This is a genomic window from Marinomonas posidonica (assembly GCF_043643765.1).
Classification (GTDB): domain Bacteria; phylum Pseudomonadota; class Gammaproteobacteria; order Pseudomonadales; family Marinomonadaceae; genus Marinomonas; species Marinomonas posidonica_A.
This window is the reverse complement of sequence record NZ_JBHZSP010000009.1, coordinates 115,343-173,013: the sequence shown is the minus strand read 5'-3', so window position 1 is coordinate 173,013 and position 57,671 is coordinate 115,343. Positions and strand designations below refer to the sequence as shown.

Below are 57,671 nucleotides of genomic sequence, written 5' to 3'. Positions count from 1 at the left end.
GAAAGTGGTTGGCTGAGATATCGTGCAGTAAAGCCGATAAAGCGCCGTCACCCGCGCCGTTGGTATTGCGGATTTTTTCAGGCCCACCCATGTAAGGGTCGATATGAGAAAAGACTTTGATGGGGTTTTGACAAGCGGAACGCAGCATAGGACGACTGAATTCCCAGCGATTGAAATCCGCAAGTCGACCAGACTTAATTGGGTTTGTGGTTTCGCGTTTTACCGTATCGTCAGTGTAACCGCATAGATACATACCATCAGGGCCGGCTGTTAATAACACAATATCAACGTATTCGAGAATTTGATCAGCCGCTTGTAGGGGATCAGATAAGCCAGTTAGCGCTTCGGCTTCGAGCTCATTCATGGCGAGAACATTGACATGACGCTTAATTAAATCCAGTAATTCGTCTTTATTTTCTTCTACTAGATGCTTGGTGCCAAGGGTAAGAACCGTTGGTACTTGATGTTGATGTGCATATTCTAATGCGGTCAACATAGCTTGTTTGATGGGTTTTCCTTGATGGCGTAATGGGTAGGCGCAGGTAACCAATGCGGCACTGCCAGCAATGATGTGTTCTGGAATGTGTTCTGTATTGAGCTCATCCATATCGCCTGGCGCAATGGCAAAGGTGCGTTCACCATCTGGTGTAATTAAGGTGATGCCTCGGCCTATATCGCCAGACACGCCTTGTAAATGGTTCATGTCCACCTTGCTGCTGGTGTGACAAATATAGTGATAAGCAGGAGAGCCCAGCGTGATATTGGCGGACATCACGCCGAGCAACACAGATTTATCATCGGCAAGGACAGAGTAATTGTGTATGGTATTGCCGATGGTGCCGCCAGCAAAGTGATCCGAAATGCAGCCTTGAGCGGCCAGTTCATGATAGATGGCCGATGCCGTATCTGTATCCACTAGATTGGATAACCCTTTATGGATGCTAAACTGCGATAGAAATTCATCGGATACATTAGCCACGACATCAACAATGGTTTCGTCTAACCCAACAATGTAGGTATCTTTATCCGGTTGCACATCAATGGATGGTAAGATGGGCTTAGGTTGAGATACGGGAAAGTAGTGCTTGAGTTTACGTCTGCCGGGGAATTTCATGCTGTTTGCTCATCGAATGGGTTAATAAAAGGATTTTAGCAAAAAATTGACCACTCGGGCAGAATCAATCATAAGAAAAGTAAGGTGAACATGAACGAAATTGAGTTAGACCGTTATAGTCGTCAACTATTGCTTGCGGACTTTGATGTTGAAGGTCAGCTTAAATTAAAACAGGCGAAAGTACTGATTGTTGGCTTGGGTGGATTGGGGAACATTGCGGCGACGTATTTGGCAACATCAGGTGTGGGATATTTGTTGTTGGCGGATGATGATCGTATCGAAAACAGCAATCTGCCACGGCAAGTTTTGTATGAAGAAAGCCAGGTCGGGCAAACAAAAGTTGAGGCGGCGGCGAGTCAGTTACGGGCCAAAAATGCCCGCACAGAATTTCAAACTATTGAACAAAGATTATCGGATGAAAACTTGCAAAACGTGATTGCGGAAGTGGATGCAGTACTTGATTGCACTGATAACTTCACCACGCGACAAGCCATTAACAGAGCATGTTGGCAGTTGAAAACGCCCTTGATCAGTGCGGCTGCGATTCGTTGGGAGGGGCAATTAGTCAGTTTTTTGTATGATCAGCACGAGTCACCTTGTTATGAATGTTTATACCCTGCTTTATCTGATCAAGCATTAAGTTGTAATGAAAGTGGGATATTGTCTCCAGTTGTTGGCTTGCTTGGTGTCTATCAGGCTTTGGAAGCCATAAAAGTAGTGAGTCAGAAAGGGGTCGTCAAACACGGCTCACTGAAACTGTTTGATGGTTTTCAAGCAAGTTGGCGGGAGATGCAATTAACGCAAGATCTAGCGTGCAAGGTTTGTTCAGAAAAGGCGAGGGTGACGGTTGAAAAGTCATAGATAAGCCCTATTTCAGTAATTAATATTTTTCGTTAAGTATTTAGTGGATTTTTCGGTAGAATTCACCACAACATTTCGCTGATAGATCTGTCTATCGAGCAAACATTTAATTACAGGAGCAACAAGATGAGCGATGTGAAACACGCTAAATTAATGATTTTAGGTTCAGGACCTGCTGGTTATACGGCCGCTGTATACGCTGCTCGTGCGAACCTGAATCCTGTAATGATCACTGGTATGCAAATGGGTGGTCAATTGACGACCACAACGGAAGTCGATAATTGGCCGGGTGATGATCAAGGCGTGCAAGGTCCAGAGTTAATGGAGCGCATGCGTAAGCATGCAGAGCGTTTTGAAACGGAAATTATTTTTGATCATGTGAACAAAGTTGATCTGCAAAACCGTCCATTCCGTTTGGAAGGTGACAGTGGCGTATATACTTGTGATGCTCTGATTATTTCCACGGGCGCCAGTGCTCAATACCTAGGGCTTGAAAGCGAAAGCAAATTCATGGGACAAGGCGTATCAGCTTGCGCAACCTGTGATGGCTTCTTCTACCGTAATCAAGATGTTGCGGTGATTGGTGGGGGTAACACAGCCGTTGAAGAAGCGCTGTACCTATCGAACATTGCTAAGACGGTTACTGTGATTCACCGTCGTGATAAATTCCGTTCAGAAAAAATTCTAGCCGATAAACTGTTGGATAAAGCGACCAATGGCAATGTGAAAATTGAATGGCATTCGGAACTAGATGAAGTCTTAGGTGATGGCACTGGTGTTACTGGTGTGCGTATTAAGAATAACCAAACAGGTGAGATGAAAGATCTGGCTGTAGCAGGTTTGTTTGTGGCGATTGGTCACAAGCCAAATACCGATATTTTCCAAGGCCAATTGGACATGAAAGACGGTTATTTGAAAGTTCAGTCTGGTACACAAGGTAATGCGACACAAACCAGTATTGAAGGTGTGTTCGCTGCCGGTGATGTCAGTGATCATATCTACCGTCAAGCCATTACCTCTGCTGGAACGGGCTGTATGGCGGCGTTGGATGCTGAACGTTACTTAGATTCACAAGAGTAAATATAAGTATGCCTGTCAGGCGGTTATGTTTGATAGGCAATAAAAAAACCGATCGCAAATGGATCGGTTTTTTTTCGTTTGTTACTGGTGATATGCTTGTACAAGAGAAACAAGTGGCCAGCGAAACGTTGTATTACTGTGCGTTGTAAGCTTCTACGCCTTCAACAATGGCTTTGCGAGCTTCTTCTGCGCTTGCCCAGCCTTCTACTTTTACCCACTTACCTTCTTCCAGTTTTTTGTAGTTCTCGAAGAAGTGTTCGATTTGGTCACGAAGCAATTGTGGGATGTCGTTCACATCTTGAATGTGGCCGTACTCTTTGCTTAGTTTTTCGTGTGGTACAGCAACCAGTTTTGCATCCATACCGGCTTCGTCAGACATGTTCAATACACCCACAGGGCGACAACGAATAACAGAACCTGGTACAACTGGGTAAGGTGTGATCACCAATACGTCAACTGGGTCACCATCGTCTGCTAATGTGTGGTTAACATAACCATAGTTGGCAGGATAGAACATAGGTGCTGTCATAAAACGGTCTACGATAAGCGCATCCATGTCTTTGTCGACTTCGTATTTAACTGGATTTGCTTGCGCTGGAATTTCGATAATGACATTGATGTCGTTTGGTGCGTCTTTACCCGCTGGTATATTGCTGTAGCTCATTATTTTTCTTCCGATCTGGTTGAATATGGGCGCTATTATAAAAGCTAGCTTGTTCAGATGCTAGTTGTAGAGCCAAGTGAAAAACTATTATTCGTCTTAAGGATTGAATAAAATGGGTAAAAATTTGCGTAATAAGCCATAACTTATTGCTTTCTTTCCAGATTTAGCTAGTCTTACATAATACTGGTCAAATATTAGACGCGAGGACGGTAATGACAAAATCTGAGCTGATAGAACTGCTTATCGATCAGCAATCTCATTTGCCTGTTAAAGAGGTTGAACAAGCCATCAAAGCGATGTTGGAGCATATGTCCGACTCTTTAGCTAATGGTGAGCGTATTGAGATTCGTGGTTTCGGTAGTTTTTCATTGCATTATCGAGCACCAAGAATCGGTCGTAATCCTAAAACAGGTGAATCGGTTGAATTAAGCGCCAAGTATGTCCCTCATTTCAAGCCTGGCAAGGAATTACGTGAGTTAGTCAATGAATCGTCAGAGTCAACGGCGAACGAACTCAACTAATTTACATCTAATACCTCGAAATTTTTCAGCTATCACGGCATAATATCGCCATTCTATTCTCGATAGGTTGTTTTATGCTTAAATGGCTGAAAAGAGTTATCTATACGGTTCTTGTGCTGTTCTTTCTTGCGGTGGGAATATTTTTTGCTATCCGCAATCCACAACTTATCCATCTTGATTTGGTCTTCTGGCAAGGTCCTGAGCTCAGCGTGGCGCTCTACATCATTCTGGCGTTTACGGTGGGAGCATGTATTGCCTTGTTGGTCAGTTCGGTTGCTTACCTACGTAGCGAACGCCAAATTCGAGTGTTAAGCCGCAAATTTGAGAAGGCGCGTGATGAAGTGGATGCCCTTAGAAAAGCATCCATCACGAAAGAGTTGTCGGTAGGGAAGGAGTAGCGGCGTTGACCGAAGTCGGCTTGTTCCTAGTATTATTTGTCGCACTCTTTGTCGGTTGGACAATGGGGCGTAAAACGCCGACTAAAAAAAACAATCCGCTTAAAAAATCGATCCCTAATGATTACTTTCGTGGATTGAATCATTTATTAAATGATCAGCACAGCGAAGCCATTGACGCTTTTGTTGACTCTTTGGAAGTCAATTCAGAAACCTTTGATATTCATTTAACCCTTGGCAACTTGTTTCGTAAGAAAGGCGAGATACAAAAAGCCATTAATATTCACCAGAATCTATTGGCTCGTCCTGAAATCTCTCAACGAGAAATGCGCATGGTGCAACTTGAGCTTGCCAGTGATTTTATGTCGGCGGGGTTATTAGACCGAGCAGGGCGCTTACTGCTCAACATGGCTTCAACCGCCAGAAAAAGTGAGTTTCAGCCGAAAATATTGACTCTGCTGGTGGATTTGTATGAGTTTGAGCAAAGCTGGGACAAAGCCATTCAAATTGGTTCAGAGTTGGTCAAAGAGACGGCGAGCAAAAAAGAGATAAAGCGGTTAGGGCATTTTCACTGTGAAATGGCGCTAGAGCTGCAAAAGAAAGAGCAATGGAAGCCAGCCTATCAAGAATACAAACAAGCTCTAGAAGTTGATCCTAGTTGCGTTCGAGCCAGTATTGGTGCCGCGGATGTATTGAAAAAACAAAACCGCTATCGAGATGCCATTAAAGAGCTTAAGCATGCTGCAGAACAGGACAGTGATTTTGTGTCTGTGATCATTCCGCAACTAAAAGAATGCTATCAGAGAATCTGGGGCAGCGGCGGATACATCAAGTTTTTACAAGAACAGAATGAGAAGAAGCCTTCCACCACTTTGATCATGGCACTAGTCGAACATTATATGGAAAATGACCGTGAATACGCGGAGATGTTTCTCGTCGAACAGTTAAGAAAACACCCTACGATTAAAGGCTTTAAAGAGCTGATCAACATACAGATAGCCGACTCTCAAGGCTACAACCAGCAGCATTTATCGGTTCTGTATGAGCTGATTGATCAGTTAGTTCAGGCCAAACATAAGTATCAATGTCGCCAGTGTGGCTTTTCTGGTCATCAATTGCATTGGCAATGCCCGAGCTGTAAAACCTGGGGTGTTGTGAAACCCATTCATGGTTTGGAAGGCGAATAGAGTCGCTTTTGAAGCCACTAAGTTACTAGAAAGATACGACAAGTACCTTTGCTTGTCACAGCATAAGAGGACACTAAATGAGCTGCCAATCCCCAATCGTAGTTGCCCTAGACTTTCCAACCATGGCGCAATCTATCGAGATGGCAAAGCGACTTGACCCGAGCCAATGTCGAGTTAAAGTCGGTAAAGAGTTATTCACCACGTCTGGCCCAGCCATTTTAGAGGAATTGCATAAATTAAATTTTGAGATTTTTCTCGATTTAAAATTTCACGACATTCCAAATACGGTCGCCAATGCGGTGAGTGTGGCGGCCAAATCGGGGGTGTGGATGGTGAATGTACACGCGTCAGGTGGCCGTCGAATGATGGAAGCATCCGCGAATGCTTTACAGCAGTTGCCAGATCAAAACACCTTATTGATTGCGGTCACGGTATTAACCAGCATGGATCAATCGGATTTAAGCGAAATCGGTATTGATTTGACGCCAGAACAACATGTGAAACGCTTGGCGGCATTAGCCAAATCGTCTGGAATGGATGGGGTGGTTTGCTCAGCACAAGAGTCACAAATGTTGTCCTCTGAATTGGGTAAAGATTTTGTGTTGGTCACGCCCGGTATTCGCCCAGCAGGCTCTGATCAAGGAGATCAGAAACGCATTATGACGCCAGCTGAGGCTATGGTGGCTGGTAGTCATTACCTTGTCGTTGGGCGTCCGATCACGCAAGCTGCGAATCCGATGGCGGTATTAACGGAAGTGAATCAGAGTTTAGGGCTTTAAACGACCGTTCCGCGCATCTTGAAGTTCGATAAAAAAGCTTTTATTCTAAAACCGTTCGCTGATTAAAATCTAATCAGGAGCGGTTTTTTTATTGGCATGATGCCAGTGTTATTTTAAAAAGGATCTTTATATGAAAACCCTACTAAAAAAACTCGGTTCGAGTATTGCTCATTGTGTGGTCACCCTTTCTTTGTGTTTTTCGACTCTGCTTATGGCGGCTTCGCCTTTGGATATTAATATTGGTACCGCAGATCAGTTTGCGGCCATTATGTCGGGAGTCGGTCAGAAAAAGGCCGAAGCCATAGTGGCATACCGTGAAGCCAATGGGCCTTTTACGTCTGTTGATCAATTGGTTGAAGTAAAAGGCATTGGTCAGGCTTTATTGCAGCGTAATAGAGCACTTATCCAAGTATCTGAAGAGACAGAAGAGACAGAAGAGACAGAAGAGACACAATAACGTGTTCATCAGGGTGAGTGTTCTTACTCACCCTGATGTTGTGCTTCGATAGGATGACTTAATGCTTGTATGGCCTGATGTTGCGTTAAAAAAATCTGTCCTGTTAGGTTTGTTATTAAGGTTGATTGGCGGAGTTTGTCCATCACTGGTCCTTTGATTTCCGAGAAATGCAGTGTGACTCCAGCTGAGTTAAGACGATCTGAAATGGTTTCTAAGCTGTCTAACGCACTGGCATCAATCATGTTTACCGCGCTGCACATCAGCACAATGTGTTTCACGTCTTTTTGTTGAGCAATCAGACTTAACACATAGTCTTCTAATACTCTCGCATTGGCAAAGAAAAGGTTCTCGTCGATCCTGATGGTGACAATGTCAGGAGTCGTTTCAACCTGATAGCGTTGTACATTGCGAAAATGCTCGGTGCCTGGAACACGACCAACCACGGCAATGTGAGGGTGACTGGTGTGCCACAGGAAAAATAATAGCGACAAGCTAATACCGACGATGATGCCGGTTTCCATTCCAATAAATAACACCACTAGAAAGGTTGCCGCTAAGGCTAAAGCTTCTTGTTTTGAAAAGTGGTAAACACGGATAAAGTCTTTTATATCGACCAGTTGTAAAATCGCCACAATAATGCAGGCGGCCAAAACCGCATTGGGCAGATAGTAAAAAAGCGGCGTTAAAAAGAACAGTACAAGTAACATGAATAAAGCGGTCAGAATACCTGCCATGGGGGTTTTAGCGCCAGCACTGGTGTTGACCACAGTACGAGAAAAACCGCCCGTCACAGGAAAAGCTCCGCTTAAGGCTGAGGCAATGTTCGCTGCGCCTAAGCCAAGTAACTCTTGGTTAGGCTGAATGTCCTCTTTACGTTTGGCAGCAAAGGATTGTGCCACTGAAACTGAGCCGACAAATCCCACCACACTGATTAAAAATGCGCCGGGCAGTAAAGCCCATAATGTGTCTACTTCTAGACTGGTTAAGTCAATGGAGGGCCAGGCTAATTGAATATGACCAACGATTTTAACGCCTTGTTGGTCAAGTGACAGTAAAGCCACACAAACCGTGGCAAGCACCACCACCAAGACCGGGCCGGCCTTGCTCAGTAGATTCGCGATGTTGGACGAGAGTCCTAATGCTTTTAAGATGTTACTTAAGTATTTTTTAAAAAAGACTAATGACCCAATCACCAAACTGCTGATGATGAATGTTGGCAAGTTCATGTCATCAGTGTGACTTAACATGTCTTGGGTGAGTTCAATCAGATTATTGCCATGGGCTTGAATGCCCAACAGATGTTTGAGCTGGCCAACCGCAATCAAGATGGCTGATGCACTGATAAAACCGGATATAACAGGGTGACTTAATAAGTTGGTTAAAAAGCCCATTTTTAATAGGCTCATCAACACGAGAAACACCCCAGACACAAACGCCAACAAAATAGCCAAGCTAATGTAAGCATCGCTACCGGGTACCGCCAACGGTAACATTATGGTGGCCGTCATCATGGATGTGATGGCGACAGGACCCACCGCCAGACTACGGCTGGTACCCAGTAAAGAATAAATAATGGATGGTAATATGCTGGCATATAGGCCCAAATAAGCAGGAAGTCCGGCCAGTATGGCATAGCCCATACTTTGTGGAATCAGCAGAATGGTCGCAATGAAACTGGCCATGCTGTCTGTGGCAAGGTCTTTACGAGAATACTGTCTTAACCATGCCATAGCAGGTAAGCCGCGATCCAATGTTTTCATCCTGTTCCTTATTTAAGATTGATGGGGGTTTTAATGTAGCGCACACCATTCTCTTCTTCTGGTGGCAAATGTCCCGCGCGCATGTTGATTTGTACACTTGGCCAAATTAGTCTTGGCATATTGAGGGTGGCATCTTTGGTGTTGCGCATTGCGCAAAAAGCCGCTTCAGAAATACCAGAATGAATGTGCTGATTGTGATTTTTCTGTTCACCTACTGTAGTTTCCCATGCATATACGTCTCGGTTTGGCGCTTTATAGTCGTGACACATGAAAAGTCGTGTCTCGTTTGGTAGTGCAAAAATCTTTTGGATAGAGCGGTATAAGGTGTTGGCATTCCCCCCCGGGAAATCACAGCGTGCTGTTCCAAAGTCCGGCATAAACAAGGTGTCACCAACAAAGGCTGCATCTGCAATGAGATAGGTCAAACAAGCAGGGGTGTGTCCAGGAGTATGTAAAATGCGAATGCTTGTTTCTCCAAGAGGCAATGTATCTTGCTCATTTACCAATAAGTCAAATTGAGAGCCATCGCGACGAAATTCAGTTTCGACATTTAAGATTTTTGAGAAGGTGGCTTGCACTTGAGTAATTTGATCGCCAATGACAATTTTGCCACCCAAGGTGTTTTGTAGGTAGGGCGCGGCAGAAAGGTGATCGGCGTGAACGTGGGTTTCGAGCAACCAATCTAGTTGAAGTCGGTGATGTTTAATGTAGTCAATGATGGCATCGGCAGACTGAGTGTCTGTGGTGCCAGCCGCATGATCGTAGTCCAATACAGAATCAATGATAGCACATCGCTTGGTTGCTAAGTCCGTGACCACATAAGAGACGGTGAAGGTTGCTTCATCAAAGAAGGCTTCTATTTGAATGTCGGATTGCGTTTTGGTATTCATCATCATAAACCTCATTAGGTTATAAGTATATTTCATTATGTTATATATGGCTATTAGATTAGTAAAGTCTAATGTAGTGTGGGTTGTGAAAAAAACATGGAGTTTGATCTTAATCAATCAAAGCCAGTTAGAGGAAAGACCAGACGAGGAAGGGATTTTTTGCTAATCTATCGAATTGATTTTTAAGCTTAGGAACAAAGTCGTGTCGCAAGAGTTTCAAGTTGTCTCATCTTATTCACCCGCTGGTGATCAGCCAAAAGCCATTGAGAAATTAGTGCAAGGGGTTGAAGCGGGCTTGGCTCATCAGACCTTATTAGGAGTCACCGGTTCCGGTAAAACTTATACCGTGGCGAATGTTATTTCTCAGGTGAAGCGCCCGACCATCATCATGGCGCACAATAAAACCTTAGCGGCACAATTGTACGGAGAGTTTAAGGAGTTTTTTCCTCACAACGCCGTCGAGTATTTTGTTTCTTATTATGATTACTATCAGCCAGAAGCCTATGTGGCAGCGTCTGATACTTTTATCGAGAAAGACGCCTCAGTCAACGAGCATATCGAACAAATGCGTCTGTCTGCCACTAAGGCGTTATTGGAAAGGGAAGACGTTATTATCGTCGCGACCGTATCGGCGATTTATGGTTTGGGTGACCCCCAATCCTATTTAAAAATGATGTTGCATCTGGATCGTGGTGATCGAATTGATCAGCGTGCGGTACTGCGTCGTTTGGCGGAGCTGCAATACAGTCGTAATGACCTAGTGTTGGAACGTGGTAACTTCCGTGTACGTGGGGATGTTATTGAAGTTTTTCCAGCAGACTCCGAGGACACGGCCATTCGCATTGAATTGTTTGATGACGAAGTCGAGAACTTGTCTTTTATTGATCCTTTGACCAATAAAACGTTGCGCAAAGTGCCACGGGTGACGATTTACCCTAAAACTCACTATGTGACGCCGAGAGAAACCATTGAAGGTGCAATCGATCGAATTAAGGTAGAACTGGATCAGCGTCTAGAACAGCTTAAATCTCTGAACAAGTTGGTTGAATTGCAACGTCTAGAGCAACGTACGCGTTACGATTTGGAAATGATGCAAGAGCTCGGTTATTGCTCTGGTATCGAAAACTATTCGCGTTATTTGTCGGGTCGAGAAGAAGGCTCGCCACCACCGACCTTGTTTGATTATTTGCCTGAAAATGCTCTATTAGTGGTGGATGAGTCCCACGTGACCGTGTCGCAAATTGGTGCTATGTACAAAGGTGACCGATCTCGTAAAGAAAACCTAGTGGAGTACGGTTTCCGTTTGCCATCAGCATTAGATAATCGACCGATGCGCTTTGAAGAATGGGAGCAGATCAAGCCGCAAACCATCTTTGTGTCCGCGACACCAGGTAAATACGAAGAAGAGCATCAGGATTGGGTGGTTGAGCAAATTGTACGTCCGACAGGCTTGATCGATCCAGAGTTGGAAGTTCGGCCTGTTGCCACGCAAGTGGATGACTTATTATCAGAAATCAATAAACGCACAGTGATTGGCGAACGAGTATTGGTCACGACATTAACCAAACGTATGGCAGAGGATTTAACCGATTACCTAAATGATCATGGGGTTCGGGTCCGTTATCTGCACTCTGACATTGATACAGTGGAGCGAGTTGAGATCATTCGAGATTTACGTCTGGGTGAGTTTGATGTGCTGGTGGGCATAAACTTACTGCGAGAAGGTCTGGATATTCCAGAAGTAAGTTTGGTGGCCATTTTAGATGCGGATAAAGAAGGCTTCTTACGTTCTGAGCGTTCTTTGATTCAAACCATTGGTCGTGCTGCACGTAATGTAAACGGTAAAGCCATCTTATACGCAGATAGAATCACAGGCTCGATGGAACGCGCTATCAGTGAGACCGAGCGTCGTCGAGAGAAACAACAGGCACACAATGAGAAGCATGGCATTACACCGACAGGGATTAACAAATCGGTGGAAGACATCTTAGAAGGCGCTTATAACCCAGGGGCAGGGAAGCGTGCTAATAAGACCAAGAAAGTCGCGGAAACCGCGAAAGAGTATCAAGTGGAAAGCATGGATGACGTGGCACAAGTTCGCAAAGCCATGATTCAACTGCAAAAAGAAATGATACAGGCGTCAGAAGAATTGAAGTTTGAATTGGCCGCTGGCTATCGTGATCAGATTCGTGTCTTACAGAAAAAACTGAAAGACGTTGGCGAATAGTAACGCATTTACAATCAGAGGTGAGTTGATGGCGATTACCTTGAGAAATTACAACATAGTCCGAGTGATTGATAATGGTGTGATCGTTAACTGCACCGTCATTGAAATGTGTTACGACTTTGCCTTAGTGAAATTTCGAGACAAGAAATACAAGGTGCCGTATCACCTGATTGATGAAGTTATCGGTCACGAATTGCTGGTCCCTCTTGAAGACTAAAAGCAATTTACGAAAAGACCAAAAAAGTACGCTAGAAAGCTTGTCAAACGCAAAGTGCTGGGTATAATAGCCAACACTTTTTTAGGACTATAGCTCAGTTGGTTAGAGCGCTACCTTGACATGGTAGAGGTCAGCAGTTCGAATCTGCTTAGTCCTACCACCTATTTAAAAAGGGCTTACATTAACCCGTAAGCCCTTTTTTATTTTTCTTTATCCGTATTTTATCTGTATTTTATCCCAATCTTACTTGTTATTAAGTCTTGCTCTGCCCGATTAAGCTATTTTTGAACGATGCACCTAATCCTCTTTTTCAGTGATACTTTCAATCAAGTGATAAAAAAGAGGGCTTAGCCCTCATAGATCACTAGTAGTTTTGCTAAAGATAGCTAAATGGTTTTAGCTAAAGGCTTGAGCCATAAAGTTGTCTAGGTCTTTCGCGATTGCAGACATCATTTTTATTTCTGACTGTTCGAGTGTAACTGCTTGATAAGAGAATTTATTATGTAATTGCTGATAAGTAAGTTGATGACTTTTCCCTCTTAAAAGTGTATCGACTGGATTGCTATAACCTCTAAAAAAGCCTAGAAAGCCAGACCTTTGATCGATATAGGTGCTGAGAGACGCTGCAATATTCACTAAATCTTGGTATTCATTACAGAACTTTTTTACCCATTCTTGAAGGTCTGTAATATCTAGGTCCAGGTTATTATCTAAAATAATGGATTTTTTTTGAATATCTATTTTTTCGATAATCTCAGAAAGGCCTGTGAATAGAGTTGATACATCAATTTGAGAAGCTTTTCTAAGGCTCCTTTTGTAATTTCTGTCATTTAGATCAAATCCCTCAGAAGTTTTTATTATTCTCTCATTGATCATCTTTAATAGACTTGCAAAAGAATCTAGTGCTAGTTGAGCGTCCCGCATAATGTAGTCCATAAAATATTAAGGTTGCATTTAATTGTCGAGGCTTGAAGAATTTTGTCAAACTTATAATGCAAAAAAAGCTAAACCTCTTCATCCATCAATCTTACCAGCTCGCTTGGTATGTGGTGATCTTTCCAGTTGATGTCTTTCATGTCTATTTTACTTATGTCTAGCCCTGCGGCAACTTGTAAGGCTTCTTTTTGTTCGTGGCCATCTATGTAGTGGTTGGTCATGTCTTCGGTGGCGTGCCATGATGTATTCTTTTGGGTAACCGGCTTTAAAGTAGAGCATGATGCCGAGAGAAAGAATGTCGTGGAATGATGGGCGTTCGTTTGGCTGTAGGTGGTCGTATGCGCCGATTTTGTCGCGCCATTGTTTAATTTTATCTCTTTTTTAATCGCATATTTCCTAGGCGAATATTAAACTCGAAAATCCTCATGTAGCCTTTGCCAATGTTGTCTTAGATGTTTTTTGTGATCTTCATTCATTGGTAGATCTTTTAGCGCGTTCGGCCAAAGGCTTCTGGCTTTTTCCATGGCATCCTCTAGATGCGGCTTGATCGCTCGCCACGGAATATCTGATTTAATTGCCCAATGTTCAAAGTGTTTATAGGAGACATCGTACCAAGCTTTTGTCTTTGCTAGATTAAGGGCAAAGTGCTGTTCGTTTTCAATATAAACACTGGTGGTGACTATGTCGTAAGCCGGTGAGAGTTTGGCTGTGACGTGATCTGCATACAGTAAGCTCCAGTTTTTTAAATGGGCGTCGCCGTTTGCTAATAGGATGTTGGCGAGTAAACGACGGGCGAGTTGCTGGACATCGTTTAGGCCATCACCAGAAAACTGATACAGGACTTTTGCTATTTGCTCGTAGTTGCCTGAATTGTATTTTTCATGTGGGTACTTCACCAGAACTTGAGCAAAGTCTTCCATATGAATACGTTGGTCGTTATGTCGGTCAAATCGCTTAATAGCGAAGGCCAATTTTTCATCCGGAAGGTTGATTTGAGGAAGGTTGTCTAACTGGCCTATCTCGACCAATTTTATTTCAGGAACATCCACGCCAATGAGAGAGGCGAGAGTCATGGCGGTGAACTCGTTGGCGGGCACTTCTTTGTGTTTAGTAGAAGGTGTTTTCACAATCCAATCGCCAAGCACATTGTCTTTCGACAGATTATATCGACCGTCTTTTTCCTTCATGGAAAACTTCATTTGAACACCAGCCAAGGAAAACTTGTTCTCTTGGCTGAGTTTGTCGAATTTAACCGCTTTTACTTGGCCATGAGATGAGAATAAATGGACTGGCACATCCTCCGGCTCCATCGGTTCAGCGACTAATGCACCCGGTAAATCCATACCCAAATAAGACAAAATATGGAACTCATTATCAACATGGGTTTTGAGTCCTTGAGCGATCAGTTCTCGCAATGAACCTTCAGGCAATAGATTAGACAAAATAGGGTGCAAGCGTTGGTTGGTCGCCCATGGCTCAGATAACATTTTATCAGCACGCGGAAAATTTGGATGTGTGGTTAAGCTAAAAGTGGGGCGCGCTATATTAGATTGAAAGCTTTCAGCAAAATGAAGAACATTACGTCCATTTTTTGTACCTGCCAAATACCCTACTAGATGACCATGTAACGTTAACTTAAGAACACTAATTTCCGTAGTCATCTTCGTCTCCATCTTTGTCTTCTAGCAGTCCTTTCCATGGATCATCCGATAGTTTTTTTTGTTCATCAGAATGATCAGGCTGCTTGTGCGGTAAAGATGTGTTGTTACCATCACTTTCAAGAACCGCTAAAACAGCATTCAGCTTTTCTTTTGGAATTAGCATGACGTCGCTATTTAGACCTTTGGCAATCAGTTCAAGCGTATCGAGCCTTGGGTTGCCCTTTGCTTCAAGTCGCTGGTATTGCTGCCTAGAAATACCAATACGCATTAGCATGTCATTCTGCTTGAGTTTTAGTGCTAGGCGGCGATGTTTGATTTGTTGTAGTAGATTTTTCATAAGGAAACTAATAAGTTGCTTTTTTGAATTATAGAAACATATTAGTTTCTATTTTTGTTTAAGGCAACTAAAGAGTTTCTTTTTAGGTATCTACAAGTGCGAAAATATAAGAGGGCATGGTCTGTCTATCAAGCTCGAGAAGCCCAGTTATTTAAGTTCGAAAACCCTTATAAACCTTCTGTACATATTCTTTTCGTTGCTATCCGAGCTTTTCATTCAATAAATCTTCAAATATATGTTGCGACTGCAACATATATGGGTAAATATAGTTGAGGTGGTCAATTGTTGATCATATTAAACATCGGCTTTGTCGATAGCGGTTTATCAGCAAGCTAATTTTTTTCTTAGAATCGTTTTAAAAATAATAATTAGATTAGAGGTAATTCCTTTGAAAGATATTTCCCTCAATGGCAGGGTGGGCGTCATTCACCTGTCCAATCCACCGTTAAACAGTATCAATCTGCAACTCCGGTTAGATCTTGTCAGCAAGTTGGAAGAAGCAAATGCTTCTGACGCCATCGACGCTATTGTTCTGTATGGAACTGAAGAAATGTTTTCATGCGGTGCTGATATAGATGAGTTTTTTTCTGGTGAGGCTGGGCGTGATCCTAATCTGCCTATGCTGGTCGAACTGCTGCAAAATTCTTCCAAACCCGTTGTTGCCGCTGTTGGCAAACAATGCATGGGAGGAGGCTTAGAGCTTGCTCTTGCTTGCCATGCCCGAGTGTTTAGAACGGACGCTGTTATTTCTTTCCCAGAAATTCATTTGGGGCTGATTCCTGGCGCTGGTGGGACTCAGTTGTTGCCCAGAGCCGTTGGCTTGAGCAAAGCGGTTTCCATGATACTCGGTGGTCGCCCGTGTGCAGTCAAATCATTAGAAGAAACGCAACTGGTTTCAAGACTTTCAGATAATGTGTTAACGGATGCCATTGCTTTTGCCAACCAACTTGCTGAGGGTGAGTCCATTATTCCAATTCAAGATCTCAAGGTAGATAAGGTCAATTCTGATCTTTTCTTGAGGTGGGTTTCTAATACGGTACGTTCACAGGTACGACGCTCGCCGTCTTCACCGGCTGCGGTGACTGCGATAGAAGCGTCCTTGGGGGATTATAAAAAAGGACTTGAGGTTGAGAAAAAGTTATTTTGGGAACGTATGTCGTCAACTGAATCTGAGGCGCTGCGTTACGCGTTTAAAGCGGAGCGTGAATGCTGGAAAGTGCCAGGATTGTCAGTCGATAAAGCTAAGTTACCAACCATAGAAAAAGTAGGGGTAGTTGGGGCAGGAACCATGGGTTCTGGTATTGCTATTAACTTCCTTAACGTGGGTATCCCTGTTGTTCTGTTGGAGCAAAAGCAGGACGCTCTGCAACGTGGTATTGATACTATCCACAGTTATTATGAAAAGCTGGTTGCCAAGTCAAAAATGACAGATGAGCAGTCTAAAAAGTGCTTGAATCTATTAACGCCATCGCTCTCCTATGAAGATATGAGTGATGTCGATTTGGCGATTGAAGCGGTCTTCGAAGACATGTCGATTAAAGAGTCTGTGTTCCGTACCTTGTCAGAGACAGTCAGAGAAAATGCTATTTTGGCATCCAATACGTCTACTTTAGATCTCAATCAGATAGCACAGTTTTGTCGTAACCCCGAACGTGTTGTTGGTCTGCATTTCTTCAGTCCTGCCAATATTATGAAATTACTCGAAGTCGTTAGAGCGGATCTTACCTCTGATGCCGTCCTGTCTGCTGCTATGAAGTTAGCAAAACGCATTAAGAAAACCGCCGTTGTGTCTGGTGTTTGTGATGGTTTCATAGGCAACCGTATGATCAATGAATACCTGCGGATCGCAGGTCTGATGGTAGAAGCGGGGGCTAGTCCTTGGGAAGTGGATCAAGCATTAGAAGAATGGGGTATGGCAATGGGGCCATTTCGCATGATGGATCTGGCTGGGAATGATGTCGGCATGGCTATTCGAAAGCGAACTTACATTGAGCGGCCTGACGTTAAGTTTTCATCTATTCCTGATCGAGTTTGTGAGCTTGGCCGCTTAGGTCAAAAAAGCGGTAAGGGATGGTATCAATATGTACCAGGCCAACGTGGTGGTATCCCTGATGAGGAGATTGACCAACTGATTCAAGATGTCCGTGAAGCTAACGGAGTGGTTACTCGCAAGTTTAATAAGGACGACATTATCGAGCGTTGTATTTATGCTCTGGTCAATGAAGGCGCGAGAATTTTAGAGGAAGGCATTGCCCTTAGGGCGAGTGATATAGACGTTGTTTATACCCATGGCTATGGTTTTCCCGCATCACGTGGTGGCCCGATGCATTACGCGAATCAAAAAGGTTTGGTGGTTGTTAAACAAAAGTTGGAAATATTTGCTAACGAAACGAATGGGGATTCAAAATTTTGGAGTCCTTCCAAACTCATTTCAGACCTTGCTCAGCAGGGACGTAACTTTGATAGCTTTGGAGGCCTGTAATGGTTGATTCAGTCATAATTTCAACAGCAAGAACAGCTTTAACTAAATCTTGGCGAGGTGGATTTAATATGACTCATCCAGTCGCCATGGGTGGTCACGTTGTAGCAAGCGCAGTGGCTCGCGCAGGTATTGAGTTGGCAGAAGTGGAAGATGTGGTGATGGGCTCTACTTTTCTTGAGGGACCAGCGGGGATGAATATTGCCCGCCAGATTGCTCTTAAGGCGGGATGTCCTGTTACCACCTCTGGGGTTTCTATTAATCGCTTTTGTGCCACGGGCTTACAAAGTATCGCCTTTTCAGCACAACGTATTATGGCGGGTGAAGGTGATGTGTACGTCGCTGGCGGCGTAGAATCGATTTCACTCATTCAGAATGATGCGAACCTAGCATTGTTGAAGGAACATTCGTTGGAGCAACAAGTACCAGAAGTCTACTGGAGCATGTTGCAAACCGCTGAGACAGTCGCTCATCGCTATGGCATATCAAGAGAAGCGCAGGATCAATATGGTGTGCTCAGTCAAAACCGAGCCGCGGATGCTCAGGCTCAGGGACGCTTTGCAGATGAAATTGCACCTTTTGATACCGTGATGGGCGTTTTTGATCGGGCAACGAGGGAGTATGAACAACGCCCAATGACGGTCTCTGTAGATGAGGGGATACGTCCGGGCACAGACTATGAAAGTATAGCGAACCTTCGCGCGGTAATGCCAAACGGGGTGGTGACAGCCGCGAATGCAAGTCAGTTTTCAGATGGTGCAAGCGCCTGTGTGGTTACCAGTTCGACCTATGCCGAGCAGAGAGGAATAACCCCGTTAGGTATTTTTCGTGGCTTTGCGGTGGCGGGTTGTGAGCCGGATGAAATGGGGATAGGTCCTGTTTTTGCTATTCCTAAATTGCTGAAAAGAGCCGGTTTGAAAGTCGACGATATTGGCCTTTGGGAGATCAATGAAGCGTTTGCTGTGCAAGTGCTGTATTGTCAGGAAAAACTTGGTATTCCTATTGACCGTCTGAATGTCAACGGTGGTGCTATCGCATTAGGCCATCCATACGGTATGAGCGGCTCCCGTTTAGTGGGTCATGCATTGATTGAAGGCAAACGTCGAGGTGTTAAATACGTGGTGGTGTCTATGTGCATCGGTGGCGGTATGGGCGCTGCGGGTTTGTTTGAAATAGTATAAGCGCTTGAACAAGTCCTTGAATAAGACCTGCGATAATGCAGGTCTTTTTTCATCTCATCCTTTTGAAAGGATATGTTAGATTGTTAGATTGTCAGACCGAGTTGCCCTAACTTAATGTGTTGTGTTTAGCATTTTCATCGGCTTGCAAGGTTTGCCAAAGCACCTTGCCTGCTGCCGATTTTGGTAGTGCATCGACCACTTCCAAAATGCGTGGGATTTTGTACGCCGCCATGTGTTCTTGCGCCCATGCAGAAAGCGCTTTGCTATCTAGTTGAGTATTTGGTTTTAATACGGCAATGGCTTTTACATTTTCCCCTCTGTAATCGTCCTTTGAACCAATGATACAAACTTCTTCAATCGAGGGATGATGATAAAGGTGAGCTTCAACTTCAGCCGGCCAAACCTTATATCCAGAAGCATTAATCATTCTTTTTAAACGATCTACGATTCGGATATAGCCTTGCTCGTCCATAAGAGCCAGATCTCCGGTTCTTAAATATTTTGTGTTATCAACCGTGATAAAAGCTTCTTCATCGGCGTTAGGGTTTTGCCAGTAACTCTGCATCACTTGTGGGCCGTGTACGATAATTTCTCCAACTTCTCCTTGGGATACTGGTTGCTTGGTATCTGGATCGAATAACTGAACATCTGTGTTCATAACGGGGATGCCAACGCTACCGGCTTTGGGGTTGTCTAGCGGGTTATGTGTGACTGGCCCCATGGTTTCTGTCATGCCATATACTTCGATAAAGGTCAGTCCTGTCAGTGTATTTAAGCGTTCCGCAATGGCATTCGGCATGGCGCTGCCTCCACCATAAATGCATGTGAGGCTCGCAAGGGTGTTGGCTGTCAGTACTGGTGTATTGAGCAGATCGATAACGGCCGTGGGTACTGTGCACCAAGTAGTGACTTTGTACGTTTCAATTAGATAGGCAGCGACTTGTCTATCCCAACGAGACATGATGACGTTAGTCGCTCCAGTTGCAATAGAAACGTTCATGATGCCTTGCAATCCGACAATATGAAACATTGGAGTGGCACCTAAATGCACTTCATTACTGTCATAGGAAAACCAATCAATAATACAGCTGAGCGCGTGTTGAGCTGAAAGGTGATTATGTAGGCAGCCTTTGCCTTTTCCAGTTGATCCAGAAGTATAGGGAATGGCAAATGGATCCGTTACTGACAGTTCTACCTTAGTAAAAGGTTTATCGTTGCGGATGACATCAGCCCAGTCGATGATCGACTTAGGTAGGTTTTCATTGAATGGTTTTTTTACTATTGGTGGAAGGTCGACACTTGGTGATGATGGGGCTTCTGTACCGTAATGAGCGGCAATAACATGATCTAGATCTCCAGAAGCGATCAGTGCAGAGAGGTTATCGACGGAATCCTGAGCACAGAAAAGTGTTCTGATATTCGCGTCTTGGCAAATGTAGCTCAATTCTTCTGATTGATGCATGGCATTGATGGGTACAACGACACCGCCCGCTCTGATAATGCCATAAAATGCCGCCACATATTGTGGTGAGTTTTGCATATAGACACCAACACGATCACCTTTGATAACACCGCATGTAGATTGTAAATAACCAGCAATCGCCGTGACCTTAACATCAAGCTCCGCATAAGTTGTGACAGCACCGTAAAATATCAAAGCAGCTTTGTTTGGGTACCTGCTACTGGTATTACGCAAGTTATCATCAAATGTTTGTGTCGCAGGAGGCAGTTCTTTTGAGACGCGAGCAGGCCAGTGTTTAAAGTGTAAGTGAGACATGGTTGTGTTTTCCCGAAGATAAATGACTGGCCATAGCGTCAGGCCAGTCATATTGATTTAGAATACTTTAGCTAATGACGCGAGATTTTGTTTCTCGACTGGTCATCATTTCAATAAAGCCGTTAAATGATGGCATCAAAACGGCAATACCAACGGCTAGAACATAGCCGTGTCCTCGGTTGAGGTAGAATTCAGGAATCACGTCCAACCTATACCAAAGGGCATGTCCCCAAATAACCAAGGCGGGCGCAAAGGCAAAATTGACCGCGAAAATCATGCTCTCGTGCCACTTATTTTCGCGGCCACGAACTTGTTGATAGAGTGCAAGCGCAGCGAATGCCAACAGCGATACTCCTGATACCATATAGAAACCGCCACCCGCGGTGACTGCCATTGAAGGTTCGCCTAGTTGGAATCCCCATACGACTTGTTGCACACCACACCAAATGGCGGAAACGTAAAAAAGATTACGAGCCAAACGTGACGCCTCATTGTGCAACATGAGCCAAAGCCCCGACGCAATCGTCGTGACCATTAACACCGCAAAGATAGTGGTCAGTAGAGGATGGTTGGTATAAAGCATCGCGTCAGCGGCTAAAGTACTCGCAGGTACAATGGCTTGAGCTGCTGTCCAGCTACCAAGGCCAGCTGTACCCAAATAGGTTGATAATACTGTCCAAATAGCTACCACACCCGCCAGAGACAAGAAGACTTTCAGAGCAACTGGCTGAGGAGCAATTTCTACAGGTTTGGTTTTCATAGGAGAAGAGGCTCGGTTCCAAGCAAATATCATGCAACCGATCATTAGGCATTGCCAAAATGTCAGCATGTTTACCATGTTGTTCACTTCACCCTGTGTCAAATGGGGGTATATATTGCCTAAGAAAGCCCAGTCATAGCGTTGAACCGGCGCATTTAGAAAGGCCACAAAGGTGTATAACTGAAAACCAAGGTGTAGGGCAATATTGCGTTTCTTTATGTGATGGATCGCGAGAATTTGACAGATAATGGTACTGATCGCGAGAGCCCAAAGCTGGATATGGAATGCAAATCCTTGATAGGTGTGCTCAATACCCGTATGAACCATGTGATATATCGCGGCGAAAGTCATAGTAAAGACACCAAGAATATAAACACCGCCAACCATGCGGTGCGCCTTTCGGTATTTCTTTCGAAAGCTCGGCGTAAATTGCAATATTCCTAAAATAAGACAAATCCCGCCAAGCACCATGTGGTAACTAAGAGCAGATTTTTCAATGGGTTTCATGGAGTTGTAATACAACACCTGAGTCGAATTACCATTGCTGCCATAACCAAAATAGGTTCCGGTGACCATGGCGGTCAGGTTATTCCATAGAGGATAAACATCCGCTGCTTCCTTGGCGACCTGAGCATAAGGAACGTCAAGATCACCTTCGGCCTCGATGAGTGTTACCGTGTCATGAACGGCTTGCTCATCATGTATATATGGCAACATTTTATAACCGGCTTCCCAAACTAAAAAACTATAAAAAGCCAGAGCCATCGAAAACAGAGTCCAAACAATAAATGTTTTGGGTTTAGTTCGAATAAAATGTTTAAGAGTATTGGTTGCTTGATTACTCATAAGATTTACCTATTTTCTTAAAATATTGGCTAGGCAGAAGACGGACTTCTGCTAACGACTTAAGACACTATTTTTAATTGCGTAAATTCCAGTAAGCCTTGTGTGCCCAGTTCTGAGCCGACACCAGACTGACGCGCACCACCAAATGGTATATTCGGGGCGACGGGGAAGTGTTTGTTAATCCAAACGCTGCCGGTTTCTATCTGATTGACGACGACATTAATATCGTCTTTATTCGTCCCCCAGACAGAGGCGCCTAACCCAAAGGGTGACGAGTTAATGGTAGTAATGACATCATTGATGTTGTTATATGAAATGATGGGTAGGACAGGGCCAAATTGCTCTTCATCGACAATTCTATCGCCGTCTTTCACACCAGAAAGGACGGTAGGGCGTAAGTAATAACCCGATCCTTTTGGAGAGTAACCACCGGCTTCGACGACGGCACCTTGTTTTACTGCATCATTTAGCAGTTCTGTGACGACCTCGAACTGGCGCTTGTTTTGAATCGGACCAAACTTGACACCGTCTTCTAATGGAGAGCCAATTTTTGTCGCATCGGCCATAGCAGACAGCCTTTTCACTAAGTCATCGTGTTTACTTTGGTGAACATATACACGTTTTACAGCAGAGCAGGTTTGACCGTTATTCATAAAGCCAGCTTCAAAGAGAGGCGTTGTTATTTCGTCTAAATCAGCATCTTCCAATATAATCGCGGGATCATTTCCCCCCAATTCTAGGGTGATGCGTTTCAGGTCATCCGCAGCCGACTTCATAATGTGTTTGCCAGTCGCTGTTGAACCAGTAAATGAGATCTTACGGACGTCTTTGTGAGCGCTCAAAATGGGCCCAAGATCGCCTGAGTCGGCGACCACATTGATAACGCCTTTAGGTAATGCTTCATTGATTAATGAAGCCCATAAAAGGGTGGTTAGTGGTGTGGTGGGCGCTGGTTTTATGACCACTGTGTTGCCAGCCAAGAGGGCTCCGGGAACTTTGAATGCCATCAAGGCCATGGGGAAATTCCAAGGCACAATTGCGGCAACGACACCTAATGGCAATCGATAGGCTTTCGCATCACTATTAGGAATATCGGTAGGGTCTAGAGCATCAGTCGGTACATGAGCATGAAACTCGAAAAAACCAGCCGTAGCGCCAATTTCAAACATCGCATCTGCCATTGGTTTTCCCGTTTCACTAGCGTGTAGGCTAGCCAGTTCATTCATATTGGCTTTGGTGATCTCTGCAATCTGAGCCAAAATAACTTTGCGCTCATTCTGTTTAAGTGCGCTCCAAGTTGGAAACGCCGCTTTGGCTGCCAAGACGGCGTTATCGACTTGTTGGGCAGAAGCGCTAAATATCGTCACGACAGCTTCTTCCGTAGCGGGGTTTATAACAGATAGTTCGGCGCCGTTACCTAAGACACATTCGCCATGGATAAGATTTTGAAACTCTGACGCTTTGTAAGGACTATTCATCGTAATGAACCTCTTAAAGTACGCGAACATCGCGAAATTAGGGAGAAAGTGATCTTGTTAAAACCTGCCCCATCACCCTATTTTCGGTGACGGGGCGCCGCTTCTAGTGACTAAAAACTTTGAGCGGGATAATGGCATTAAGCCAAATACGCTCTCCGCCACCAGAGCTTTTTGTCTCCAAGCTTTTGGTGTACATGGCATTCAGGTTGATCGGACCAAGCTGTTTGGTGATGGAAAGACCCGCACCAGAGGATTCGACTCTCTCATTGGTGAACCCGCCATAAGCGTTGTTAGGGTTTTCATCGTCTTCGATTTGCTTGCGTAAGAACCCAACTAAACCGATACTTAGGTCTTCCCCAATGTCTTTCATTGCCGTTAGGTTCAGGTGTGTTTCGTCACCTGATTTATAATCATTATCTTCGTTTGCTTCATTGGCGAAATACATTAGATGTGCTGAGGCATTCCAGCCATTACGCAGATAACTGATGCCAACGCTTGGTGAGAAAGACCAAAAGTTTTGCCCAGCATTGACTAACTCTGTGGCACTCCAATCCCCTGGGCTATATGCGCTAAACCCAGCGTTCATATAAATATCAGGTGATACCTCCCAAGAAATATCTATTGGTCGGATTTCTATGCTGCCGAGCCCTGAGTTTGACGCATTCGCTAAACCCATAGGCGTTGCGATATTTTTACTTTCAATATCAATAAAGGGGATGGATAGAAAGGCTCTATATTGACCGCCTAACACTTTATTACCAGGGGTAAGTGCAAATTGGAAAACGGTGTCTTTTAGGTCTATTGTGGTGGCGGTTTTGTCGCCATTGGCATCGTAAAAATGCTGAGATGCCACCCCTGATCGGCTACTGAAGAAAAGGCCGTCGACTGGCGTTGGTGCGGCGATTGGAACACCGATAGAAGCACCATCTGGAATGGTAGGTAACACACTCGGTTCACGGGCCGAGACATTTCCTGTATACATGGCGCTCATAAGGAGAGTGCTGAATCCGAAGGTGAAATTGATTTTTGTTTTTATATTCATAATTTTGTAATCCCACGTTTTATTTTTATTTGATGTTTAATTACTTTCTTTCGTATGCCTGTTAATAAGGCGCTGCAACCGATACAAAAACTGTCAAAGCATTATGCAAAGATGACTTGTATATCGGTATTTTCGAACAGTCCCTCTTCTCCGAATTCGACACCAATGCCTGATTTTTTTATTCCTCCAAAGGGCGCATTGGGTTGAATGGCTCCATGGTTATTTATCCATACTGATCCGCACTCCATACGCATCGCCAAAGACTTCGCAGCGTCTGTATCAGAAGACCAAATTGAGCCGCCAAGACCAACATCAAACTCATTAGCAAGAGCAAGGGCTTCGTCGATATCTGAATAGCGAATGATGGGGAGGGCTGGACCAAACTGCTCTTCAGCGACTAAGGCATTACTATTGTCTAGTTCAGTAATAATGGTTGTATTAAAGAATTGTCCCTCACCAGATTCCCCGCCGAGTAATACTTTGCCGGACGCCGCTCCCTGAGCAACCAAATCAGACACTTTTGCATGCTGATTTATTGTGGTTAATGGTCCTAATAAGATGCCATCGTCCATGCCATTGCCCATTGGTATGGTTTTAGCGAGATTTAGCAGTGCTTCGCATACGGCATCGTGCACACTGTCATGAACATACAGCCGCTTCATGCAGGCACATGTCTGTCCTGAGTTGATAAAAGCCCCCCAAAACAACCCCTCAGCGATGGCTGTCGGATCGACATCAGGTAAAACGATTCCGGCATCATTACCACCTAGTTCCAATGTCAAGCGCTTCATGGTGGTTGAAGCACCTTGCATGATTTTTTCCCCCGTTGGCGTGGAGCCAGTGAAGACAATTTTGCGAATGTCCGGGTGTTGCGCCATAGCAGCGCCAATGTTGGCTTCCTGATCGTCAGAAGTGACGATGTTAAGCACGCCGGCAGGTAAAACCTCATTCATAATTTGTACGGCTAACAGAGTAGATAAAGGGGTGAAAGGGGAGGGTTTGATAACAACAGTATTGCCTGCACGCAATGCTGGCATGATGTGCCAGATTGCTATCATCAAGGGCCAGTTCCATGGGGTGATGGAGCCAACCACGCCCAGAGATTTGCGATGCAATTCGACACGGCCTTCATTGGTATCTTGTAGAACCTTAACGGGCATATCCAGACTGGCGGTATAGCGAGTCCATGCGACCGCGGCACCGGCTTCAAAGTTGGAGCCAGGGCCAGCCAAAGGCTTGCCTTGCTCTTGAGTGATTAGTTGCGCGAGTTTTTGTTGGTGGGTTTCTAATTGAATCGCAAGTTTATCAATGGCGGCTTTGCGATCCGCATCGGATAATGCTGACCATGCAGGGTAGGCGAGTTTCGCTGCCGAAACAGCACGGTCTAATTCATCAATTGTTGAGTTTGCGACTGAGCCAATGGCTTTTCCCGTAGCAGGATTGAAAACGGCAAATGAATTTTGCCCCATAACCTGACGGCCGTCGATTATCATGCCTAAATCAAGCATATCGTTCTCCAGAATGAATTTTTATTTTTATTTTTTTGTTGGATACGCTGTTCGCAGTCATTTATCGAGACATTATGTTAGTCCGACTAAATAGAGCGAAAATTGCATACAACTGACTAAAAGATAAACAAGTGATGTTGCATGTGCAACTATTTTGTTGCGTGTGCAACATGACTTTATGATTCATAAATTTAATTTATTAATAATTTCAATAAGTTAATTAGTAAAAAAAATGCATAGCTTGTATGAAGGTTTGCAGAGAGAAGAATTAAATAACGATGAATCTGAAGGATTTTTAGAAGGTTATGCATAAACAAATAGCTTGCAGTATTGACAGAACCCCCTTTGCTTAAGCCCATCTACCGACTTGAGCTACTACATCTTTTAACTTATGCTGTGGATCAATTTACGACATAAATTATTGCAGCTGATTTTATGAAGAGTACGGAGTTTTCCCTATTACCTGATGACTTTTTCCTAGTGGATGTGGAAGATGACGACACGAAAGAAGCGTATAAAACACTCAGTCCCTCGCATACTCCAGTCATGTTGTTGTCATTCGCTGCCAGTAAGTTTACAGAGGATGCGTCTAATTATTTTAAGCAACTCTTTGGCCTTGGTGGTGTTGATTGGCGAATGCTGTTTTTATTGGCTCTTCGACCAGGAACTACGGCGGCTGAAGCGTCTAAAACCTTTGGTGTCGACAAAGGTACAGTGAGTAGAAGTGTTAGCCGTTTGACTAAGGGAGGCTTGATTGTTTCTGGGGACCTTCATGCAAATGGGCGTAGCAGAGGCCTTTCTCTAAGTTCTTCTGGTCGAGAGATGCATGATCAACTTCTTACCGCGACGTTAAATCAGCACCACTTTCTTATGAAAGGTTTTGATGAAGCAGAGGTCAAGGTATTTTGTGATTTCTTATTACGATTCACCGCTAACCTTGAAGATCTTAGCAAATAAAATACCTCAAAATCAGAAAGTACTTTTAACGTACCACTAAAAATGTTGGCTTAGAATTGCCAAGCGTTAATCTTTGATAAACGAAGTTAAAAAAGATTCTTCCATGAAATAACGATCGTGGTTCATTCCTAATGTCTACTTTATAACTCAGGTAAATTCAGTGTTTTGTTACGTAACGACTTCAGTGTATCTCAATACGGAAGCCTCGAAATTGATTACGTGGTCGAGGAGTCTTGTATATAATTCATTGAGTTATATCTTTTAATCTGGCTGTTGTGGTGATGGTAATGACTCATAATCGAGTATTGAAAAACGATTTTTTTATTTATTGTGGCTTGTTAGTTCAAGTCCCAGTCCTCGCTATCAGCGGCATGGTGGGGGAAAAACTGCTTGGCTTTAGTTTAGTATCCGCCGTGTTTGTGTTGTTTGCTACACAAATAATCTACAGCCTATTCAAGGGGAAGTTGATCTTTTCAACCCTTTCGGCCGTGCTCATGATGTGCGTGTCATCCTTGCTGATCCAAAGTCAGTTGGGGTTGGTTGAAATGCATTTTCATATTTTTGCCACCATGGCGATCTTTTTGATTTATCAAAAATGGCAGCCAATTATCGCCGCTTTGTTAACCACTGCGGTTTACCATATTGGCTTCATGTTTGTGCAAATGAACGGTGTTATGTTAGGTGATATGCCAATCACTGTGTTTGCTGGTCATCATAGTATGTGGTTGATGTTAGTGCATTGCTTGTTTGCCGGTGCTGAAGCTGGTGTATTGATTTACATGGCATATTTGATGAGCAAAGAGAGTTCTGCTAACTACAAAATAGCCGATGCTATTGAAACCATTTCAGCGACTAGTGATTTGACAGTTCGTGTGGCTGGACCTTCTTCCAGTGCAGAACATTCATTAAACGCTTTACTGGATCGTCTGTCCGGTTTGTTTGTGGAATATCAGCGTATCGCAGAAGTCTTGGTTAGTACTAGTAAGTCGATTCATGATACTGCCGATGAAGCGAATACCAGTACCTATGAAAGTAAGCAACGCTCACAATATTCTGCAGAGTCAACGGAAAGTGTGGCAATAAGTATGCAGGATGTTGCGGAAAGCAGTCGTGCTTCTGCTGACATTGTGGGCGCGTTGGAGAATGAAACAGTACAAGACAGTGAAAAAGCACTCACTATCATGAAAGATACAGAGTTGTTAGAGAAAGATATCAGCCAAGTTGCCAATCATCTGCAAGCTCTAACGGAAGATGTAGGAGCCATCACTCAATTACTGGAGTCGATTCGAAGTATTTCCGAACAAACTAACTTGTTGGCATTGAATGCCGCAATCGAAGCCGCTAGGGCTGGGGAATCTGGACGAGGCTTTGCTGTTGTGGCCGATGAAGTTAGAACCTTGGCACAACGCTCAAGCGATTCGACAGATCAAATTGAAGCGGTATTAGATCGTCTAAATTACAGTGTCAGCCAGACGGTTTCCTCTATGGAAGCGGGTAAAGCCAGAACCAGTGTGAATGTGGAGCACGCTTTGACTATGTCAGAGGGGTTGATGTTGCGCTCGAAAAATGCCGGTGAAGTGTCTTCTTCAAGCAAGGATATTGCGGATGAAATCATTGCGCAAGAGCAAGTGATTTTGTCTATTAATGCCAAAATTCGTGAAAACTTCCAAGCTATTGAATCTTTGTCTCATCTGATGAATGACCTAGCTGAGAAAAGCGATGAAATTGCTCGAGTGACCCATGATTATCAAACTAAAGCGCAAGCCTTTAAGGTTTAGAGCGTTACCAACGGCGTCCGCTTAGACGACATATAATCGCGAAATGAAGAAGGCCCGACTTGTTAGCAAGTTGGGCCTTCTTAGTTAGGGTATATTGATTAAGTTTTATTTCCCAGAGACCTTACGTGAAGTGGCGGAATTGTTCATGTTGGAACACCACGTCGTCGCGGCTGATGTCCTTGATGTCTCGGTGGCCGATGAAGGCCATGGTGAGTTCGGCTTCTTCGTGGAAGATTTCCAACATACGGGTGACGCCCGTTTTGCCCATGGCACCAAGGCCGTACACCATAGGACGGCCCACCATCACGCCTTTGGCACCTAAAGCCTTGGCGCGAATGATGTCTTGGCCACTGCGAATGCCACTGTCGAGCCATACTTCAAGTTGATCGCCAACTGCCGCGACGATTTCAGGTAGCGTACTAATCGAAGAACGAGCGCCGTCCAGCTGGCGACCACCGTGATTGGATACAACGATGGCATCGGCGCCCAATTTGACGCATTCTTTGGCATCGTCCACTTCCATGATGCCTTTAATAATGAGTGGGCCTTGCCAAAGGTCACGGAAGTAGCGGATGTCTTCCCAGCTTAGCTTGGTATCAAAGGACCCCGCTGTCCATTTCATCAGATCGTTCATGTCGTCCACGCCGGTGGCACAGCCCTGAATGTTACCAAATTCTCGATTGCTGGTTTTTAGCATGTTCATTGCCCAACGAGGGCGGCGAGCAATGTCGAGCAAGTTTGGAATGGTTAATTTCGGCGGCGCTGTCATGCCGTTTCTGTGGTCCGCATGGCGACGGCCAATCATTTGCAAATCTAATGTTACGACCAATGCAGAGCAGCCGGCGGCTTTGGCTCGATCGATCAGTTTCTTGGTGAACTCACGGTCTTTCTGTACATAAAGTTGGAACCAGAAAGGCGATTGGGTTTTGGCGGCAACGGCTTCAATGGAACAAATGCTCATCGTTGATAAGGTAAAAGGCACACCAAATTCTTCGGCGGCTTGGGCAGCGAGAATTTCACCATCAGCATGCTGCATGCCCAATAAGCCAACAGGTGCTAAGGCTAGAGGCATTTTAGCATCATGTCCTACCAGTCTAGTGGCGAGTGAGCGTGGTTCTAGATCTCGCGCTACTCTTTGACGAAACAAAATATGATCGAAATCTGAGGTATTTAACGCCAGAGTTTGCTGTGTCCATGAACCTGACTCGCAATACCCTTGAAACATCTTAGGAACGCGTTTGTGATATAAGCGTCGTAAATCATTCAATTCGCAAATCAGACTCATGTATTTTCCTTATGTTGGTCGACTTTTAGGTGTTTATGTTAGCAGTTCTTAGCAGATAACGGCAGATAGCTTGTTTAATGTCGGTCAATCAAGATGGGGAATTTTGATTTTAGCGTTTCTAATCCTTCTCTCATGTATTAACTGGCCTGAGAGAAGGGGAATAAGAGGGCTTTTAAAGGTTTTTTATTTTTACCTTCAATTTTAGAAATCTGGGTTACAACAAGTGTTGCTCAAGAAATTCCCTAATGACAGGGATAATGTCCGAGCCATGGGTTTCTAAAGCAAAATGCCCCGTGTCGTAAAAACGAATATCGGCCGTTGGTATGTCTCGCAGCCATGCTTTTGCGCCCTCAGGTAGGAAGTAAGGGTCGTTTCCCCCCCAAACGGCTAACAAAGGGGGTTGTTGTTCTCTGAAATAGTTTTGGAATTTTGGGTAGTTTTCCACGTTGGAAGCATAATCTAATACTAGATCCAACTGAATGTCTGCCATTCCCGGTTTGGTAATTTGATGCCCTTCTAAAGTATAACCGTCAGGCGAGACTAGGCTTGAGTCGCTTACACCTGTGAGGTATTGCAACTTAATTTCCTCTGCAGTCGGAAAGCGACTGAGTGCAGCGCGATTTTCTGACGTTGGATCCTTCCAATACTGTTTGATTGGAGCCCAACCCTCGGCTAATCCTTCTTCATAAGCATTACCATTTTGAGAGACGATGGCACTGATATGCTCTGGCTGTTCGATTGCTAATCGCCAGCCAACCGGAGCACCATAGTCATGCACAATAATCGCATAGCGACTTAGATTGAGCTGTTTTAAAAAAGTTTTAATGGTGTTCGTTATATTTTTAAAGGTGTAGTCATACTCATCTTTTGAAGGGGATTCGGTAAAGCCAAAGGCGGGTAAATCTGGAGCGATCACATAGAAATGTTTGGCTAATTCAGGAATTAAATCTCTAAACATATAGGATGATGCAGCGAATCCGTGGAGCAATAATACGCAGGGATTGGATTGCTTTCCTGACACACGATAAAACAGGTTTACGTTACCAACGGTCTCGTAGCGATAATGTACTTGAGTTGTCTTGCTATTCATAAGAAATACCTTGTAACCATTAAATTTTATTTTTGAAGGTTATTTCTTGTTGTGGTAACCTGTCAAGATTAATAATTACGGTTACAGTATCTTTATGACAATAGATTGCCAATCACGATTTCATTTTATTGCCAATAATGTGGCATTAGACTTTATAAATACCTGTTATGGTGTCGATGATCATCATGAAGAGTGTCTTACAACTGATGACAGTGTTGTAACTTGGCTGAGGCTTGCTGGATTATTGCCTGCTTCCTTTTCAACAGTGCCAAAAGGTTTACTAGAGCGAGCTGTTGCGTTACGTCAGAATGCGAGCGACGTGCTTCAAGCGGTATTGTCTAATCGTCCCAGTGACCCTAAATTGATTAATGACATATTGGTTAATGGTCGCCCTTATCAGCAATTGCGTTGGCAGGCTCATGATCAAGAGTTTGTAGAGGTCGAAATACAAGAAAACCATGATGCTGATAGTTTGTTGTATCCCATTGTCGATGCATTCGTTAAATTGTTATGTGGCGCGCAGTTACAGTATGTTCGTCAATGTGAGGCAGATAATTGCGTTTTAGTCTTTGTGGATACGACGAAATCACATCGACGTCGTTGGTGTAGTATGGCGTTATGTGGTAACCGAGCGAAAGTGGCTGCCCACCGTAAGAAACAGGCTGATGCCAATGCAACATCATAGTGCTTGTTCGCCGTTAACGTTTCTAGTTTCTGGGGGATGTTTAAAAAAAGGTCTTGCAAGCAGAATTACTGAAGTATAAAGGAGCCCTTTATTTTTCATAAAGGCACCTTTATACAGTGAGGCTTTATTTTGCTGAAGGTACTCTGGCAATCACTTTAATTTCAAAATCAAAGCCTGCAAGCCAGTTTACCCCTACGGCAGTCCAATTTGATGGTGGTGTCGTGTTGAATTGTGTCTGTTTAACTTCCATTATGGCCTCAATTTGTTGCTCGGGGTCAGTATGAAAGGTTGTTACATCAACAATATCTTCAAACGAACACCCTGCAGCCGCTAAGACGTTTTTTAAGTTCTCGAATGCTAGCGTTACTTGTTTTTTGAAATCGGGTTCAGGACTGCCATCTAGTTTACTGCCGACTTGCCCTGATACAAACAACAGATCACCAGATTTCATGGCTGCGGAATAGCCATGAGCTTCATAAAGAGCATGGCGTTCAGAGGATTTTGGTAAAATGGCTTCGCGATTTGACATAAATAGACTCCATAAATTTGTTTAAAGGTTTTATAGGTGTGTATTGAAAGTGATTTTTGATCAGGGTCTCTTTTTCAATATACGGTTCGTATGTGATAATATTTCAAATACACGGCGTATGTCAAATTAACATACGTTGTGTATGCGTTAGTGGTGAAAAATGAATAAACGACAAGAAAAAATGGCGGAAACGCGAATCAAGTTAATTCAAGCAGCGCGTCAAGCCTTTGCTGAAAAAGGCTTCGCTGCTGCGTCGATGGATGACTTAACATCCCATGTTGGACTGACGAGAGGAGCCTTATATCATAATTTTGGAAGTAAACTCGGTTTACTCGCTGCTGTGGTGGATCAACTTGATTCAGAGATGGCTGCAAAGGCGAAGGTAAAAGGCGATACCACGGAAAATGACTGGGAAAGTTTATTGTTAGAGGGGGCTGCCTATATTGAGATGGCACTTGACCCCGAAATACAGCGAATTGTGTTGTTGGACGGCCCCGCATTTCTTGGTGATCCTTCACAATGGCCGAGTCAGAGTAGTTGCCTTCAATTTACACTGGAAAAAGTTGAGCGTCTCATAAAAACGGAGGTATTAAAGACGATTGATGTGGAAGCCGCATCAAGGTTATTGAATGGCGCAGCTTTAAATGCAGCGCTTTGGGTTGCTGCCAGTGATCATCCAGAAGAGGTGTTACCCAAAGCCACAGAGGCTTTCAAAGCACTCTGTAGTGGGTTAATTCGTAAGGATTAGTGAATGAAATGACATATTGCTACGAGGTCTGATGACGGCTCAGTTTTCTCTTAACAGTATGGAATACTGTCACTGTATAGAAATGCGTAAGGGAAATTGATTAGTACTTTTGTTCTTTTATTGTGGCTCTAAAACCTTTTCGGAGTTCTAAACATGAAAAGTAAAAATAAAGTATTTGATGCTGGGAATTACGTTACTCGTCTAGAAAAACAGATTCCAGGCTTACAAGACTTATATCGAATTGTAGCCCTGCTTTTAGCGGAATCCTTACCTGATGATGGAGAAGTATTAGCGTTAGGTGCAGGAGGCGGCGTAGAGTTAAAGGCGATGCGCCAAGAGGGTAATAATTGGCGCATGATGGCAGTGGACCCTTCTGTTGAGATGATTGATCAGGCAAAAATCACTTTAGATCATCAATTAAGCAACATTCACTTCATTGAAGGCTACCTAGATAGTGCACCAAAAGGTCCATTTGATGGAGCTACAGCACTTCTAGTCATGCACTTTTTAGATCAGACATTAAGGCTTACAACACTTAAAGGCATTCATGAGCGACTAAAACCTGGAGCGCCTCTTGTCGTATTTCATCATAGCTTTGCTTATTCTGACGCAGATAAATGGTTGAATCGGTATGCGGATTTTCAAATTAGCCAAGGGGCCATTTTAGGTCGAAATCGGTCAAATATTGTCCAGATGAAAGATGTATTGCCGGTTTTATCGCCAAGTGAGGATGAAAGTCTGCTTTATGAAGCGGGATTTGAAAGAGTGGAACTCTTTCATTCGGTCTTGTCATTTAAGGGTTGGATAGCTTATGCATAAGGTAATTTGATGCTTAGGGAAGAGGGATATTAGAGTCACACTGCCTTTGAAGAAAAGCCCTCGGAGAGTGATCTCTGAGGGCTTATATGGCTACATTGTTCGCTGTTTAAAAAGCGACAGGCAATGACTTAAAGCGTGAAAGGGCGGTCGCCGTTTTCGTCTTTAATGCGGGTTGGCAGACCCATGTCGTTCAACAAACCTAGGAAAGGTTTTGGGTCTAGCTGTTCAACGTTGCGCATTTCTTTGGCATCCCAAGTACCGTTGGCCACCAAAATGGCTGCGGCAACCGGTGGCACACCAGCGGTGTAAGAAATGCCTTGGCTGCCCACTTCGTTGTAAGCGTCTTTGTGATCGGCCACGTTGTAGATGAAAACTTCTTTTTCTTCACCGTCCTTGATGCCTTTCACCACATCGCCAATGCAGGTTTTACCTGTGTATTCCGGTGCCAAAGAAGAAGGGTCTGGCAATACCGCTTTAACCACTTTTAATGGCACAACTTCTAGGCCTTCTGCGGTTTTGACTGGTTGCTCAGACAAGAGTCCCAAGTTTTTCAATACCGTAAAGACGTTGATGTAATGCTCGCCGAAGCCCATCCAGAAACGCACATTTGGTACGTCTAGGTTCTGTGATAACGAGTGCACTTCATCGTGGCCGGTCATGTACGCGGTTTGCTTACCTACGACAGGTAGGTCATCGGTACGGCTGATTTCAAACATTTTGTTTTCTTGCCACTGGCGGTTTTGCCAAGAGTAAACTCGACCAGTAAATTCACGGAAGTTGATTTCAGGGTCAAAGTTAGTGGCAAAGTATTTGCCGTGGCTACCCGCATTGATATCGATGATGTCGATATCGCTGACGCTGTCAAAGTAGTCATTGTAAGCCAATGCAGCATAAGCATTGACGACACCTGGATCGAAACCAACACCAAGGATGGCGGTAATACCATTGTCTTTACAACGTTCACGGCGTTGCCATTCGTAGTTGGCGTACCAAGGTGGCTGTTCACAGATTTTTTCAGGTTCTTCGTGGATCGCCGTGTCTAGGTAAGCGGCATCCGTTTCGATACAGGCTTCCAAAACAGACATATTAATGAAGGCAGAACCGACGTTGATGACGATTTGAGATTCGGTGTCTTGAATCAATTTCACAGTGGCTGGCACGTCTAGAGCGTCTAGGGCAAATGCTTGAATGCGGCCTTCGACTTTCATACTGCCTTTGTCTAGGACACTGGCTACAATATCGTCGCATTTCGCAACGCTACGTGAAGCAATTGCGATATTGCCCAGTGTGTCGTTGTGTTGAGCGCATTTGTGAGCGACCACGCGCGCCACGCCTCCTCCACCAATAATGAGGACATTTTTTTTCATAGTAACACTCTCTCCAAAAATTGAGTCTGTAGAGTTAAGACAGATTCTGTTCAAAGTCTTGATAGTCGAATTCTCTTACGAGTTCGATGCTGCCATCCAGTTGGCGTATGGCTATGGATGGCATTTTGACGCCATTAAACCAGTTTTTCTTCACCATGGTGTAGCCCGCAGCGTCTTGAAAAGACAAGCGATCTCCCACCTTTAGAGGTTTAGTAAAGTTGAATTCCCCAAAAATATCACCTGCAAGACAGGATTTACCACACACCATGTATTTGTGCTCACCGTCGTTCGGCAGCATTTTGGCGTTTTCACGATAGATTAATAAGTCCAACATGTGGGCTTCAATGGAACTGTCGACGATGGCCAAATTTTTGCCATTGAATAAGGTGTCCAGCACGGTCACTTCAAGGGTTGTGCTCTTAGTAATACTGGCTTCACCTGGTTCAAGATAGACTTGGATGTCGTATTGTTCGGCAAAGGCTTTTAGACGTTGGCAAAAACGCTCCAGTGGGTAGTTTTCCCCTGTAAAGTGAATGCCACCACCTAAGCTCACCCATTTGACCTGTGCGATAAGATGACCAAAACGTTCTTCGATCAAACTCAGCATCTCATCAAAACGCTCAAAGCTGTCGTTTTCACAGTTGTTGTGGAACATAAACCCTGAGATGTCATTGATTACCGTACTGATGCGCTCAGGATCCCATTCACCTAAACGGCTGAAAGGGCGAGCTGGGTCGGCAATGATAAATTCCGAGGTACTGACTTGTGGGTTAACGCGTAAACCGCGAGTTTTTTTTACGCTAATGTCTTTAAAGCGATTGAACTGACCAATTGAGTTGAAAATGATCTTGTCAGAGTGGGCCAATACGTCTTCGATTTCCTCGTCAGAGTAAGCCACACTGTAGGCATGGGTTTCCCCTTGGAAGCGAGTCTTACCCAATTTTACTTCGTATAAAGATGAAGAGGTGGTGCCATCCATATACTCTTGCATCAGGTCAAATACAGACCAAGTTGCAAAGCATTTCAACGCTAATAAAGACTTGGCGCCAGAGTTTTCACGCACATAGGCAATCTTCTCTAAATTCTTTAATAAAGCCGCTTTGTCTATGAGGTAGTAAGGGGTTTTGATCATGGCACCAGCTCGATTGTAAAAAAGTCGGTATTCTAGCAAACAAGTGAGGATTTTCTAGCTTTCTGGCTGTCTTTTAATGGCTTTTTAACGTCATTTAGCGGTTTTTTCTGCCCTCAATACTAATGTGCGATTTTTGTGCAAATTTAGTCGTTATCCTTATTCAGTGATCTGCTTTATAATCCTGTTCGTTTTTTGCTATAGGCTAGGTGGCTTTAATAGCGAGTGGGGATAATGAGAGGGCATGTTTAATGTTGATGTTAGTTGTGGGTTTGGTGATTTTTATCTGCGTTCATTCGATACGTGTAGTGGCGCCAAACTGGCGTGAGGTTCACCTTGAGAAAACGGGCTTAGTACAATGGCGTACGCGTTTTATTTTGTTGAGCGTGTTGTCGTTAGCGTTGATTGTTTTGGGTTACCAGAAAATGCGTCTTGAGCCTATCTGGTTGTGGTTCCCTCCGATCGTTGTTCAGCATATTTCCTCCTTAGTGATGTTAGTGGCTTTATTTGCCCTCGGATCGGCAATGGTGCCAAAGACAACGTTAAAATCTAAAATGGGTTATCCGTTTTTAATCTCTGTTAAACTGTGGGCGTTTGCGCATTTGATGAGTAATGGCACCTTGGCGGACGTGATTTTATTCGGTAGTTTGTTGGTTTGGTCTGTGGTCAGTTTTGCGGTTTATCGACGTCGTGATCGTCGCAACGGGGTGATACGTGAAGACGGTGGTGTGCAATATAACCTAGTGGCTTTTGTTTTCGCGATGGTGTCTTGGTTTGCTATTGTGTTCTTTTTGCACAAAGTCGTGATCGGTGTGTCACCTTTGGTTTAAGTCTTTATTAGATCAATAAGAATTAGTGATCAAAAAAATGCCTGACAGTAAATAACTGCCAGGCATTTTTATTTGAGCAAACGGAATGAGTGATTAGGTTCGAAAGTGATTGATGTTTTTCATCATATCATCCGAAAGTGTTTTTAAGTCTTCAGCGCGGGTTGCACTCTCTGAAGCCAGTATAACCAACTCAGTGGCGCTCTGCTGAATGTCGGTTGTGTTTTGATTCACTTCTGCAGTAACACTGGTTTGTTCCTCTGTTGCTGTGGCGATTTGCGCAGCACGATCGTTGATCATAGCAACAGATTGTTGGATTTTGTCTAGGCTGTTTTTCGCTTCATTAACATCCAATACACTGCTTTCGGCTTTGTTGTGACTCAGTTTGATTTTACCTACAGCGTCTTTCGTAATGCCTTGAAGTGACTCAATCATGGATTGAATCTCTTCAATGGAACTGTAAGTGCGTTGTGACAAGACGCGAACTTCATCTGCGACGACCGCAAATCCTCGGCCTTGTTCTCCTGCTCGTGCGGCTTCGATAGCGGCATTCAGCGCCAGTAAATTCGTTTGCTCAGCGATTCCTGAGATGGTGGTTAGGATAGTATTAATACCATCGGCGTTTTGGCTCAAGTTATTAATAACGTCTGCAACCCCCTCTATGTCAGAGGCCAAAGCGCGGATACTGTTTTGGCTTTTCAAGACTTGTTGCTGTCCTAAATTACTTGCGTTCACTGTTTCATCGGCATTATTAGCGGTGTTAGTGGCATTGCTAGCGATTTCTTGTGTGGCTTGTGCCATCTGATGAATGGCTGTGGCTACCATGGAAATATTGCCTTGTTGCTCTTCCAGTTTTTGAGCGCTTTGTTGCGATGAACGATAAGAGGCATTAGCTTGGTCGGATAAATCTATACCGATTTTTTTCAAGTGAGAAATGGTGGTTTGTAGTAGGGCCACGAAATGGTTGAAGTTGTTGACCAGTTCTGCAATTTCGTCTTTAGAATGGGTTGTTAAGCGCTGAGTAAGGTCTCCATTTCCCTGAGCGATTTGCGCCATACTTTCAGAAACACGTCGTAAGTCTTTTAATAAAATACGCGAAATTTGCATGACGACGAGAGAGACTAGGACCAATAAAATAGCAACGGCAATGAGGATGTTTATACCCAGTTTGTAAAGTGGGGCATCTAGGGTTTTTTGATCCATCATTAATCCTAATACCCAAGGGCTGTTCTTAATTTTACTGGCGTACATTAAGACATCTTGATTTTGGATGGTTAGATGGGTGAATTTAGAGGTACGTCGGGCATCATTTAAAAAACTTGCTGTTAGAGTAGGGGACAACTCAGTCGCCCCTTTTAGAATAAGGGATTTGTTAGGGTGTGCGATGATTTTTCCGTTACCATCAAGTAAAATACTGTAGCCAGCGCCAAGTACATTCATGGCTGTGATTTTATCCAGTAAATCGTCTAAGAATACTAAGCCGCCAATGGCACCTTTAAATTGGCCATTTATCATAATGGGTTCAACAAACGTCATTGAGAGTTTTTTCGTTGACGAAGAGATATAAGGCGCGGTGACATAAGCAGACTTTTTGGCTTTGGCGTCTTTGTACCAGCTGCGAACTCGTGGGTCATAATCAGCACTATTCAACGCAGGGTCGTGACGATACATAGCGCCATTTTCAAGCCCTAAAAACGTCATGCCAAAGCTCAAACTACTCTGTGCTTGTTGCAATATGTCGAGAATTTGTTGTTCGTTAGCCTGCGGGTCGGCCACTAATGCTCGTTCAATTTTTTGTTTGACGGCCTTCATTGTGTTTGAACGATCATCGGACCAAGCGTTGATATATGTAGAGATAGAGTCGGCTTGTGAAGTGGCTTCTGATTTGATCCCAGCGTCACTACTTGTGGTGAAATCATAGAAGGATACGCCACCGACTCCAATTGCGATAATAACGGCAACGATTATAGCTTGTAACATGATTTTGCTTTGTAGTGAAAGGTGCATCATCTGCTCCTAGGTAGTTAGTATGTTATCCATAAAGACTAAATTTATGGTGGTCTCAGCATTGTTCCTTTGAGCGTTTTTTATTCTTTCGCTGCGTTTGGCTGGTTTATTTTTAGAATGTCATTGACGCATTTAATTGTTAGATCTGCTTAGCTGACAGTCCATTCTCTCTATGTTATCGTCCGCTGTTTTTGAAACGTTAGTGAATATAAGGTCAGGTTTATCAAATGATTTGTGGCTTCGATTATGGCACATCTAATTGCGCAATGAGTGTTATGTCAGAGAACGGAGCTCGTTTACTTCCTTTGGAAGAGAACAACGCGTTTCTGCCATCGACGTTATACGCACTCGATCGAGACTTAATAACGGAATCCGTTGGCCATAATATGCTTGATGAAGCGCAACGCCAAGCCTTTCTTAATGATAGGCAAGCCGCTTTGTTGCGAGCGCAGCGAGTGCGTCGAGAAGAGGATGTAAGGTCGGACGATCAAGTCTTGTTTTTTGGTCGAAAAGCCTTTGCGGAATATTATGATTTTCCAGAAGAGGGCTATTTTGTTAAATCGCCAAAGTCTTTTTTAGGCGGGTCGGGTTTACGTCGTGAACACATTCATTTCTTTGAGGATGTGGTGGCGTGCATGATGCAGAATGTTAAACGAAAAGCCGAAGCAGCATTGGGGCAGCGTTTGATGCGAACTGTCATTGGTCGGCCTGTTAACTTTCAAGGAATCAATGCTGAAGCCAGTAATCGTCAAGCCCTTGATATTCTGACAACGGCCAGTAAACGAGCTGGGTTTGAGTTTGTTGAGTTCTTATATGAGCCGATTGCTGCAGGGTTAGATTTTGAAACCAGGCTTGAGCAAGACAAAACGGTTTTAGTGGTCGACATTGGCGGTGGTACGACGGATTGTGCCATGGTCAGAATGGGACCAAGTTATGCTGAAAAATTAGACCGTAAAGAGGATTTTCTGGCCCATACTGGTGAGCGTGTTGGGGGAAATGATTTAGACATACGCATTGCGGGTAAGCATTTTATGCCATTATTTGGAATGGATTCGCGACTTAAAACCGGACTACCAATGCCGACGCAATTGTATTGGAATGCCGTGACTACCAATGATGTGTCGGCTATTTCTACCTTCAATAGTCAGCAAACTCAACAACAGATAGAAGAGTTGTTACGAGATGCTGAGCGCCCTGAATTGATTTCTCGTTTTGCTCGATTGCGAGAAGATAAGCAAAACTTTCATATTGTTCGTAATGCGGAAGAGATGAAAATAGCGCTTTCAAATGCGTTATCTCATCAAGTGTCATTGGATTACATTGAAGCTGATTTGGGGTTAAGTTTGTCTCGTGAAGCCATGGCCAAATCCATCGCGCCGCCGTTGCAGAAAATGTTATCTCTAATGACCGAAGCCATTGAGCAAGCCGGGGAACAACCTGACCTCATCTATATTACCGGCGGTTCAGCGCAATCCCCTGTTATTCGGGCTGCCATTGAAGCTGAAATTGGTCGTATTCCTGTGGTGGATGGCGATCATTTTGGTAGTGTGGCATCCGGGTTAAGTGTGTGGGCCGAGCGAATTTATCGTTAATCCGTTCATTCAGTCAGATCAATAAAGGAGTGTTTCATTGCTGAAGTCAATTAAAGAGCAAGTAGGAAGTCTGTTTTCATGGAGTGAAGTGAAGCGCCCTTGGCATATTGCGGTCGTGGCGGCGATTTGTGTAGGGATTCCTCCTCTTATTGGTGCGGCATTGGGTCAGTTCGCCATTGCTACTTTAGCCAGTTTGGGGGCCATGGTGATTCTATATTTACCGAAAACTCGCACGGCACATCGTATGGTGACCATGGCGATGTGTTCATTCGGCTTTATGTTGTGCTTTAGTGTCGGGGCTTTGTCGAGTTTTAACCCGTATACTGCGGCTTTAGCCTTGGCTATTTTATCCTTCGGTGCCATCGTGATTACTCGATATTACTGTTTGCCGCCGCCAGGGAGTTTCTTCTTTATCTTAGTATCGGCATTGGCCATTTACTTACCATTTGATTTGGCTAAGCTGCCAGCCAATGTCGGAATGGTCGCTTTGGGCGGTATGCTGGCATGTATTATTGCTTTTATTTACAGCTTAATGACAGGAGCAAACGATCTGCCTCACAGTCAATTTGAAACCGATCCTCGGGTGAATGCGATTTTACTGGAAGGGTTTTTAGTCTCTTTTTTCATCGGTTTGTCTTATTTGATTGCCATGTGGTTGCAGTTAGCCAATGCTCTTTGGGTCCCTATCTCCTGTGCCGCGATTTTGCAAGGGGCGACCTATCGCATGATTTGGCATCGAAATGTGCATCGAATCATAGGCACTGTGATTGGCATGGGGTTGGCTTGGTGTATTTTTTCCATTCAGCCAAATTACTGGCATTTGGCTTTGTTCATGTTTGTGTTTCAGTTTTTAATTGAGGTTTTTATTGTTAAAAATTACGCTGCGGCGGTGATTTTTATTACTCCTTTGACTGTGATTATGGCGGAATTCACCAGTGCCAATATGTCGACTGATATCTTGTTGCAGCACAGGCTATTGGACATTTTTATTGGTAGTTCCATTGGCATCATTGGCGGGACTATTTTCCATCGTACGTCTTTGCTTAAGCGCATAGAAGGGAGAATGAACGAGCGTCGTTCTCTGTCTGGACGTCGACCGCCTAAGTAATCATTTCCTCTTAATAGAAGGGGTTTTCTATTATCAAGTTGTATCCTATTCGGTTTTTTATTAAGCCATCCCGGCTTTTTGCGGTTTGCCATAGAACCAGCCTTGATGATAACGCACATCAAGGCTGGTTAATCTATCTTGGTCTTCTTTGTCTTCTACGCCTTCAATGATGCAGGGGATGTTGAGGGTTTTGAAAATTTCAATGAAAGGCACTAAAAACTCACCATTTTTTGATTTAAGAATGCTCTTGTCGATTTTAATGAAATCGAAGTCAAACTCGAAAATGTAAGAGAAATTCGAAAAGCCAGATCCAAAGTCATCCAAAGCAAAACGGTAACCTAGCTCTTTGAGCATTTTTATGGTCATTTGGATTTTCTCTCGATTGAGAAACAAGTCCTCGTCTTCGGTAATCTCAATGATGATCTCTTGTCGTGCAGCCGCATCAATGGCGGCTAAATAAGCCATCATTTTACTGTTTACCAAATGCTTAGCAGAAAGATTGATTTGAAAATTTTTACAACGAAAATGGCTGCGCTCTGTCGAAAGTTTATCCAGTTGCCATAAAGTATGGTCAACATAAAGATTGTGTTTCTTGATGCTGTTAATGATGCCAGCTGCGTGTTCTTGATCTTGACAGCGAGTGAAAATCTCATAAGAAAAAACAGAGCCACTCTGAGAATCAATAATCGGCTGGTAGACATTAAAAAATGTATCGGAATAGATTTTGCGCTTTAACCTTTTTTTGTCAGATAAGAAGATTAAAAAAGGAATCGAGACAAATTGGAAAAACAAAAACGACAACACAAAGATAGAAAGATAGAACACATAAGACGCGCTCAGGTCTTGTTTGTCTTGGTAACTGTAATAAAGATTGCTTATGAATTCAGAAGGCAATTCCGCTTCGTTGTTTTTGAGGTTTATCCCTTTGGGCTGGGTATCGATCTTGATATTTTGCAGTAAATTATCAATGGATGAGTGTTTGATTAAAGCATTGAATTCAATGTCTTGAGTTGATTTCTTGATTACATAAATTTGTTCATTATACAAATTAGAGATGTGTGGACCTGAAAATTTGAATCCTTCATGAGGTTCAGGGTTACGAACTTGAATCTCACTTTCGCCCCATGAGCTGCAGGTTAACGTGCCTCTACTATTACCTTGTTTCACAATACCAATTTCGATCACACCATCAATATTAAAAATAGACTTTCGCATGAAGTTTAGAACATCAGTATTGCATTGCCCTTGATAGAGGTCTGATGTCTGATTTAGCACCAGAGAAATGGAATGGAATAAATTCTCTAGAAAGGCGATTTGTTTTTCGTTATTTTGCGCCAGTTCAACGGAAGCTTGTTGAGAGAGTCGCTTGCTTTCCGCTTCTCCTAAAAAGAAGGCTAAGCCAAACGAACACAGTAAACTAACCAGTATGATCTTCACTTTCCTATGTGGCATGCTAACTCGCAAATTTAATCGCTATTGTAGAATGTAAATTTTAGTGGCTAGCTTTGCGATGAAATAGTGTCTTTTTGTGAATGGCATTAAGATTCAAGTAAATATCATTTATATATTTGTTGTACGCTTTTTCTTGTTTTTTTAAAATATTCATAAAATCAAAGTGTTAAGATTTTATGAATGATTGTTTCTGGTGCTTGAATGATCATCTAGAGATGATTCAGAGTACAAATTGATAACGAAAAATTACATCTTGTTGTCTCAGTGGCTGAATAATGACAAGGTTTTTCTCCTAAATAAGAATAATGCTGATTCAAAAATTGCCTAATGAGAACAGAGGCAGTAGTCTCTTTGGCGTACTCTGGCACTTAATTGAAGTGCGTCAGAGTAATGGATTATGAAGGTGTCATGTCGCATCCTAACAGCAGGCGACAGAGTAAACGGGAAACAGGTACGTGAAAACTAAGCCTGTGCTGCCCCCGCAACGGTATGTTTAAGCTTTGGTTAACGGATTCAATTGCACTGCGAAGGTGGGAAGGAGTTGAGTCGTGAATGTTGATCGATCGATAGGCTAACAAGTCCGGAGACCGGCCTTCATAGAGAGCGTCTATATAAGTAGACACTGATTTAGCGCATACGGGTGAGTGTGTTGCATATTAGGAGATAAAACATGCATATTGAAGCGGGCGTTGTTGACGGCGCCAAGATGTTATTGAGTTATGGTACTGCATTGGCAGCAGCGGGATTAACCCTCAAGTCGGCGGTGGAATTAATTAAACAGTCCGGTTTGTTCTCTCTATTGGGAAGAAGCCTGATGACCAGTTTGTTGGTTTTGTTCTTTTTTGAAGTACTGCCTCATCAGGCCGTTGGGGTGTCAGAAGTTCACTTTATATTAGGCTCGACCTTATTCCTCATATTTGGTCCGGCTGCGGCGGCCATTGGTTTGGCATCAGGTTTATTAATTCAAGGTGTGTTTTTTGCGCCGTTTGATTTGCCGCAATATGGTATGAATATGACGACCTTATTGTTGCCATTGTTTGCCATGTCCATGGTAGCGGAACGAATCATTTCACCTAATACGGCCTACGTTGATATTTCTTATAAACAAACGTTGCAGCTGTCACTTATGTATCAAGGTGGTATCGTGGCGTGGGTGGCTTTCTGGGCTTTTTACGGTCAAGGCTTTGGTGCAGAAAACTTTAGTTCCGTTGCTAGCTTTGGTGTGGCCTATATGAGTGTTGTGTTATTGGAACCTGTGTTGGATCTGGCGGTGTTAGCTGGTGCGAAGACACTAGATCGCTTCAAACAATCCCATTTATTTGAAGCGCGTTTGTTTCATTAAGTTTATGCGTCAAACCCTTAATTACATTTGAGGGTTCAATGAGTTGAGCGGCATAGATTTTTGATCATTTGGTCGACCATGCCGCTTAAATCTTCTTTGTCTAAGTAAATCCCATCTAGATAGAATCTCGCCAATCCATGCAGGCTAGCCCAAGTTGTTTGGCCAATTCTCAGAGCACTATTGTCCGCAGGTAAGATGTTTTCCTGTTGTAGCTTCTCTACCCAATCAATCCAGGTTTTAAAGGTTTGTCGCGAGGCAGCGACTAAGCTGTCGGTCGGAGTGCCAGCTTTCCAGATGACCCGTCCATACATTAGATCATAAGTTTCACTGTGTTGTTGTGCGTATTCTAAGTAAAGGTGTACATACTGTTTAAACAGGTCTGCTGTGGGTAGCGTTTTTTTGAGTAGCTGACAAAGCAGTTCTTCCTGTTCGTAAAAGCCTTTTTCCGCTAAGGCGCACAGGAGGGCATTTTTATCTTTGAAGTGATGGTAGGGAGCCATTCGCGATACGCCAACCACATCGGCCAGTTTGCGCATGCTTAAACTTTCTACGCCATGTTCTTTGATTAAACTGGAAGCGGAATCCAGTAACGACTTGGTGAGATCACCATGATGATATTTTTTTGAGTTTGTCATGTGATGATTATTATCTGGCTAACTTGACAATGTCAAAATGAAAACTTATCTTGACGGTGTCAACATTGCTGGCGGGCAGCTGCAATGGTTAAAATTTAAGCCAAAATAATAAGAGAGTCGCTTATGAGTCACGCAACTTACCCACATTTATTTCAGCCTTTGGATCTTGGTTTTACTCAACTAAAAAACCGTGTGCTAATGGGCTCAATGCATTTAGGACTAGAAGAGGTCAAAGGTGGCATTGATCGTATGGCTGCTTTTTATGCAGAGCGTGCTCGAGGTGGTGTCGCCTTAATTGTAACAGGTGGTATTGCGCCAAATGCTGAAGGTGTTGTGTACGCAGGGGCGGCGGTCATGGCGTCTGAAAAAGATGTCGCAGAGCATCAGATCATTACCAAGGCTGTGCATCAAGAAGGCGGTAAGATTTGTATGCAAATCTTACATACAGGTCGTTACTCTTATAATCCAAAGTTGGTGGCGCCATCTGCTATTCAAGCCCCGATCAATCCTTTCAAACCAGAAGCTCTGACTGATGAAGGCATTGAAAAGCAAATCAATGACTTTGTGAATGCCGCTCAATTGGCGAAGCAAGCAGGCTACGACGGCGTCGAGATCATGGGGTCAGAAGGCTACTTCTTGAACCAATTTATCGCCGCTCGCACCAATCAGCGTGAAGATGAATGGGGTGGGGATTATGAAAAACGTATTCGTCTGCCCGTTGAAGTCGTGCGTCGTGTACGCGAAGCGGTTGGTGCAGAATTTATCATTATTTACCGCTTGTCTATGCTGGATCTTGTTGAGGGCGGAAGTACGTTAGAAGAGGTGGTAGAGCTTGGTTTAGCGATTGAAAAAGCCGGTGCAAGTATCATCAGTACTGGAATAGGTTGGCATGAAGCACGTGTACCAACTATTGCGACAAAGGTACCAAGAGCGGCCTTTACTTGGGTGACCGCTAAGCTAAAAGCGTCGTTAAATGTTCCTTTGGTGACCTCGAACCGTATTAATGCGCCAGATGTGGCGGAAGACGTGTTAGCTCGAGGTGATGCGGATATTGTTTCGATGGCTCGGCCTTTCTTGGCGGATCCTGAATTTGTGGTAAAAGCGCAGGAAAATAGGGCCGACGAGATCAATACTTGTATTGGTTGTAATCAAGCTTGTTTAGATCATGTATTTGCTAACAAATTAACTTCTTGTTTAGTGAACCCTCGTGCATGCCATGAAACCAAATTGATTATTGCCCCTGCAGAAGAAAAGAAACGCATCGCTGTGGTTGGTGCAGGCCCTGCTGGTTTGGCGTTTGCTACAACCGCGGCTAAGCGTGGTCATGATGTAACCTTGTACGATGCTGCGAATGAGATTGGTGGGCAGTTTAATATTGCTAAGCGCATTCCAGGTAAAGGCGAGTTTTATGAAACCTTGCGCTATTTCAAACGTCAGGTGGCATTAACTGGGGTAAATTTACAGTTGAATACCAAAGTGGATGCGCATTTTCTGAATCAGTCTGATGTGGACGAAGTGGTATTAGCCACGGGGATTTTGCCTCGTACTCCAGGTATTGATGGTATCGATCATCCAAAAGTGTTGAGTTATCTCGATGTGATGGATGGTCACCCAGTTGGTAAGCGAGTAGCCGTTATTGGTGCTGGTGGTATCGGATTCGACATTTCGGAATACCTTATTCATGCCGAAACTTATAAAACCCAGAAGATCGAAGACTTTATGTCGCAATGGGGTGTGGATATGAGTTTGGGAGCTCGTGGTGGTGTTGAAGGTATGACACCAAAATTTGAACCTGCCGAACGAGAAATTTTTCTGCTGCAACGTAAGAAGAGTAAAGTCGGGGCGAATCTAGGCAAAACCACAGGCTGGATCCATCGCACCGAATTGGTTAAAAAAGGCGCAACTTTGTTGTCCAGTTGTGAATACCACAAGGTTGACGATCAGGGCTTGCATTTGTCTGTAGAGGGCAAAGATCAGATACTGGATGTGGATAATGTGATTATCTGTGCTGGACAAGAATCGAACCGCTTATTGGAAGCCGGATTGAACAAGCCGATGCATTGGATTGGTGGTGCGAGTGTGGCATCTGAGTTAGATGCCAAGCGGGCGATAAAGCAAGGTACAACTCTCGCCGCTAGCATTTAAAAAAGCTTGCTCTCGCGTAGGGATAGTAATTGGTGACCCTAAAAAGCCTCATTATTGTGAGGCTTTTTCGTTGGGTTCACCGGTTTTCAGTAAGCGCAATAAGTCTTCTCTTTCTAGGCTGTTTTTTAGAGCCAAGTCCAAGCGGTATTGGTATTGGCTGTTCCAATCTGTACTGTCCGGTGTGATGCGTGATAAATCGTTCATAGCCGATTTCATGACTTTTAGGTAAGACTGAATGTTCTCTTCTTGATTGATTAGGATGTTTTTTAGGGCTGTCGCGCTACTGTGGCGAAGATACAGTTTCAGTTCTTCACTGTCTTTTTCAATTTTATCAATTTGAAGGCTGTATTTCTTTTGAGCATTCTGTACATCTGTGATGCGAGCATCGTACTTACTTAAGGTGCTGTCTAGTTCTGGATCGTCCTTAGAGGAGCTGATGAGAAAATAACTGATGCCTCCAGACGCTCCGACACTGAGAATAAAGCAGAGCAGAAAGGGTACAAGTACGCTTTTGGACTTCTGTCCTGCGTTGTTTGATGAATTGTCGTTGTTGTCTTTCATAATGACTCTTCTATCGGTGAATGGATGTCTATTTATTCTATGCGATTTTTGGATAATTAGGAGGCTTTTATGGGGCTGTTTGTCGATGAATTTCTGCTCAAAACTCAATATGCGGTTTAGTTTTTATGCCAGTCCACGTAAAATGCGCACGAAAATTTGGTTGGCTGGTTAATAACCTAGTATTTTAGTCAAGTAAATACTTGATAAAAACACTAGGTTTTGTGTATTATTTAGGCTCACAGAAAGTATTAATTGGGTAGCTTATGCGTCTTACAACAAAAGGTCGCTATGCAGTAACCGCCATGCTAGATCTGGCATTACATTCGAGCAAAGGGCCTGTCTCTTTGTCGGATATTTCTGAGCGACAAGGGATTTCCCTTTCCTATCTTGAGCAATTGTTTTCCAAACTTCGTAAGAAGGCTTTGGTTATCAGTGTACGCGGCCCTGGCGGAGGTTATCGCTTGAGTCGTTCTAATGATGACATTTACGTTGCACAAATTGTGGATGCGGTGAATGAATCAGTCGATGCGACAGGCTGTAAAGGGCGCAGTGACTGCCAGAGTGGCCATACTTGTCTAACCCATCATTTGTGGTGTGACTTGAGTGATCAAATACATGACTTTTTAAGTCAAATTAGTTTAGAGCAATTGGTGCGCCGAAATGATGTGCGCCAAGTAGCGGAGCGACAAAATCTTGAAAGTCGACCGCTCGGCTTTGATAGCAGCAAAATTAGTGCGGCTATTCTCGATTAGATAATCAATTAATGGTGTGGAGCCTTCCTGGGAATATGTCCCCTTAGTCGGTTCCAATAATGAGTGAGTTTTATATGACAGAGCAGATAGATAAGGCGCTGGCACGGGAATACGAAGCGGGTTTTGTGTCTGATGTGGAATCAGAAACATTTACGCCAGGATTGGATGAAGATGTCATTCGTCGTATTTCAGAAATGAAAGGTGAACCTGAATGGATGCTCGAATGGCGTTTAAGTGCTTTTCGTGATTGGTTAAAAATGGATGAGCCTGATTGGGCGTTGGTGGATTACCCCAAAATCGACTTTCAGGCGATCTCGTACTATTCCGCGCCAAAGAGTATGAAAGATAAGCCTAAGTCTTTAGACGAGGTGGACCCTGAGTTATTGCGAACCTATGAAAAGCTTGGCATTCCGTTGATTGAGCAGCAGATGCTGGCTGGTGTTGCAGTTGATGCGGTATTTGATTCTGTCTCTGTTGTTACCACTTTCCGAGAAAAGCTCGAAGAAGCGGGGGTGATTTTTTGCCCCATTTCAGAAGCCGTTCACAAGCACCCTGATCTAGTGAAAAAATATCTAGGCAGCGTGGTGCCTAAAAAAGACAATTATTATGCCGCGCTTAACTGTGCTGTGTTTACGGATGGTTCGTTTGTCTATATTCCAAAAGGTACTCGTTGCCCAATGGAATTATCTACTTATTTTCGTATCAATGAGCAAAATACCGGTCAGTTTGAACGTACCTTGATCATCGCTGACGAAGGTAGCCATGTGAGTTACCTAGAAGGCTGTACAGCGCCTCAGCGAGATGAAAACCAGTTGCACGCGGCTGTGGTTGAGTTGGTTGCATTAGACGATGCAGAAATTAAATACTCGACGGTTCAGAACTGGTATCCAGGTGATGAAGAAGGCAAAGGTGGTATTTATAACTTTGTGACCAAGCGCGGTGTTTGTCATACCAATGCTAAGATTTCTTGGACGCAAGTTGAAACGGGTTCTGCTGTCACTTGGAAATACCCAAGCTGCGTACTGAAAGGCGATAACAGTATTGGTGAGTTCTATTCGGTTGCCTTGACGCGAGGTCGTCAGCAAGCGGATACCGGTACCAAAATGATTCATCTTGGTAAAAACACCAAGTCGACCATCATTTCGAAAGGTATTTCAGCCGGTAAGAGTAATAACAGCTATCGTGGCTTGGTGCGAATGAATCCAGGAGCGGAAGGCGCACGTAACTTTACTCAATGTGATTCTTTGTTGATCGGTGATCAATGTGGCGCACACACTTTCCCTTATGTCGAGAGTCGCAACCCTTCCGCCATTGTTGAGCACGAAGCAACGACGTCTAAGGTCAGTGATGAGCAAATGTTCTTATGTCAGCAACGTGGCCTAGATCCAGAAAAAGCGGTCTCGATGATCGTCAACGGCTTCTGTAAAGAAGTCTTTAAAGAATTACCGATGGAATTTGCCGTAGAAGCGGGCAAGTTACTAGAAATTAGCCTTGAAGGCTCTGTAGGTTAAGGAACTGTTTAGCATGTCGAATTTATTGACGATTAAAGATTTACACGCCAGCGTGGAAGAAAAGAACATTATTAAAGGCCTTAACCTTGAGGTTAAGCCGGGCGAAGTGCATGCCATTATGGGACCAAATGGTGCAGGTAAAAGCACCATGGGTTATGTGTTGTCAGGTCGTGACGGTTATTCTGTTGAGAGTGGCAGCGTGACTTTGGACGGCGAAGATTTACTTGATATGGAAACAGAAGAGCGTGCTCGCGCTGGTTTGTTCTTGGCTTTCCAGTACCCTGTCGAAATTCCTGGCGTTAGCAATCTTGAGTTCCTTAAGGCTGCCGTTGACGCTCAACGTGAAGCCCGTGGTGAAGAGGCTGTGACCTCGGCTGAGTTCCTAAAAGAAGCAAAAGCGGCGTGTAAGCAGGTTAATTTGCCTGTGTCATTCCTAAAGCGTGGTGTCAATGAAGGTTTCTCTGGCGGTGAGAAAAAGCGTAACGAGCTAATGCAGATGTTGTTGCTGAAGCCGAAGCTTTGCATCTTGGATGAAACCGACTCAGGTTTGGATATTGATGCATTGCAAGTAGTCGCAGAAGGGGTTAACAGTCAACGTTCTGCAGATCGTAGTTTCATCGTTGTGACACACTACCAGCGTCTATTGGATTACATTAAGCCTGATTTCGTGCATGTTTTGTCAGACGGCAAAATTGTGAAAAGTGGCGATGCTTCTTTGGCTCATGAATTGGAAGCGCAAGGTTATGCTTGGTTGCAAACAGAGCCAGCTGAAGATGAGTTAGAGGGGTAACGCATGAGTGAATGGTTAGAAAGTGCCATCGCTCGAGGGCAAGAAAATCAAGACTGGTTAGCACCAAAGCGTGCTCAAGCACTTGATGTTCTGGCGAATACTCAATGGCCAACACGTAAAACAGAAGCTTGGCGTTATACGCCTCTAAGAGCCGTTGAGCGTAGCTCGGCGAAAGCACTAGACAGTGTGTCTGGCTTAACGCCTGTGGCGATTCCGAATGTTTCTGCGATTGAGCTGGTATTTGTAAATGGTCAATTTGATGCTTTGCAATCGACTAAAGCCTTGCCGATGGGTTTGACTGTTCAGCTTGGTCAAGATTTGTCAGCAGATCAGCAAGCAGAAGCGTTGCGTTCTTTTTCAAACATTAAGCCGGAACGTCATCTATTCGGTTTGGTGAATGATGCACTGGCGAAAGACGTGCTACTGGTTACGGTGATAGAAGGTATTAAAATTGCTGAGCCGTTGCGAATCAGTTCTTTGTTAAGCGCTGGGGCGGAATCTCATACCCGTGTTTTAGTGCGTCTAGAGAAAGGTGCTCAGCTGGCGGTGATTGAAGATGTTCAGTCGCAGGGTGACAGTCTTAGTACGGCATTTGTTGAATACGATGTGGCGGCAGAAGCGTCTCTAGAGCATTATCGTTTTGCATTGCAAACTGGGTCTAATCTCACCATCGGCGGTAGCCATTTCCAATTAAGCGATAAGTCAAAAATGCACAGTACGATCGTTGGCTTTGGTAGCGAATTGTCGCGTTTGGATACGGATATTATTCACGCTGGTGAATTTGCCGATGCCAAGTTGAATGCGATGTATTTGCTGGACGGTAATGAGTTGTTTGACCTGCATGCGACGGTTGAGCATGCGATGCCAAATGGCACCACAGAAGAAAATGTGCGTGGTATTGTGGCGGATCGTGCGCGAGCGGTGTTTAACGGCCGTATTCACATTCATCGTGATGCACAGAAGACTTTGGCTGAGTTAAACAACCGTAATTTGCTGATGTCGAACAAAGCGGAAATCAACACAAAGCCTGAATTGGAAATTTATGCTGACGATGTGCGTTGTGCTCATGGTGCAACCATTGCTGAAATCGATAAGCAGGCGCTTTATTACTTAGAAACGCGTGGCATTAGTAAATCAAAAGCACAAGTGATGTTGAACTTTGGTTTTATTAATGAATTGATCGATTTAATGCCAAATGAAGCCTTAGCCGAGTGGGTTCGTCCTATTATCCGTGAGCGCTTTGCGCAAATGGAAGTTAAGTAAGCGAGGAATAGAATGAGTTTTGATGTTTCCGCCATTCGTGACGAGTTTCCGATTTTAAAGCGTAAAATTGATGGGAATCCTTTGGTGTACCTTGATAACGCTGCGACAACGCAAAAGCCGCAATGTGTTATTGATGCTCTGGTGAACTATTACACCACGTGCAATGCCAATGTTCATCGTGGTGCACATCGTTTGGCGGACGAAGCGACTCGCCATTTTGAAAACGCGCGCGATATTGTGAAAACGTTTTTGAATGCCCCTAAACGTGAAGAAGTTATCTGGACGACGGGCACGACGGAAGGCATTAACATCATTGCTAATGGCTTATCTTCGTTGTTGCAACCGGGCGATGAGGTAATCGCAACTGGGATGGATCACCATGCGAATTTGGTGACTTGGCAGCAGGCTTGTAAAGCATCAGGGGCAACCTTTAAGACAGTTCCTGTAACGGATGAGGGTGAGTTGGATTTGGCGGCGTATCAATTTCTGCTAAATGAGCGCACTAAGTTTGTCGCGATCCCTCATGTTTCTAATGCGCTGGGCACCATTAATCCGGTGAAAGAGATGACGGTGAAAGCCAAAGCCGTTGGTGCTTTAGTACTGATTGATGGGGCGCAAGGTGCGGCACATGGCTGGGCGGATGTTCAAGACATCGGTTGTGATTTTTATGCCTTCTCCGCACATAAATTATACGGTCCTATGGGGATTGGTGTGTTGTGGGGGCGAGAGGCTGTTTTAGCTGATTGGCCTGTGTGGCGTACAGGTGGAGAGATGATTTCTACTGTGACCTTGCAGGACGCTATTTGGAATGTGTTGCCTTATCGTTTTGAGGCAGGTACACCAAATGTGGCGGATGCCATTGCCATGGGGGAAGCCATTCGTTGGTTCTCTGCATTGGATCAAGAGGCTGTCGCTGCACATGAAAAAGCTTTGTTGGCTCATGCCACGAAACTGGCGGATGAGTTTGACGGTTTGACCGTGATTGGTCGAGCGAAGAATAAGATTGGCGTATTAAGCTTTGTGATGGAACAGGGGCACCCAGCGGACATCGGCTTTCTATTAGATCGCCAAGGTATTGCAGTACGAACAGGGGATCATTGTGCTCAACCTCTGATGGCGCGTTTTAATGTTCCTGGTACGGCGCGTGCTTCGTTTGCGATTTATAATACGTTAGAGGAAGTAGATGCCTTGTTTGCTGCGTTGAAAAAAGTACGCAGCATGTTGGCATAGGAGGTGTTATGACAGTAACTACATTTGACCCAGAGTCCAGTGTTTCTTTGACTGCTGCAGCCGAAAAGTATTTTGCTGCTAAATTAGCTGCTCTGTCAGGTAATTTGATTCGTTTAAGTACGAAAGAAAGTGGTTGTACTGGGTTTGCTTATGTTTTGGATATTGTTGAAAAAGCAGAAGAGCAAGATACCGTTCTGTCGTTTGGCGATGTGACGCTTGCCGTTGATGCTGAATCCATGGCTATGTTGAGTGGTACTGAGATCGATTTGGTTCGAGAAGGTGTTAATCAGGTGGTGAAATTTAATAACCCTAACGTTGTGGCAGAATGTGGCTGCGGCGAAAGCTTTAGTGTGAGTTAAATTTCATGCAAAAAATGGTTGTAACACAGCGGGATTGTCCCGCTCGTCGAGTGCCAAGTGGCGAGCCGACGGTGATTCCAGAAGGCCAGTTTATTACCATTAACCAGAGTTTAGGTGGTAATTATACGGTGACTTGGCAAGGCAACATGTTGCGCATTGATGGCACCGATGCAGAAGCGATTGGTCAGCAAGCAGAAGTGTTAGCGTTCCAAGATTTAGGGTCCTCTGACATCAGTGAGGAGCAGGTTTGGCAGGCGTTAGATACGGTATATGACCCTGAAATTCCGATTAGTTTAGTGTCGCTCGGTTTGGTTTATGACGTCGCCTTGGATCAGGCAAATAAATCGGTCTCGATCAATATGACGCTCACCGCGCCTGGTTGTGGTATGGGGCCAGTATTGGTTAGCGACGTCAAATATCGGGTTGAAAAAGTACCTAATGTTAAAGAGGTGAAGGTCGAGCTGGTTTTTGATCCGCCTTGGTCTCGCGAAATGATGAGCGAAGAAGCTCAGTTAGAGGCTGGATTGTTTTTTTAGTAAGCGCACTTAGTATTCGTAATACTGGGTGTTAATGGCTGACACAAATTAGAACGACTTTAATGGTATCATTAAGGTCGTTTTATTTTTAGTAAGCCCCATTTTTTCGGGGTATGAACAGAGAGGATATATGTCTTTACCTAGCACAGACGAGATTGTTGATGACCTTTCTTTTTTTGATGATTGGGAAGATAAGTACAAATACATCATTGATCTTGGGAAATCTTTACCAGAGTTTGATGAGCAATGGCGAACGTCCGAGCGATTAGTGAAAGGGTGTCAGAGCAGTGTTTGGATTCAGCCTGATAATGATAAAGATGCTGAGAAAGGGGAAGTGCTTACCTTTGCAGTTGACAGTGATGCCATTATCGTTCGTGGTTTGTTGGGGTTAGTATTAGCGGCATTTGATCGAAAAACACCGCAAGAAATTATGGACTTTGATATTGCGCAATATTTCTCAGAATTGGATTTGGAGCGTCACTTAAGCCCAACCCGAGGAAATGGGCTGCGTTCCATTGTGACGCGTATCCAATCGATTGCTCAAGCGGCAGCTTGATCTGGTGGTGGAGAAGAGTAAATGAATGTACCTGTGTATTTAGATAATTCAGCAACGACACCAGTGGACCTTAGAGTTGCCGAGAAAATGATGGCTTGTCTGACGCAGGATGGTAATTTTGGTAATCCTGCTTCTCGCTCGCATTTATTTGGTTGGAAAGCGGAAGAGGCGGTGGAAGAGGCTAGGCTACAGGTTGCGAGTCTGATTAACGCCGATGCGCGTGAGATTGTCTGGACCTCGGGGGCGACAGAAGCAAACAACTTGGCCTTAAAGGGTGTGGCGCATGCGTATCGTCAAAAAGGTCGTCACATTATTACCTCTATGATTGAGCATAAGGCTGTATTGGATCCTTGTAAGCAACTTGAAAAAGAAGGCTTTGAGGTGACGTATTTGCAGCCAGATAAGCATGGTGTGATTTCACCTGAGCAAGTTGCGGCGGCCATAAAAGAAGATACGATACTGATCTCTCTAATGCATGGTAATAATGAATTAGGAGTGTTAACAGATATTGAGTCTATTGGTGCGATTACGCGATCGAAAGGTGTTTTTCTGCATGTTGATGCCGCGCAAACTACGGGCAAAGTCAGCATAGATGTGAATGCAATGAATGTGGATTTGATGTCGTTAACTGCACACAAAACCTATGGGCCAAAAGGCATCGGGGCTTTGTTTGTTCGGCGTTCACCAAAGGTGAAGCTGGAAGCACAAATTCATGGCGGTGGTCATGAACGTGGTATGCGTTCTGGCACCCTAGCAACTCATCAGATTGTGGGTATGGGTGAGGCGTTTCGTATTGCAGCACAAGATATGGAAAGTGATTGTGCGCGTATTCTAGTCTTGCGTGAGCGTTTATGGGAAGGCTTGTCCACTATGGATGGTGTCCATTTAAATGGTGATGCTGAACAGCGAGTTGCTGGCGTGATCAATGTCGGTTTTGCTGATGTGGATGGTGAAGTCTTGCTCATGTCCTTGAGTGACATTGCTGTTTCATCTGGATCTGCTTGTACATCCGCCAGTTTAGAACCTTCGTATGTATTGCGTGCCATTGGTTTGGCTGAAGATTTGGCGCACAGTTCATTACGTCTGTCGGTAGGACGCTTTTCCACGGAAGAAGAAGTGGATTTTGCAATTCAAACGATAAAAAATGCGGTATCGGCGCTTAGATCGGCTTAATAAACGGAAAATATCCATAAATCGGAAAATATCTTAGTTTGAGCATACAATTTTCATAAATTGATGCGTATAATCCACGCGCTGAAACTTTTAAGTCCTGGGTCATGGCGTTTGTATTTTTGTCAAATTAGCCATCACCCATAAAAAATTAATTTGGAGTTATACCATGGCGTTAGAACGCACTCTATCTATCATCAAGCCTGATGCGGTTGCTAAAAATGTAATCGGTGAAATCTACACTCGTTTTGAGCGTGCTGGTTTTAAAATTGTTGAAGCGAAAATGATTCAACTTGACGACGAATTGGCTGGCGGTTTCTACGCTGAGCACAAAGAGCGTCCTTTCTACAAAGATTTGGTTGCTTTCATGACCTCTGGTCCTGTTGTGGTTTCTGTTCTTGAAGGTGAAGGTGCGGTTCTTCGTCACCGTGAACTAATGGGCGCAACTAACCCGAAAGAAGCAGCGGCTGGAACATTGCGTGCAGACTACGCAACATCTATCGATGCCAATGCGGTACACGGTTCTGATTCTGTAGAATCAGCAGCTCGTGAAATTGCTTACTTTTTCGGTAAGTAATTGACTGCCTGAGCGATTCGCTCAATGCATTTGGAAAGGCGGGCCTTGGCCCGCTTTTTTACAGAGGCTTCTGAAAAGAAAAATCTTTTCAGAGGCTTTTTTCGTTTACACTTAATGCTATAAATAGCAAGCGATCTGGAATTATGACTGACACCAAAAAAGTAAACCTGCTGGGTTTATCACCAACCAAACTGATTGAATTCTTTGAGTCCATCGGTGAGAAAAAATTTCGTGCCACTCAAGTGATGAAATGGATTCATCAAAAAGGGGCGGAAAGCTTCGATGAAATGACGGATGTCAGTAAGGCGTTACGAGCAAAGTTGGAGACAATTTGTGAAATTCGTGCGCCAGAGGTGGTATCTCAGAACATCTCTAAAGATGGTACCCGTAAGTGGATTATTCGCACCGAAGGTGGCAAGAATGATTGTGTCGAAACGGTTTTGATTCCGGATGGCGATCGAGCCACTTTATGTGTTTCATCGCAGGTTGGTTGTTCATTAGATTGCAGCTTTTGTTCTACTGGTAAACAAGGGTTTAATCGTAACTTAACGCCTGCGGAAATTATTGGGCAGGTTTGGATCGCGATCAAATCCTTTGGCCCGATGGATCCGAATGGTCCTCGCCGCGTAACTAATGTGGTAATGATGGGGATGGGTGAGCCCTTGATGAACTTCGAGCCTGTGGTTGATGCGATGATTCTAATGATGCACGACA

General features: G+C 44.0%; 54 protein-coding genes, 1 tRNA gene and 1 riboswitch (2 of these 56 running past the window's edge). Of the genes, 33 read left to right on the top strand and 22 right to left on the bottom strand.

Annotation, left to right across the window (positions count from 1 at the left end):
• Nucleotides 1-1,114, bottom strand: the 5' portion of a protein-coding gene (locus tag ACHUFM_RS11985) for an inosine/guanosine kinase (RefSeq protein WP_394182472.1). It extends 185 nt beyond the left edge of the window; only the first 1,114 of its 1,299 coding nucleotides appear in the window; the start codon lies at nt 1,112-1,114; the stop codon falls past the left edge of the window.
• A gap of 90 nt (nt 1,115-1,204) precedes the next feature.
• Here ACHUFM_RS11985 and ACHUFM_RS11980 point away from each other — a divergent pair, with 90 nt between their 5' ends.
• Nucleotides 1,205-1,975 carry a HesA/MoeB/ThiF family protein gene (locus tag ACHUFM_RS11980; RefSeq protein ID WP_394182471.1) on the top strand — a complete coding sequence of 257 codons (771 nt, stop codon included), beginning with the start codon at nt 1,205-1,207 and terminating at the stop codon, nt 1,973-1,975.
• 126 nt (nt 1,976-2,101) lie between these two features.
• Nucleotides 2,102-3,055: a thioredoxin-disulfide reductase gene (gene trxB / locus ACHUFM_RS11975; protein WP_394182470.1), complete on the top strand. Its 954-nt coding sequence runs from the start codon at nt 2,102-2,104 to the stop codon at nt 3,053-3,055.
• 133 nt (nt 3,056-3,188) lie between these two features.
• Here trxB and ppa read toward each other — a convergent pair whose 3' ends face one another.
• Nucleotides 3,189-3,719 carry an inorganic diphosphatase gene (ppa, locus tag ACHUFM_RS11970; protein WP_113875696.1) on the bottom strand — a complete coding sequence of 177 codons (531 nt, stop codon included), beginning with the start codon at nt 3,717-3,719 and terminating at the stop codon, nt 3,189-3,191.
• Between the two features lie 212 nt (nt 3,720-3,931).
• On the opposite strand from ppa, the gene ihfB reads away from it, so the two are divergent.
• From ihfB to ACHUFM_RS11945, 5 genes are all read left to right on the top strand, one after another.
• Complete coding sequence (gene ihfB, locus ACHUFM_RS11965) at nt 3,932-4,240, top strand: integration host factor subunit beta (protein ID WP_013797052.1); 309 nt, start codon at nt 3,932-3,934, stop codon at nt 4,238-4,240.
• A 74-nt stretch (nt 4,241-4,314) separates the two neighbouring features.
• A complete protein-coding gene (locus ACHUFM_RS11960; protein ID WP_063332650.1) occupies nt 4,315-4,638 on the top strand; it encodes a LapA family protein in 324 nt (107 codons plus the stop codon).
• Nucleotides 4,639-4,643: 5 nt separating this feature from the next.
• Nucleotides 4,644-5,822 carry a lipopolysaccharide assembly protein LapB gene (gene lapB / locus ACHUFM_RS11955; RefSeq protein ID WP_394182469.1) on the top strand — a complete coding sequence of 393 codons (1,179 nt, stop codon included), beginning with the start codon at nt 4,644-4,646 and terminating at the stop codon, nt 5,820-5,822.
• Between the two features lie 77 nt (nt 5,823-5,899).
• On the top strand, nt 5,900-6,601 hold the full coding sequence (gene pyrF / locus ACHUFM_RS11950; protein ID WP_394182468.1) for an orotidine-5'-phosphate decarboxylase: 702 nt from the start codon (nt 5,900-5,902) through the stop codon (nt 6,599-6,601).
• Nucleotides 6,602-6,731: 130 nt separating this feature from the next.
• The gene (locus ACHUFM_RS11945) at nt 6,732-7,058 is read left to right on the top strand and encodes a ComEA family DNA-binding protein (protein WP_394182467.1); all 327 of its coding nucleotides are present in this window, start codon (nt 6,732-6,734) and stop codon (nt 7,056-7,058) included.
• 23 nt (nt 7,059-7,081) lie between these two features.
• On the opposite strand, the gene ACHUFM_RS11940 is transcribed toward ACHUFM_RS11945, so the two are convergent.
• Complete coding sequence (locus ACHUFM_RS11940) at nt 7,082-8,818, bottom strand: SulP family inorganic anion transporter (protein WP_394182466.1); 1,737 nt, start codon at nt 8,816-8,818, stop codon at nt 7,082-7,084.
• 8 nt (nt 8,819-8,826) lie between these two features.
• The gene (locus ACHUFM_RS11935) at nt 8,827-9,711 is read right to left on the bottom strand and encodes an MBL fold metallo-hydrolase (RefSeq protein ID WP_394182496.1); all 885 of its coding nucleotides are present in this window, start codon (nt 9,709-9,711) and stop codon (nt 8,827-8,829) included.
• 199 nt (nt 9,712-9,910) lie between these two features.
• Here ACHUFM_RS11935 and uvrB point away from each other — a divergent pair, with 199 nt between their 5' ends.
• From uvrB to ACHUFM_RS11920, 3 genes are all read left to right on the top strand, one after another.
• The gene (gene uvrB, locus ACHUFM_RS11930) at nt 9,911-11,935 is read left to right on the top strand and encodes an excinuclease ABC subunit UvrB (protein WP_394182465.1); all 2,025 of its coding nucleotides are present in this window, start codon (nt 9,911-9,913) and stop codon (nt 11,933-11,935) included.
• Between the two features lie 28 nt (nt 11,936-11,963).
• Nucleotides 11,964-12,152 (top strand): hypothetical protein, encoded by a 189-nt coding sequence (locus ACHUFM_RS11925; protein ID WP_063332656.1) that lies wholly within the window; start codon nt 11,964-11,966, stop codon nt 12,150-12,152.
• An 83-nt stretch (nt 12,153-12,235) separates the two neighbouring features.
• A tRNA-Val gene (locus tag ACHUFM_RS11920) sits at nt 12,236-12,312 on the top strand.
• 236 nt (nt 12,313-12,548) lie between these two features.
• On the opposite strand, the gene ACHUFM_RS11915 is transcribed toward ACHUFM_RS11920, so the two are convergent.
• From ACHUFM_RS11915 to ACHUFM_RS11900, 4 genes are all read right to left on the bottom strand, one after another.
• A complete protein-coding gene (locus tag ACHUFM_RS11915) occupies nt 12,549-13,076 on the bottom strand; it encodes a hypothetical protein (protein ID WP_394182464.1) in 528 nt (175 codons plus the stop codon).
• Between the two features lie 80 nt (nt 13,077-13,156).
• Complete coding sequence (locus ACHUFM_RS11910) at nt 13,157-13,309, bottom strand: hypothetical protein (RefSeq protein ID WP_394182463.1); 153 nt, start codon at nt 13,307-13,309, stop codon at nt 13,157-13,159.
• Nucleotides 13,310-13,495: 186 nt separating this feature from the next.
• On the bottom strand, nt 13,496-14,749 hold the full coding sequence (locus tag ACHUFM_RS11905; protein ID WP_394182462.1) for a type II toxin-antitoxin system HipA family toxin: 1,254 nt from the start codon (nt 14,747-14,749) through the stop codon (nt 13,496-13,498).
• A complete protein-coding gene (locus tag ACHUFM_RS11900) occupies nt 14,733-15,086 on the bottom strand; it encodes a helix-turn-helix transcriptional regulator (protein ID WP_394182461.1) in 354 nt (117 codons plus the stop codon). Before ACHUFM_RS11900 ends, ACHUFM_RS11905 begins: the two co-directional genes overlap by 17 nt.
• Before the next feature lie 388 nt (nt 15,087-15,474).
• On the opposite strand from ACHUFM_RS11900, the gene ACHUFM_RS11895 reads away from it, so the two are divergent.
• Nucleotides 15,475-17,568, top strand: coding sequence for a 3-hydroxyacyl-CoA dehydrogenase NAD-binding domain-containing protein (locus tag ACHUFM_RS11895; protein ID WP_394182460.1), 2,094 nt, complete (start codon nt 15,475-15,477; stop codon nt 17,566-17,568).
• On the top strand, nt 17,568-18,746 hold the full coding sequence (locus ACHUFM_RS11890; protein WP_394182459.1) for an acetyl-CoA C-acyltransferase: 1,179 nt from the start codon (nt 17,568-17,570) through the stop codon (nt 18,744-18,746). The genes ACHUFM_RS11895 and ACHUFM_RS11890 overlap by 1 nt, the downstream gene beginning before the upstream one ends.
• Before the next feature lie 106 nt (nt 18,747-18,852).
• Here ACHUFM_RS11890 and ACHUFM_RS11885 read toward each other — a convergent pair whose 3' ends face one another.
• The 5 genes from ACHUFM_RS11885 to ACHUFM_RS11865 form a co-directional block, all read right to left on the bottom strand.
• Complete coding sequence (locus ACHUFM_RS11885; protein WP_394182458.1) at nt 18,853-20,523, bottom strand: AMP-binding protein; 1,671 nt, start codon at nt 20,521-20,523, stop codon at nt 18,853-18,855.
• Nucleotides 20,524-20,590: 67 nt separating this feature from the next.
• Complete coding sequence (locus ACHUFM_RS11880) at nt 20,591-22,129, bottom strand: DUF2306 domain-containing protein (RefSeq protein ID WP_394182457.1); 1,539 nt, start codon at nt 22,127-22,129, stop codon at nt 20,591-20,593.
• 59 nt (nt 22,130-22,188) lie between these two features.
• Nucleotides 22,189-23,607 carry an aldehyde dehydrogenase family protein gene (locus tag ACHUFM_RS11875; RefSeq protein WP_394182456.1) on the bottom strand — a complete coding sequence of 473 codons (1,419 nt, stop codon included), beginning with the start codon at nt 23,605-23,607 and terminating at the stop codon, nt 22,189-22,191.
• Between the two features lie 103 nt (nt 23,608-23,710).
• Nucleotides 23,711-24,589, bottom strand: a complete 879-nt coding sequence (locus ACHUFM_RS11870; RefSeq protein ID WP_394182455.1) for a SphA family protein — start codon at nt 24,587-24,589, stop codon at nt 23,711-23,713.
• A gap of 161 nt (nt 24,590-24,750) precedes the next feature.
• Nucleotides 24,751-26,157 carry an aldehyde dehydrogenase family protein gene (locus ACHUFM_RS11865; RefSeq protein WP_394182454.1) on the bottom strand — a complete coding sequence of 469 codons (1,407 nt, stop codon included), beginning with the start codon at nt 26,155-26,157 and terminating at the stop codon, nt 24,751-24,753.
• Between the two features lie 435 nt (nt 26,158-26,592).
• Between ACHUFM_RS11865 and ACHUFM_RS11860 the strand changes: the two genes are divergently transcribed.
• Together ACHUFM_RS11860 and ACHUFM_RS11855 are read left to right on the top strand one after the other, a co-directional pair.
• On the top strand, nt 26,593-27,114 hold the full coding sequence (locus tag ACHUFM_RS11860; RefSeq protein ID WP_394182453.1) for a MarR family transcriptional regulator: 522 nt from the start codon (nt 26,593-26,595) through the stop codon (nt 27,112-27,114).
• A 287-nt stretch (nt 27,115-27,401) separates the two neighbouring features.
• Nucleotides 27,402-28,892, top strand: coding sequence for a methyl-accepting chemotaxis protein (locus ACHUFM_RS11855; RefSeq protein ID WP_394182452.1), 1,491 nt, complete (start codon nt 27,402-27,404; stop codon nt 28,890-28,892).
• 121 nt (nt 28,893-29,013) lie between these two features.
• On the opposite strand, the gene ACHUFM_RS11850 is transcribed toward ACHUFM_RS11855, so the two are convergent.
• Nucleotides 29,014-30,177 (bottom strand): alpha-hydroxy acid oxidase, encoded by a 1,164-nt coding sequence (locus ACHUFM_RS11850; protein WP_394182451.1) that lies wholly within the window; start codon nt 30,175-30,177, stop codon nt 29,014-29,016.
• Nucleotides 30,178-30,391: 214 nt separating this feature from the next.
• Entirely contained in the window at nt 30,392-31,267 is an 876-nt protein-coding gene (locus tag ACHUFM_RS11845) for an alpha/beta fold hydrolase (protein WP_394182450.1), read from the bottom strand.
• 94 nt (nt 31,268-31,361) lie between these two features.
• Here ACHUFM_RS11845 and ACHUFM_RS11840 point away from each other — a divergent pair, with 94 nt between their 5' ends.
• Nucleotides 31,362-31,952, top strand: coding sequence for a CGNR zinc finger domain-containing protein (locus ACHUFM_RS11840; RefSeq protein ID WP_394182449.1), 591 nt, complete (start codon nt 31,362-31,364; stop codon nt 31,950-31,952).
• A gap of 124 nt (nt 31,953-32,076) precedes the next feature.
• Here ACHUFM_RS11840 and ACHUFM_RS11835 read toward each other — a convergent pair whose 3' ends face one another.
• The gene (locus ACHUFM_RS11835) at nt 32,077-32,481 is read right to left on the bottom strand and encodes a RidA family protein (RefSeq protein ID WP_394182448.1); all 405 of its coding nucleotides are present in this window, start codon (nt 32,479-32,481) and stop codon (nt 32,077-32,079) included.
• Between the two features lie 160 nt (nt 32,482-32,641).
• On the opposite strand from ACHUFM_RS11835, the gene ACHUFM_RS11830 reads away from it, so the two are divergent.
• A complete protein-coding gene (locus tag ACHUFM_RS11830; protein ID WP_394182447.1) occupies nt 32,642-33,229 on the top strand; it encodes a TetR/AcrR family transcriptional regulator in 588 nt (195 codons plus the stop codon).
• Between the two features lie 153 nt (nt 33,230-33,382).
• Nucleotides 33,383-34,048, top strand: a complete 666-nt coding sequence (locus ACHUFM_RS11825) for a class I SAM-dependent methyltransferase (RefSeq protein ID WP_394182446.1) — start codon at nt 33,383-33,385, stop codon at nt 34,046-34,048.
• A gap of 128 nt (nt 34,049-34,176) precedes the next feature.
• Here ACHUFM_RS11825 and ACHUFM_RS11820 read toward each other — a convergent pair whose 3' ends face one another.
• Nucleotides 34,177-35,415: a saccharopine dehydrogenase family protein gene (locus tag ACHUFM_RS11820; protein WP_394182445.1), complete on the bottom strand. Its 1,239-nt coding sequence runs from the start codon at nt 35,413-35,415 to the stop codon at nt 34,177-34,179.
• 34 nt (nt 35,416-35,449) lie between these two features.
• The gene (gene nspC, locus ACHUFM_RS11815; protein WP_394182444.1) at nt 35,450-36,547 is read right to left on the bottom strand and encodes a carboxynorspermidine decarboxylase; all 1,098 of its coding nucleotides are present in this window, start codon (nt 36,545-36,547) and stop codon (nt 35,450-35,452) included.
• A gap of 248 nt (nt 36,548-36,795) precedes the next feature.
• On the opposite strand from nspC, the gene ACHUFM_RS11810 reads away from it, so the two are divergent.
• Nucleotides 36,796-37,374: an NnrU family protein gene (locus tag ACHUFM_RS11810; RefSeq protein ID WP_394182443.1), complete on the top strand. Its 579-nt coding sequence runs from the start codon at nt 36,796-36,798 to the stop codon at nt 37,372-37,374.
• A 93-nt stretch (nt 37,375-37,467) separates the two neighbouring features.
• Here ACHUFM_RS11810 and ACHUFM_RS11805 read toward each other — a convergent pair whose 3' ends face one another.
• Nucleotides 37,468-39,381, bottom strand: coding sequence for a methyl-accepting chemotaxis protein (locus ACHUFM_RS11805; RefSeq protein ID WP_394182442.1), 1,914 nt, complete (start codon nt 39,379-39,381; stop codon nt 37,468-37,470).
• 224 nt (nt 39,382-39,605) lie between these two features.
• On the opposite strand from ACHUFM_RS11805, the gene yegD reads away from it, so the two are divergent.
• Both yegD and ACHUFM_RS11795 read left to right on the top strand, forming a co-directional pair.
• On the top strand, nt 39,606-40,970 hold the full coding sequence (gene yegD, locus ACHUFM_RS11800) for a molecular chaperone (RefSeq protein ID WP_394182441.1): 1,365 nt from the start codon (nt 39,606-39,608) through the stop codon (nt 40,968-40,970).
• Between the two features lie 37 nt (nt 40,971-41,007).
• Nucleotides 41,008-42,078 (top strand): FUSC family protein, encoded by a 1,071-nt coding sequence (locus tag ACHUFM_RS11795; protein WP_394182440.1) that lies wholly within the window; start codon nt 41,008-41,010, stop codon nt 42,076-42,078.
• A 60-nt stretch (nt 42,079-42,138) separates the two neighbouring features.
• Here ACHUFM_RS11795 and ACHUFM_RS11790 read toward each other — a convergent pair whose 3' ends face one another.
• On the bottom strand, nt 42,139-43,530 hold the full coding sequence (locus ACHUFM_RS11790; RefSeq protein WP_394182439.1) for an EAL domain-containing protein: 1,392 nt from the start codon (nt 43,528-43,530) through the stop codon (nt 42,139-42,141).
• Nucleotides 43,531-43,914: 384 nt separating this feature from the next.
• Nucleotides 43,915-44,140: riboswitch (cobalamin riboswitch) on the top strand.
• Between the two features lie 60 nt (nt 44,141-44,200).
• Here ACHUFM_RS11790 and ACHUFM_RS11785 point away from each other — a divergent pair.
• Entirely contained in the window at nt 44,201-44,872 is a 672-nt protein-coding gene (locus ACHUFM_RS11785) for an energy-coupling factor ABC transporter permease (protein ID WP_394182438.1), read from the top strand.
• Between the two features lie 35 nt (nt 44,873-44,907).
• On the opposite strand, the gene ACHUFM_RS11780 is transcribed toward ACHUFM_RS11785, so the two are convergent.
• Entirely contained in the window at nt 44,908-45,507 is a 600-nt protein-coding gene (locus ACHUFM_RS11780; RefSeq protein WP_394182437.1) for a TetR/AcrR family transcriptional regulator, read from the bottom strand.
• Nucleotides 45,508-45,630: 123 nt separating this feature from the next.
• On the opposite strand from ACHUFM_RS11780, the gene ACHUFM_RS11775 reads away from it, so the two are divergent.
• Nucleotides 45,631-47,652, top strand: a complete 2,022-nt coding sequence (locus tag ACHUFM_RS11775) for an oxidoreductase (protein WP_394182436.1) — start codon at nt 45,631-45,633, stop codon at nt 47,650-47,652.
• Between the two features lie 51 nt (nt 47,653-47,703).
• On the opposite strand, the gene ACHUFM_RS11770 is transcribed toward ACHUFM_RS11775, so the two are convergent.
• On the bottom strand, nt 47,704-48,213 hold the full coding sequence (locus ACHUFM_RS11770; RefSeq protein ID WP_394182435.1) for a hypothetical protein: 510 nt from the start codon (nt 48,211-48,213) through the stop codon (nt 47,704-47,706).
• 263 nt (nt 48,214-48,476) lie between these two features.
• On the opposite strand from ACHUFM_RS11770, the gene iscR reads away from it, so the two are divergent.
• The 11 genes from iscR to rlmN form a co-directional block, all read left to right on the top strand.
• A complete protein-coding gene (gene iscR / locus ACHUFM_RS11765; RefSeq protein WP_063332692.1) occupies nt 48,477-48,965 on the top strand; it encodes a Fe-S cluster assembly transcriptional regulator IscR in 489 nt (162 codons plus the stop codon).
• A 74-nt stretch (nt 48,966-49,039) separates the two neighbouring features.
• The gene (gene sufB / locus ACHUFM_RS11760; RefSeq protein WP_394182495.1) at nt 49,040-50,476 is read left to right on the top strand and encodes a Fe-S cluster assembly protein SufB; all 1,437 of its coding nucleotides are present in this window, start codon (nt 49,040-49,042) and stop codon (nt 50,474-50,476) included.
• A gap of 13 nt (nt 50,477-50,489) precedes the next feature.
• Nucleotides 50,490-51,266 (top strand): Fe-S cluster assembly ATPase SufC, encoded by a 777-nt coding sequence (sufC, locus tag ACHUFM_RS11755; protein ID WP_113874095.1) that lies wholly within the window; start codon nt 50,490-50,492, stop codon nt 51,264-51,266.
• Nucleotides 51,267-51,269: 3 nt separating this feature from the next.
• Complete coding sequence (sufD, locus tag ACHUFM_RS11750) at nt 51,270-52,529, top strand: Fe-S cluster assembly protein SufD (RefSeq protein WP_394182434.1); 1,260 nt, start codon at nt 51,270-51,272, stop codon at nt 52,527-52,529.
• Nucleotides 52,530-52,541: 12 nt separating this feature from the next.
• Nucleotides 52,542-53,759, top strand: coding sequence for an aminotransferase class V-fold PLP-dependent enzyme (locus ACHUFM_RS11745; RefSeq protein ID WP_394182433.1), 1,218 nt, complete (start codon nt 52,542-52,544; stop codon nt 53,757-53,759).
• A gap of 8 nt (nt 53,760-53,767) precedes the next feature.
• Entirely contained in the window at nt 53,768-54,118 is a 351-nt protein-coding gene (locus tag ACHUFM_RS11740; protein ID WP_394182432.1) for a HesB/IscA family protein, read from the top strand.
• A gap of 5 nt (nt 54,119-54,123) precedes the next feature.
• Nucleotides 54,124-54,654: a putative Fe-S cluster assembly protein SufT gene (gene sufT, locus ACHUFM_RS11735; RefSeq protein ID WP_394182431.1), complete on the top strand. Its 531-nt coding sequence runs from the start codon at nt 54,124-54,126 to the stop codon at nt 54,652-54,654.
• Between the two features lie 130 nt (nt 54,655-54,784).
• Complete coding sequence (locus tag ACHUFM_RS11730; RefSeq protein WP_394182430.1) at nt 54,785-55,210, top strand: SufE family protein; 426 nt, start codon at nt 54,785-54,787, stop codon at nt 55,208-55,210.
• A 21-nt stretch (nt 55,211-55,231) separates the two neighbouring features.
• Nucleotides 55,232-56,383, top strand: a complete 1,152-nt coding sequence (locus ACHUFM_RS11725) for an IscS subfamily cysteine desulfurase (protein ID WP_394182429.1) — start codon at nt 55,232-55,234, stop codon at nt 56,381-56,383.
• Between the two features lie 166 nt (nt 56,384-56,549).
• Complete coding sequence (gene ndk / locus ACHUFM_RS11720; RefSeq protein WP_013796955.1) at nt 56,550-56,957, top strand: nucleoside-diphosphate kinase; 408 nt, start codon at nt 56,550-56,552, stop codon at nt 56,955-56,957.
• Between the two features lie 143 nt (nt 56,958-57,100).
• Nucleotides 57,101-57,671: the 5' portion of a dual-specificity RNA methyltransferase RlmN gene (gene rlmN / locus ACHUFM_RS11715; RefSeq protein WP_113874084.1), read on the top strand. Its footprint extends 545 nt past the window's final position; the window shows 571 of its 1,116 coding nt (coding positions 1-571); it begins with the start codon at nt 57,101-57,103; its stop codon lies off the right edge, out of view.

Bases quoted from the DNA above. Each gene is read 5' to 3' on its own strand.
- ACHUFM_RS11980 (WP_394182471.1), top strand. From the start codon at position 1,205: ATGAACGAAATTGAGTTAGACCGTTATAGTCGTCAACTATTGCTTGCG.
- trxB (WP_394182470.1), top strand. From the start codon at position 2,102: ATGAGCGATGTGAAACACGCTAAATTAATGATTTTAGGTTCAGGACCT.
- ppa (WP_113875696.1), bottom strand. From the start codon at position 3,719: ATGAGCTACAGCAATATACCAGCGGGTAAAGACGCACCAAACGACATC.
- ihfB (WP_013797052.1), top strand. From the start codon at position 3,932: ATGACAAAATCTGAGCTGATAGAACTGCTTATCGATCAGCAATCTCAT.
- ACHUFM_RS11960 (WP_063332650.1), top strand. From the start codon at position 4,315: ATGCTTAAATGGCTGAAAAGAGTTATCTATACGGTTCTTGTGCTGTTC.
- pyrF (WP_394182468.1), top strand. From the start codon at position 5,900: ATGAGCTGCCAATCCCCAATCGTAGTTGCCCTAGACTTTCCAACCATG.
- ACHUFM_RS11945 (WP_394182467.1), top strand. From the start codon at position 6,732: ATGAAAACCCTACTAAAAAAACTCGGTTCGAGTATTGCTCATTGTGTG.
- ACHUFM_RS11940 (WP_394182466.1), bottom strand. From the start codon at position 8,818: ATGAAAACATTGGATCGCGGCTTACCTGCTATGGCATGGTTAAGACAG.
- ACHUFM_RS11935 (WP_394182496.1), bottom strand. From the start codon at position 9,711: ATGATGAATACCAAAACGCAATCCGACATTCAAATAGAAGCCTTCTTT.
- ACHUFM_RS11925 (WP_063332656.1), top strand. From the start codon at position 11,964: ATGGCGATTACCTTGAGAAATTACAACATAGTCCGAGTGATTGATAAT.
- ACHUFM_RS11915 (WP_394182464.1), bottom strand. From the start codon at position 13,076: ATGCGGGACGCTCAACTAGCACTAGATTCTTTTGCAAGTCTATTAAAG.
- ACHUFM_RS11910 (WP_394182463.1), bottom strand. From the start codon at position 13,309: ATGACCAACCACTACATAGATGGCCACGAACAAAAAGAAGCCTTACAA.
- ACHUFM_RS11905 (WP_394182462.1), bottom strand. From the start codon at position 14,749: ATGACTACGGAAATTAGTGTTCTTAAGTTAACGTTACATGGTCATCTA.
- ACHUFM_RS11900 (WP_394182461.1), bottom strand. From the start codon at position 15,086: ATGAAAAATCTACTACAACAAATCAAACATCGCCGCCTAGCACTAAAA.
- ACHUFM_RS11890 (WP_394182459.1), top strand. From the start codon at position 17,568: ATGGTTGATTCAGTCATAATTTCAACAGCAAGAACAGCTTTAACTAAA.
- ACHUFM_RS11885 (WP_394182458.1), bottom strand. From the start codon at position 20,523: ATGTCTCACTTACACTTTAAACACTGGCCTGCTCGCGTCTCAAAAGAA.
- ACHUFM_RS11880 (WP_394182457.1), bottom strand. From the start codon at position 22,129: ATGAGTAATCAAGCAACCAATACTCTTAAACATTTTATTCGAACTAAA.
- ACHUFM_RS11875 (WP_394182456.1), bottom strand. From the start codon at position 23,607: ATGAATAGTCCTTACAAAGCGTCAGAGTTTCAAAATCTTATCCATGGC.
- ACHUFM_RS11870 (WP_394182455.1), bottom strand. From the start codon at position 24,589: ATGTATACAGGAAATGTCTCGGCCCGTGAACCGAGTGTGTTACCTACC.
- ACHUFM_RS11865 (WP_394182454.1), bottom strand. From the start codon at position 26,157: ATGCTTGATTTAGGCATGATAATCGACGGCCGTCAGGTTATGGGGCAA.
- ACHUFM_RS11860 (WP_394182453.1), top strand. From the start codon at position 26,593: ATGAAGAGTACGGAGTTTTCCCTATTACCTGATGACTTTTTCCTAGTG.
- ACHUFM_RS11855 (WP_394182452.1), top strand. From the start codon at position 27,402: ATGACTCATAATCGAGTATTGAAAAACGATTTTTTTATTTATTGTGGC.
- ACHUFM_RS11850 (WP_394182451.1), bottom strand. From the start codon at position 30,177: ATGAGTCTGATTTGCGAATTGAATGATTTACGACGCTTATATCACAAA.
- ACHUFM_RS11845 (WP_394182450.1), bottom strand. From the start codon at position 31,267: ATGAATAGCAAGACAACTCAAGTACATTATCGCTACGAGACCGTTGGT.
- ACHUFM_RS11840 (WP_394182449.1), top strand. From the start codon at position 31,362: ATGACAATAGATTGCCAATCACGATTTCATTTTATTGCCAATAATGTG.
- ACHUFM_RS11835 (WP_394182448.1), bottom strand. From the start codon at position 32,481: ATGTCAAATCGCGAAGCCATTTTACCAAAATCCTCTGAACGCCATGCT.
- ACHUFM_RS11830 (WP_394182447.1), top strand. From the start codon at position 32,642: ATGAATAAACGACAAGAAAAAATGGCGGAAACGCGAATCAAGTTAATT.
- ACHUFM_RS11825 (WP_394182446.1), top strand. From the start codon at position 33,383: ATGAAAAGTAAAAATAAAGTATTTGATGCTGGGAATTACGTTACTCGT.
- ACHUFM_RS11820 (WP_394182445.1), bottom strand. From the start codon at position 35,415: ATGAAAAAAAATGTCCTCATTATTGGTGGAGGAGGCGTGGCGCGCGTG.
- nspC (WP_394182444.1), bottom strand. From the start codon at position 36,547: ATGATCAAAACCCCTTACTACCTCATAGACAAAGCGGCTTTATTAAAG.
- ACHUFM_RS11810 (WP_394182443.1), top strand. From the start codon at position 36,796: ATGTTGATGTTAGTTGTGGGTTTGGTGATTTTTATCTGCGTTCATTCG.
- ACHUFM_RS11805 (WP_394182442.1), bottom strand. From the start codon at position 39,381: ATGATGCACCTTTCACTACAAAGCAAAATCATGTTACAAGCTATAATC.
- yegD (WP_394182441.1), top strand. From the start codon at position 39,606: ATGATTTGTGGCTTCGATTATGGCACATCTAATTGCGCAATGAGTGTT.
- ACHUFM_RS11790 (WP_394182439.1), bottom strand. From the start codon at position 43,530: ATGCCACATAGGAAAGTGAAGATCATACTGGTTAGTTTACTGTGTTCG.
- ACHUFM_RS11785 (WP_394182438.1), top strand. From the start codon at position 44,201: ATGCATATTGAAGCGGGCGTTGTTGACGGCGCCAAGATGTTATTGAGT.
- ACHUFM_RS11780 (WP_394182437.1), bottom strand. From the start codon at position 45,507: ATGACAAACTCAAAAAAATATCATCATGGTGATCTCACCAAGTCGTTA.
- ACHUFM_RS11775 (WP_394182436.1), top strand. From the start codon at position 45,631: ATGAGTCACGCAACTTACCCACATTTATTTCAGCCTTTGGATCTTGGT.
- ACHUFM_RS11770 (WP_394182435.1), bottom strand. From the start codon at position 48,213: ATGAAAGACAACAACGACAATTCATCAAACAACGCAGGACAGAAGTCC.
- iscR (WP_063332692.1), top strand. From the start codon at position 48,477: ATGCGTCTTACAACAAAAGGTCGCTATGCAGTAACCGCCATGCTAGAT.
- sufB (WP_394182495.1), top strand. From the start codon at position 49,040: ATGACAGAGCAGATAGATAAGGCGCTGGCACGGGAATACGAAGCGGGT.
- sufC (WP_113874095.1), top strand. From the start codon at position 50,490: ATGTCGAATTTATTGACGATTAAAGATTTACACGCCAGCGTGGAAGAA.
- sufD (WP_394182434.1), top strand. From the start codon at position 51,270: ATGAGTGAATGGTTAGAAAGTGCCATCGCTCGAGGGCAAGAAAATCAA.
- ACHUFM_RS11745 (WP_394182433.1), top strand. From the start codon at position 52,542: ATGAGTTTTGATGTTTCCGCCATTCGTGACGAGTTTCCGATTTTAAAG.
- ACHUFM_RS11740 (WP_394182432.1), top strand. From the start codon at position 53,768: ATGACAGTAACTACATTTGACCCAGAGTCCAGTGTTTCTTTGACTGCT.
- sufT (WP_394182431.1), top strand. From the start codon at position 54,124: ATGCAAAAAATGGTTGTAACACAGCGGGATTGTCCCGCTCGTCGAGTG.
- ACHUFM_RS11730 (WP_394182430.1), top strand. From the start codon at position 54,785: ATGTCTTTACCTAGCACAGACGAGATTGTTGATGACCTTTCTTTTTTT.
- ACHUFM_RS11725 (WP_394182429.1), top strand. From the start codon at position 55,232: ATGAATGTACCTGTGTATTTAGATAATTCAGCAACGACACCAGTGGAC.
- ndk (WP_013796955.1), top strand. From the start codon at position 56,550: ATGGCGTTAGAACGCACTCTATCTATCATCAAGCCTGATGCGGTTGCT.